We start from the raw sequence: 50,504 nt of genomic DNA, 5'->3' as shown, positions 1-50,504 counted from the left end.
CCGCGAAGCCGCGGGTCAAGCGGACCCCCAAGGGCGCGCAGCGCCCACCGGTCCGCTTGAAGCGCGGATTCGCGGCTAAGAGAATGGGCAGCAGGGGGACGGGGGAACCCCACCCGACCCCACGACCCCACGCTCAGCCGTCGAGGTCGACGGTGCGGCCCCACTCGGCGCCGATGGCCGCGACGATGTCGTCGAGGACCTGGACCGGAACGGCCTGGTCGACGGTCATGGCGACCAGGGCGTCGCCGCCCTTGCCGGTGCGGCTGACCTGCATGCCGGCGATGTTGACGTCGGCCTCGCCCAGCACGCGCCCCACGGTGCCGACGACGCCGGGGCGGTCGGTGTAGCGCAGGAACGCCATGTGCTCGGCCGGGACGACCTCGATGTCGTAGCCCAGCACCTCGACGATCTTCTCGACGTGCTTCGGGCCCGACAGTGTGCCCGACACGGACACCGAGCGGCCGTCGGCCAGGACGCCGCGCAGGGTGACCAGGTTGCGGTAGTCCGACGACTCCTCGTCGGTGACCAGCCGGACCTCGACGCCGCGGTCGGCGGCGATGAGCGGGGCGTTGACGTAGGAGACCGGGTCCTCGACGACGTCGGCGAAGACCCCCTTCAGCGCGGCCAGCTCGAGGATCTTCACGTCGTGCGCGGTGATCTCGCCGCGGACCTCGACGTCGAGCTGGGTCGCGACGCCGCCGGCCAGGGCGGTGAAGATGCGGCCGAGCTTCTCGGCCAGCGGGATGCCGGGCCGGACGTCCTCGGCGATGGCGCCGCCCTTGACGTTGACGGCGTCGGGCACCAGCTCACCGGCCAGCGCCAGCCGGACGGAACGAGCGACCGACACGCCGGCCTTCTCCTGCGCCTCGTCGGTCGACGCGCCGAGGTGCGGCGTGACGACGACCGACTCGAACTCGAACAGCGGCGACTCGGTGGTCGGCTCGGACGCGAACACGTCGATGCCGGCACCGGCGACCCGGCCCTCCTTGAGCGCCAGGGCGAGCGCGTGCTCGTCGACGATGCCACCGCGCGCGGCGTTGATGATGCGCACCGACGGCTTCACCTTGCGCAGCGCCTGCTCGCCGATGAGGCCGACGGTCTCGGGCGTCTTGGGCAGGTGGACGGTGATGAAGTCGCTCTCTTCGAGCAGCTGGTCCAGCGACACGCTGCGCACGCCCATCTGCGCGGCGCGGGCGGCCGGCACGTAGGGGTCGTAGGCGATGACGTTCATGCCGAACGACGACAGCCGCTGCGCGACCAGCACGCCGATGCGGCCCAGGCCGACGATGCCGACCGTCTTCTCGTACAGCTCGACGCCGGAGTACTTGCTGCGCTTCCACTCGCCGCCCTTGAGCGCCTTGTCGGCGGGGGCGATGTTGCGGGCGGTGGACAGCAGCAGGCCGATGGCGAGCTCCGCGGCGCTGGTGATGTTGGAGGTCGGCGCGTTCACGACCATGACACCGGCCTGCGTGGCGGCCTTGACGTCGACGTTGTCGAGGCCGACGCCGGCGCGGGCGATGACCTTGAGCTTCTTGGCGGCGGCGATGGCCTCGGCGTCGACCTTGGTGGCCGAGCGGACCAGGATCGCGTCGACGTCGACGATGGCCGGCAGCAGGGCCGCGCGGTCGGCGCCGTCGACCTTGCGGATCTCGAAGTCGGGCCCGAGCGCGTCGACGGTGGCGGGCGAGAGCTCTTCGGCGATGAGTACGACGGGCTTGGTCACGGTGGACTAGACCTCCGGGTGTGTCGGGCGTGGTGTGACGAGCGCGACACTGGGCCCGGGTGCGACCGAGTGTAACGCCACGTAAACCTGAAGCGCATCCACCACGTCATACGGTGGTCGGTTGGTCACATCCACATTACGCAGGCTCAGGCCACGTCTCTCCGCGCCAGGCCGCGTCCCAGAACATCCACTCGAACCGGGTCGCGCGGGCGTATGCCTCGTGCATGCCGGCGACGGCGCCCGGATGCCGTTCCGCCTGCTCGTCGGCGAAGCTCTCGGCCCGGCGGGTGTCCTCGGCGAAGACCGGGTCGCCGTACGTGCGCAGCCACGTGGCATACGGGTGGCTGCCGCCGTCGGGCCCTGAGAGTACGGTGACCAGATCGCGCCCGACCTCGGTGTAGATGCGGAAGCACGGCAGCAGCCCGGCCAGTGCGACTGCGACCGGCGCGTGCGCGGCGTCGGCCTGCAGCGTGCTGACGTAGGCGAGACAGGTCGGCGTCGGCTCCGCGTCGCCGAGCGCATCGGTCAGCGACAGGCCCGACTCCGCGAGCAGCGCCTCGTGCAGCAGCCGCTCGGCGTCGACGGCACCGGCGGCGAACCGCGCGAGCACGGCGGCCTGTTCGGGCACCGGCCAGCGCGCCGCCGTCGTCGCCAGTGCCCGCGCGTACCGGGACAGGTAGTGGGCGTCGTCGGCGATGTAGCGGAGGAACACCTTCCGCTCCAGCGTCCCGTCGGCCAGGCCGGTGAGGAACGGGTGCGCGCGGATGGCGTCGTACCACGGACCGGCGGCGGTCCAGGCGTCGGCGGAGAACGTCATGCGGGGGTCCCTTCCGGAGTCCACCAGGCGTGGAAGTGGTGCACCGGCCCGTGACCGGCGCCGACGTGCAGCTGGTCGGCGGCGAGCAACGCGTCGGTGAGGTAGGCCTTGGCGGCCCTGACGGCGTCGCGCAGCGGCCGGCCGTGCCCGAGGCCGACGGCGATCGCCGACGACAGCGTGCAGCCCGTGCCGTGCGTGTTCGCCGTCGGGACCCGCGGCACCCGCAGCTCGAGGACGCCGTCGTCGTCGGCCAGGACATCGACCGAGTCGGGCCCGGCCGCGTGCCCGCCCTTGACCAGCGCCGCAGGGCCCTTGGCATGTAGCTCGACGGCGGCAGCGGCGGCCTCGTCGGCGGCGACGGCGGGCAGGCCGAGCAGCGCCGCCGTCTCCGGCAGGTTCGGCGTGACGACGGCGGCCAGCGGCAGCAGCCGGTCGCGGATCGCCTCGACCGTGGCGTCGTCGACCAGCCGGTCCCCCGACGTCGCGACCATGACCGGGTCGACGACGAGGTTCCGCACCCCGTGCCGGCGGGCGGCGTCGGCGACCGCCTCGACGACGTCCGGGCTGCCGAGCATGCCGGTCTTCACCGCCCGCACGTCGAGGTCGGCGAAGAGCGCGTCCAACTGCTCCGCGACGAACGCGCCCGGGATCGGCAGGACACCGGTGACGCCGCGGGTGTTCTGGGCCGTCAGCGCCGTGAGGACCGCGCCGCCGTAGGCCCGCAGCGCGGAGAACGTCTTGAGGTCGGCCTGGATGCCGGCTCCCCCGGACGGGTCGGACCCCGCCACCGTGATGATCGTGGGCGTCATGTGTCGCCGTCAGCTCCCTCCGCCGGGAAGGGAGCACGACGAACGCCGCCGGCCGTGGGCCGGCACCGTCGGTCTCCCTGCGCCGGCATGACCCGGATCAGGTTCGGCGGGTGTGATCTCAGCCCTTGCGGGCACCCCGGCCGATCGGTTCTGCCGCCACCCTACTAGCCGGTCAGGTGTTGCGCGAAGAAGGCCGCCGACCGCTCGATCGAGAGCTGCCAGTCGCCCTCGAACGCGTGCGGCTCGCCCTCGTAGAGCTGCAGCGTGACGTCCTTGCCGGCGGCGCGGAGGGCGGCGTCGGTGTCGACGGCCCACTGCGGCGGGCAGGTCTCGTCGGCGGTGCCGTGGTGGATCAGCACCGGCTCGGTGACCCGGTCGACGTACGTCACCGGCGAGACGCCCTGCCAGAACTCCGGGTTGGTCTCGGGCGCGCCGTACGCGGCGATGATCCGGTCGGTGAGGTCCTCGTTGCCCGGCTGGCCGCGGATCCACTGGTCGAAGTTCTGGACGGCGTTCGAGCTCACCGACGCGTAGATGACGGCGGCGTCGACCAGTCCGGGCTGCACGACCAGCGCGTTCAGCGTCACGCCGCCGCCCATCGAGCGGCCGAGCAGGCCGACGCGCTCGCCGTCGAGCTGCGGGATCGTGGCGCCGGCCGCCCTGACGGCGAGGACCGCGTTGACGACGTCCTCGGTGTAGCCCAGCCGGAGCCGGACCTCGTTCTCGGGATCGTCGCTGGAGCCGGCGTGGTTGCGGTAGTCGGTGTGCAGGACGGCGTATCCCTGGCGGGCGAGGTAGTCCTGCTCGCGCCGCAGCCCGCGCCCGGTCGTGTAGACGTCGGGGTCGATGTAGCCGTGCGCCAGGACCAGCACCGGGAACGGCCCGGCGCCGTCGGGCAGGTTGAGGATGCCGCTGATGGTCAGGCCGGCGCTGCGGTAGGTGACGGCGTAGCGGGTGTAGGTGTCCGCGGTCTCGAGCACCTCGCCCAGCCGCAGGTCGCCGCCGTCGTACCGCTGCTGCATGAGGGCCGGCAGCGAGACCGGGTGCGGCGGCGGGGTCGGCGTGGGTGTGGGTGTGGGAGTCCGGATCGGGGACGGGCTCGGTGTCTCGGTGGCCGACGGTGTGGGCGTGGCGGTCGGCGACGGGGTGAGCCCGCCGCCGTCGTCGCCGTAGCCGGTGCAGGATGCCAGCAGCAGGACCGCAGCTGCCGCCGTCGCCCGGAACCTGGTCACGACCTCCATTCTCCCCGCAGAGTAGGGGCATGGCGCGGACCTATCGCACGACCCTGTTCCGGCGGGTGGGCAACGCGGCGATCGGCCGGGTGCTGCGGGTGCTGCCCGTCGGGCCGTATGCGCTGCTCACGGTCCGCGGCCGGACGACGGGGCAGCCTCGGACCACGCCGGTGCGGGTGATGTCGCACGGCGGTGCGCGGTACCTGGTCGCGCCGTACGGGCCGGTCCCGTGGGTGCTCAACCTGCGCGCGGCCGGCGAGGTGTCGCTCCGGCAGGGCCGGCGCAGCGCCACACACGTCGTCGTCGAATGTGCGCCCGACGAGGCCGGCCCGGTGCTCAAGGACTACGCGAGGGCCGAGCCGATCACCCGTCCGTACTTCGACGCCTCGCCGTCGGACCCGCCGGAGGCGTTCGCCGCGGAGGCCGCCCGGCACCCCGTCTTCCGGCTGGCCTGACCGGGCCCCCCGGGCGCTGGGCGTCAGGCGGCCTTGCGCAGGTCGGCGAGGACCTCGCGTCGCGTCTCGCGCGGGTCGATGCCGAGCCGCTCGAACACCGCGAGCGTCTGCCGGTCGTCGCTGCGCAGCAGGCCGAGCACGATGTGCTGCGTCCCGATGAAGCCGTCCTTCAACGCCAGCGCCTCGCGCAGCGACAGCTCCAGCGCCTTCTTCGCCCGCGGCGCGAACGGGATGTGACCCGGCCCGCGCTCGGTCTTGCGCCGGCCGAAGAGTCGCCAGCGGCCGCCGGCCGGCAGCGGCGCGTCGAGGGCGCCTTGGCCGAACGTCTCCTCGGCGCGTTTGCGCACCTCGTCGAGGTCGATGCCGAACGCCTTCAGCGCCTCGGTGTCCTCGTCGCCCAGGCCGTCGGACCCGTCGCCGATGACGGCGAGCACCGCCTCGCGGCCGCGTTCCGGGGTGACCCCGAGGCGCGTGAGCGTCGCGACCCCCGGGGCGTCCGGCGTGGCGAGCAGCGACACCAGCACGTGCTCGGTGCCGATCCAGCGGTGGTGCAGCTCGCGGGCCACGCGTTGCGCCCCGATGACGACGTCGCGGGCCTCGTGGGTGAACCGCTCGAACATCCCTACCTCCTCGCGTGCTTCTTGTGTACGGCCTGCCTGCTGACGCCGAGGGCGGCCCCGATCTCCTCCCAGGACCAGCCCTGACGGCGTGCGCTGTCGACCTGCAGGGCCTCCAGCCGCTCTACCAGGCGGCGCAGCGCGGCGACCGCCCGCAACCCGACCCTGGGGTCGGCGTCGACGGCGCCGGTCGCGGCGTCGACCGCCTCTCGTGCCTCCGATCCGGTCATGCTGTCAACCTAAGCTGACAGGCGGCCGGTTGTCAACCGTCGTTGACGGGGCCGGGATGGGTGTCGGTGGCGGGTTGTACGGTCCCGAACTGTGACCGAGCCCGCCTTCCTGACCGCCACCCGTACCGCCTACGACACCGTCGCCGAGTCCTATGCGTCGACGCTGCACGACCACCTCGCCGGGGCGACCTTCGACCGCGCGATGCTCGACGCATTCGCCGAGCTGGTCGGCGGCGACGGCGGTCCGGTCATCGAGGTGGGGTGCGGGCCGGGGCGCATCACGAGGTACCTGCACGAGTCGGGACTGGACGTCTCGGGTGTCGATCTGTCGCCGTCGATGATCGAGGTCGCGCGACGCACCTGCCCGGAGGTGTCGTTCTCGGTGGGGACCATGACGGCGCTCGAGGCGGCGGGCGCGAGCCTGGCCGGGCTGGTCGCCTGGTACTCGATCATCCACACGCCGCCGGTGGCGCTGCCCGCGGTGTTCGCGGAGTTCCGCCGCGTGCTGCGCGACGGCGGGTGGGTGTTGCTGGCGTTCCAGGTGGGCGACGAGGTCGTCCGTGTGGAGCAGGCGTACGGGCATGCCGGACTCGCCGTCGACGCGTATCGACTACAGCCCGACCGGATCGCGTCGTTGCTGGTGGATGCGGGGTTCACGGTCGAGGCGCGATTGGTCCGGGAGGCGCGGGAGTCCGTGCCGCCGGAGAAGACGTCGCAGGCATATCTGCTGGCGGAGGCCGAGGCCGTGATCAGGTCCCCTCGCGGTCGCTGACACGCCGCCACCGAACATGATCAGGGAACCTGCTGCGCCTCTCCTAGGCTCGGTGGCATGAGCGACGACGGCACCTTCCCCGGCATCGGCACCGAACTCGGACGCCGACTGGCGCAGCGGCTCCGCGACGACCGCGTCCTCTGGCTCACCGTCGTGGCGCCCAGCGGGACGCCGCAGCCGACGCCCGTCTGGTTCGTCCGCAGCGGCGACGACATCGTGATCTACAACGACCGGCACGCCAAGCGGCTGGACTGGCTGGAGCAGAACCCGCGGGTCGCGCTGCACCTGAACAGCGACCACGACGGCGGCGACTTCGCGGTGCTCACGGGCCGGGCGGAGATCCGCGAGGACGTCGCGCCACCGGACGAGTCGCCGGAGTACCTGGCCAAGTACGGCGACGAGATGACCCGCATCACGGGCAGCCCCGCGGTGTTCGCGCAGCGGTACTCCGTCGCGACGGTGATCCGCGTCGACCGCGTCCGCGGCGAGTGACCGGCCTCGAGCTCGTCGGCGAGGGTCGCACGGCAGACGTCTATGCGCTCGACGGCGACCGGGTGCTGCGCCGCTACCGCGACGGCAAGGACGTGGGCACCGAGGCCGCCGTCATGGCACACGTCCGCGCTCACGGGTTCCCGGCGCCAGCCGTCCACCACGCCAGTGGTCCGGACCTCGTGCTGGACCGGCTGACCGGCCCGACCCTCCTCAGCGCACTGACCACCGGCGACAGCACCACGCACGAGGCCGCCGCCGTGCTCGCCGGCCTGCACACGACGCTGCACGCCCTCCCGCCCGCCGGCCACCCGCACCCGGTCGCGCCCGGCGACACCGTCGTCCACCTCGATCTGCACCCGGACAACGTCGTCCTCACCGACGACGGCCCGGTGCTGATCGACTGGCGCAACGCCACCGACGGCCCCGCCGGCCTCGACATCGCCTACTCCGCCCTGATCCTCGCCCAGGTCGCCGTCGACCCCGCGGCGGATCTCGGGCCCCTCGCCGACGCCCTCGTCGGGCCGTTCCTCGAGGCGGCCGGCGGCGCCCCGCTGGACCACCTCGAGGCCGCCACCGCCCGCCGCGGCCGCGACCCACAGATGACGACGACGGAGCTCGAGCAGCTCGCCACCGCCGCCGCCCTGGTCGCCCGGCGAGCCCTGGAACTGCCCTGACGCTCCCGTGCGCGATCACGCACGCGATCGGAACGCAGCCGCAAACCAGTGGAATCCGGGCGATGACAGGAGCAAGATGGAGAGCACACAACCCGCCGAAGAGACTCTCGGGGTGCATCCATGTCCGGTCTCCACAACGACGCACCAGGCATGCTGCCGGTGCTCTCGAAGGGCAAACACCGCAACGCGCGCAAGGGCGCGTGCTTCATGGAATTCGCGTCGTACCTCGCCGGTGAGCGCTGGAGCGACCACCCGTCCTGCACGCACCCGCTGCTGGCCGCGGTCGCCCGGCTGGTGAACGACGCCATCTCCGACGAGCGACGGCCGCAGCTCGCGCCGCTGGTGCCCATGGTCATCGGCGTCGACTCCGACGATCCCCGCATGGACGTCGTCATCACGCTGCGGGTCGCCGCCACGGCGGTCCCCGTGGCCTCGGCCGAGCGGCAGCGGGTGCTCGCGGTCGCCATCCTCTCGGCCGAGCGCATCCTCGACGACCTCGACCACCGGCCGGCCGGCACGCTCACCGACCGCAGCCGCGAGGCCCTCGACCAGGTGCCGGTGGCGGCCCAGTGGGCGCGCGACTTCGCCGAGGGCGAGCAGACCACGCTCAAGGGCTTCCAGCGCTACGCGGCACCCACGGCGGTCCGCTGCGCGGTCGAGGGCATCGCCAACGCCTGCGTCCCCGACCCCGACGCCCTGCTGCACCAGCTGCTCGAGCTCACCATCGCCGACTGCTCCGACCTGGTCGAGCCGCGCGGCCACGCCGACCCGGCGCGCTGGGCCGACGCCTGCCGGCTCACGGGCACGGTCAGCGCCTGAGCGGGCCACCGGCTCGCGAAGTGAGGTTAGCCTGAGCTAACTTATGCGGGTGACTCGACGACGCCTGCCCACCGTCCTGCTCGCGCTGCTGCTCGGAGCCGCGGCCCTCGCCGGCTGCGGCTCCGACGACGGCGGCAGCACGGCTCCCGCCGGCGGCGACTCGGCCGCGCCCGGCACCGACGCGTTCCCCGTCACCATCGAGCACGCCCTCGGCAGCACCACCATCGAGGCCGCGCCGGAGCGGGTCGCCACCTGGGGCCCGTCCGGCCAGGACGTCGCCGTCGCGCTGGGCGTCACGCCGGTCGCGATGCCGGTGATCGACTACGGCGGCGACGACGAGGGCGTCCTGCCGTGGGTGCGCGAGGAGATCGGCGACGGCGACCTGCCGGCGCTGGTCCCGAACGTCGCCGGCGAGGAGATCCCGTACGAGGCGATCGCCGAGGCGGAGCCCGACGTCATCCTGGCCGTGTACTCCGGGATCACGCAGGAGGAGTACGACACCCTCAGCGCCATCGCGCCCACCGTCGCCTATCCGGACGCGCCGTGGAGCACGCCGTGGCAGGAGCAGACCACGATCGTCGGGCAGGCGCTGGGCCGCTCCGGCGAGGCCGAGCAGCTGGTCGCCGACACCGAGGAGTACCTCGCCACCCGCTCCGACGAGTACCCGGAGCTCGACGGCACCACGTTCGCCTACGGTGCCGAGAACGCCGGCCAGCTCGCCCTCTACACCTCCGACGACGTGCGGGTGCGGCTGCTCGCCGACCTCGGCATGACGGTGGCGCCGTACGTCGACGAGAGCGCGCCCGGCGACGCCGTGTACTACGACGTCTCCCCCGAGCTGGTCGGCGACATCGAGGCCGACGTGTTCGTCGCCTGGTTCGACGACCAGGAGGCGGCCGACGCGTTCGCGGCGAACCCGGCGTACGCGAGCATCCCCGCCGTGGCGGCCGGCGCGTTCGCCCCGGTGGTCGGCGAGTCGTACGTGGCCGCCAGCTCCGCGCCGTCGGTGCTGTCGATCCCGTGGATGCTCGACGACTACCTGCCTCAGCTGGCCGATGCGGCCGCGGCCGCCGCAGGCACCGAGTAGACGCCCGCGACGATCAGGTCCATGTTGATCATCGCCGCGGCGTCGACCCCGGCGGCGGCCGACTTGATCACCGTCGCGAACACGTCGGCGACGTTGCCGGCCGCCCAGACACCGGACACCGCCGTCCCTCCCATGGGGTCGACGGTCAGGGCGGTGCCGGCGACGATGCCGCCGCGCTCCTGCTCGACCGGCTCGAGCCCGAGGCCGGCGACCATGGCAGCTCGGGCCCGCGGGATCGGCTGGACGACGACGGCGCCGGCGGGAACGACGACGCCGTCCCCGAGCTCGACCCCGGTGATGGCGTCGTCCTCGACCCGCAGGGCCGCGACCGTCCCCTCGACGACGCGGATGCCGCGGGCGGCGAGGTCGGCCAGCTGGTCGTCGCCGAGCGCCGGGGCGGTGTGCGTGAACAGCGTGACGTCGGCGGACCACTGCCGCAGCAGCTGCGCGTGGTGGAACCCGCCGGGCGAGGTCGCCAGGACGCCGATCGCGCGGTCGCGGACCTCCCACCCGTGGCAGTACGGGCAGTGCAGCACGTCGCGGCCCCACCGCTCGCGCACGCCGGGCACGTCGGGCAGCTCGTCGGCGGCGCCGGTGGCCAGCAGGATCCTCCGGGCGCCGACGGTGTCGCCGCCGGCCAGCGTGACGGTGAAGTCCCCGGCCGCACCGGTGACCGTCTCGACCGCGCCGGAGCGGATCTCGCCGCCGTACCCCTCGATCTCGGCCCGGCCGGTCCGGTAGAGCTCGGCCGGCGATGCGCCCTCGCGGCCCAGGTAGTTGTGCACGCCCTCGGCCGGGGCGTTACGCGGCTGGCCTGCGTCGATCAGCAGCACGGACCGCCGGGCCCGCGAGAGCGTCAGCGCGCCACTCAGCCCGGCGGCCCCGCCGCCGATCACGACTACGTCGTAACGGTTCTCATTCGTCATGCTCCCAGCCTGCGCGCGCGGCGGCGATCAAGCAAGAGTCCTTGCGAAATCAGCAAGACCGCTGTTGCCGACCGAAGATGATCACGTTCAGCACGAAATCCCGTGTCGCAGCACGATCGCAGGCGTAGTCCGACACGGGATCTCGTGGTGAACGTCATTCCCAACGGGGGACGCCGTCAGGGGAGGTCGATGCCGTGCAGGCCGCCGTCCTGGTCGCCGACGACGAGGACGCCACCGACCACCACCGGGGTGCTGAACGTATTGGCCGGGCCGACCTGCAACCGGTGCGCGATGGTCCCGGTCGCGACGTCGACGCCGGCGAGCAGCCCGGTCGTCGCGACCACCCAGGCGGTGCCGCCGGCGAGCACCGGGCCGGCGTTCAGCGTCCGCGCGCCCAGCTCGGCGTACCAGTGCCGGGCTCCGGTCGCGAGGTCGACCAGCTGGAACCGGCCCCACTCGTCGACCAGCAGCAGCCCGTGCTCGGTCCGCCCCGACGGCGGGTACATGCAGCCGCTGGCCACCTGCCAGCGCAGCGCCCCCGTCGCGGCGTCGACGGCGTAGGTGGAGGACACCGTCGCGAACAGGACCAGGCCGCCGGGCAGCAGCTCGACGGTGTCGTCCCAGGCGCCGTAGAGCAGCCGGCCGTAGGTGTTGGTGCGCGTCGTCGCTGAACCGCCACAGCCGCTCGCCGGTCCGCGCGTCGAAGGCGTAGGCGTACCCGTCGCCGCTGCCGGCGTAGACCCGGGCACCGTCGCAGGCAGCCCGGCCGGCGAAGAACCCGCCGAGGTCGGCCCGCCACAGCTCGGCTCCGTCGTCCGGCGAGACGGCGTACAGCGTGCGGCCCGCGGCGAACACGACGGCCGGCACCGCGTCCGCGCCGATGGTCGTGACCAGCGGCGCGCTCAGCACCGGCGCGCCGGCGTCGACGCTCCACCGCTGCGTCCCGGACGACGCGGCCAGCGCGTACAGCAGGTGGTCCGCCGACGGCACGAACACCGTCTCGCCGAGGACGGCCGACGCGCGCAGCACCGGCCCGACCCGGCGGTCCAGCGCGCCCGCCCGTCGCGCCGCGGGTCGGCGAGCGTGACGTCGCCGCCCGTCGACCCGGCCACGACCAGCCCGTCCGGCGTCGGCGTCAGTGCACCCTGCACGCTCCCGGCCAGCGACCGCGACCAGCACCGCGACGGCGTGCCCTCCACCGCGGGCAGCGAGAAGGCCGCCGTCGACTCGAAGGTCGCGCCGTCGGATCCGACGACCCGCAGCTGCAGCCGGTGCCCGCCCGGCGGCAGCGTCCCGGCGTCGACGGTCCCGGACCACCAGCGACTCCGGCCCGGCGCCGTCAGCGGCACCCAGGTCCCGGCGGTGCGCCCGCCGAACACGTGCTGCGGGTAGACCTGGGCGCGGACCTGCGCCGGAGCCGCGTCGCGCGGCACCTCGACCCGGACGTTCAGCGCACCGCCGGCCGCGAGGTCGATGACCACACGGCCCGGCGCCAGCAGCCGGCCGGGCCCGGTGCCGCCGAGCGGGACCGTCGTCAGCTCGCGCCGCACCTCCACGCCGTCCAGCGCCACCGTCACCACCCATACCCGCAGCACCGGGTGGCCGGCGTCGTCGGCCCGCTCGACCCAGTAGTAGAGCGCGGCGTTGCGGGTCGCGGCCCCCGTGACCTGCGTGAATCCGTTGGACCGGTAGACGCCCTCGGCGTGCACGTGGCCGGCGAAGACCGCCCGCACCGGCGACCCGGTCACCGTCTGGAAGAACGCGTCCTGGTCGTTGACGTAGTAGTGGTCCGCGCCGTACGGGAAGTGCTGGAACAGGACGGCGGGCGCCGCGTCGCGCACCTGGTCACCGAGCCAGCGCAGCCGCTCCGGGCCGAAGTGGCCGGGCTCCTGCAACAGCTGGGTCGGGTCGAGCCCGATCAGCCGCAGCCCGCCCGCGTCGAACGCGTAGGGCGCCGGGCCGAACGTCTGCGCGTAGAGCTGGCCGGCGTTGACGTCCCAGCGCACCTCGTGGTTGCCGGGGACGTGGCGCATCCGCGGCCGCAGCGTCTCGGGGATGGTCGACAGGTAGGCGTCGAACTCCGCGCCGGCGCCGTAGTCGGTGATGTCGCCGCAGTTGACGACGAAGTCCGGGCCGGCGCGGTCGATGGACTGGAACACGCGCGGCAGCAGCTGCAGCCGGACCGGCTCCTCCGGGCTGGCGTGGGTGTCGGTGACCACCGCGAAGCGCAGGCTCACGCCGTCGTCGGAGGCCGCCGCCCGAGCAGGCCGGGCGAACGGGCTGAGTCCGGACGAGGCGACCAGCGTGCCCGCCGCCGCGATGCCCGCCAGCCCGAGGAACCGGCGCCGATCGAGGACCCTGCTCGGTGTGTCGGTCATCGCGCACCCTCCCGGCTCGCCGTCGACTGGCCGTCACGGTAGGGGTCATGATCGAGCTGCCGGCGCCCGGCGGATGAACACCCCCGGACCGGCCGGTGAAGACGGTAGGCTCGGCTGGAGCGCGGCCGGAGCCGCGTCCGGGTCCGCGGGCAGGGTCGAACCCACTCCGTCAGCACGGCACACGTCCGAGCCTTTGTGCGGCCGACTCTGCGGGCCATCGGCGCCATGCGCACGGAGGTCTCGATGCCCGAGCTGCCCGCCCACCCCGATCTCGCCCACCTGAAGAAGCAGGCCAAAGAGCTGCTGCGACGCCTCCGCGACGACGAACCCGGCGCGCGGCTGAGCGACGCGCAGTTCCGGCTCGCTCGCGAGTACGGCTTCCCCTCCTGGCCGGCGCTGCGCCGCCACGTCGAGGAGCTGCGTGGCCCGACGGTGCTCGACTGGCTCCGGCTGGTCTACGCCGGCGGCACCATCGGCGGCACGCACGCGGCCCGGCCGTCTGAAGCCGCACGATGGATCGGGCGGATCGACCTCTCCGACCCTTACCTCGCCTGTGCCGTGGGCGACGTCGACGGCGTCAGCAGTGCGGTCGCCGCCGACCCCGGCTGGGTGCACCGGCCCGGCGGCCCGCTCGGCCTGCCACCGCTGGTCGCCGTCACGCACTCGTCGCTCGTCCGGCTGCCGGAGTTCGCGCCCGGCCTGCGGGAGTGCGCCCGGGTGCTGCTCGACGCCGGCGCCGACCCGAACCAGGCGGCCACTTCACCCGGCGGGCACCCGCTGAGCGCGCTCTACGGCGCCGCCGGCGTCACGCACGACCGCGAGCTGACCGCGCTGCTCCTGGAGCGCGGCGCCGATCCCGACGACGACGAGTCGCTCTACCACTCGCTCGGCGACGTCGGCTGCGTGCGGCTGCTCCTGGCCGCCGGCGCGACGGTGACCGGCACGAACGCGATGTACGCCGTCGCCGACCACGACGACGCCGATGTGCTGCGGCTGCTGCTCGAGCACGGCGGCGACGCGAACGAGCCGTCGCCGTCGTGGGGGTCGCCGCTGCTCTTCGCCCTGCGACGACGGTGCTCGACGGCGTTCGTGCGGCTGCTGCTCGACGCCGGGGCCGACCCGCGCGTCGTCAGCCCGGACGGGGTCGGCGCCCACCGCCTGGCGCTGCGGTTCGGCCTGACCGAGGCCGCCGCGCTGCTCCCCGGGAGCGAGACGGACGACCCGGCCGAGCAGCTGATCGCCGCGAGCACCAGCGGCGACGGCGACACCGCCCGGCGGCTGCTCGCGGACCATCCGGGGTTGATCGCGGCTCTGGACGACGCTCAGCGGCGGCTGCTGCCCGACCTCGCCGCGGGCGGCGCCGCCGACGCCGTCCGGCTCCTGGTCGAGGCGGGTTGGCCCATCGACACCCCCGGCGGCGACTGGCATGCGACCGCGCTCAACCACGCCGTCTTCCGCGGCGACGCCGGCCTCACCCGGTTCCTCCTCGAGCACGGCGCCGACCCGGCTGTGCGGCACGGCTTCGGTGACACCGTCGTCGGCACCCTGTCGTGGGCGTCACTGAACAACGAGGAGGTCGGGATCGTCGCGGACTGGGCGGGCTGCGCCCAGGCGCTGCGCGACCACGGGGTCGTGCTGCCGGACGACGACGAGTTCGGCGACGGCGTCAGGTGAGCGAGGCCGCGTGGTCCGGCACGTGGGTCTGCATCTCGCGCGGCGGCCGCTCGTAGCCCTTGACCGCCGGCCGCGGCGGCAGCTCCAGCGGCCGGCGCTGCACCTCGTGGTAGGAGATGGTCGAGAGCAGGTGCGCGATCATGTTGATCCGCGCGGCCCGCTTGTCCTCGCTCTCGACCACGTACCACGGTGCCTCGGGGATGTCGGTGTGCACGAACATGTCGTCCTTGGCGCGCGAGTAGTCCTCCCAGCGGCTGACCGACTCGAGGTCCATCGGCGAGAGCTTCCACCGTCGCATCGGGTCCTCGAGACGCGACCGGAACCGGCGCTCCTGCTCGCCGTCGCTCACCGAGAACCAGTACTTGCGCAGCAGGATGCCGTCCTCGACCAGCATCCGCTCGAAGATCGGCGCCTGGCTGAGGAAGCGCTGGTACTCCTCCTTCGTGCAGAAGCCCATGACCCGCTCGACGCCGGCACGGTTGTACCAGCTGCGGTCGAACAGCACGATCTCGCCGGCGGCCGGCAGGTGCTCCACGTAGCGCTGGAAGTACCACTGGCCGCGCTGGCGCTCGGTCGGCGCCGGCAGGGCGGCGATGCGCGCGATGCGCGGGTTGAGGTACTGCGTGACGCGCTTGATCGTGCTGCCCTTGCCGGCCGCGTCGCGCCCCTCGAACACCACGACGACGCGGGCGCCCTCTTGCCGGACCCACTCCTGGAGCGTCACCAGCTGCGCCTGCAGCCGGAACAGCTCCTTCTCGTAGATCTTCCTCGGCACCCGGGCCGGCCGGTCGTCGCCGGCCGGCCCGGCCGCACGGTTCTTCTTCGCCACGGTGGCTCCCTCATTCCTCGACGGCGGGCAGCGCGAACTGGCTGTTGTACAGATCGAAGTATGCTCCGCGGCGCTCGAGCAGCTCGGTGTGCGAGCCCTGCTCGACGATGGCGCCGTCGCGCATCACCAGGATCAGGTCGGCGTCGCGGATGGTCGAGAGCCGGTGTGCGATGACGAAGCTCGTCCGGTCGCTGCGCAGCGCGGCCATGGCGTGCTGCACCAGCACCTCGGTGCGGGTGTCGACCGACGACGTCGCCTCGTCGAGGATGAGGATGGCCGGGTCGGCGAGGAACGCCCGCGCGATGGTGAGCAGCTGCTTCTCACCGGCGCTGATGTTGTCGCCCTCTTCGTCGATGACGGTGTCGTAACCGCCGGGCAGCGAGTGGACGAACCGGTCGACGTAGGTCGCCTCGGCCGCCGCGCGGATCTGGGCCTCCGACGCCGTCGGGTCACCGTAGGCGAGGTTCTCGCGGATCGTCCCGCCGAACAGCCAGGTGTCCTGCAGCACCATGCCGATGTTCGACCGCAGCTCGTCGCGGCTCAGCTCGGCGATGTCGCGGCCGTCGATGGTGATGCGGCCGCCCTGCAGCTCGTAGAACCGCATGATCAGGTTGACCAGCGTGGTCTTGCCCGCGCCGGTCGGCCCGACGATCGCCACCGTCCGGCCCGGCTCCGCCACCAGCGAGAGGTCCTCGATGAGCGGCTGGTCCGGGTCGTAGCTGAACGAGACGTGCTCGAACTCGACCCGGCCGCGCGGCTGCCGGTCCAGCGTCGCCGGATCGGTGGAATCGGGCACCTGCTCCGGCTCGTCGAGCAGCTCGAACACCCGCTCCGCCGACGCGACGCCGGACTGCAGCACGTTCGCCATGGACGCCACCTGGGTCAGCGGCTGGGTGAACTGGCGGGTGTACTGCACGAACGCCTGCACCTCGCCCAGGGTCATCGTCCCCGACGCCACCCGCAGGCCGCCGACGACGGCGATCGCGACGTAGTTGAGGTTCCCGAGGAAGAACATCGCCGGCATGATCAGCCCGGACACGAACTGGGCGCCGAAGCTTGCCTGGAACAGCTCGTCGTTCTTCGCGCCGAACGACTGCTCGACCTCGCGCTGCCGGCCGAACACCTTGACCAGCGCGTGGCCGGTGTAGGCCTCCTCGATCTGCCCGTTCAGCGCGCCGGTGTGCGCCCACTGCGCGACGAACTGCTGCTGCGACCGCTTCGCCACCAGCGTGGTGATGATGAGCGACAACGGGATCGTGGCCAGCGCGATCAGTGCCAGCAGCGGCGAGATCCACAGCATCATCGCCAGCACGCCGACGACGGTGAGCAGCGAGTTCAGCAGCTGGCTCAGGGTCTGCTGCAGGCTCTGCGAGACGTTGTCGATGTCGTTGGTGACTCGGCTCAGCACGTCGCCGCGCGCGTTGACGTCGAAGTACTTCAGCGGCAGGCGGTGGATCTTGTCCTCGACGTCGGAGCGCAGCCGGAACACCGTCCGCTGCACGATGTCGTTGAGCAGGTACGCCTGCAGCCACATGAACAGCGACGCGCCCACGTACAGCGCCAGCACGCCCAGCAGCACCGACTGCAGCGCGCCGAAGTCGATGCCCTGGCCGGGCATCACGCTCATGCCGGTGATCATGTCGGCGAAGGTGTTCTGGCCGTCGGCCCGCAGGTTCTCGACCGCCTGGTCCCTCGTCACACCCTCGGGCAGCTGCCGGCCGATGATGCCCTGGAAGATCAGGTCGGTGCCGTGGCCGAGCAGCCGCGGCCCGATGGCGTTCAGCGCCACGCTGACCACGGTCAGCACGACCACCAGCATCACCCCGAGCCGCTCCGGCGCCAGCCGGCCGACCAGGCGCTTCGCCGACGGGCCGAAGTTCAGCGGCTTCTGCGGCGGCCCGGCCATGCCGCCGAACGGTCCGCCCGGTCCGCCCGGGCGCATGCCTCCGCCGGGCCGGGCGGGAGCCGCAGCCGTCGCCGTTGCCGCCGGCCTGGACCCGCTCATGCAGCCTCCTCCGCGGTCAGCTGCGACTCGACGATCTCGGTGTAGGTCGGGCAGCTCTCGATCAGTTCGGCGTGCGATCCCAGGCCGACGACGGCGCCGTCGTCGAGCACCACGATCTGGTCGGCGTCGATGACGGTGGAGATCCGCTGCGCGACGATGACCACCGCGGCGTTCGTGGTGTGCGGGCACAGCGCCGCCCGCAGCCGGGCGTCGGTGGCGAGGTCGAGCGCGGAGAACGAGTCGTCGAACAGGTACAGGTCGGGCTTGCGGACGAGCGCGCGGGCGATGGCGAGGCGCTGCCGCTGCCCGCCGGACACGTTGGTGCCGCCCTGGGCGATCGGCGCGTCGAGGCCTCCGGGCAGCTCGCGGACGAAGCCGGCCACCTGCGCGATCTCGAGCGCCTGCCACAGGTCGTCGTCGCCGGCGTCGGGGTTTCCGTAGCGCAGATTGCTCGCGACGGTGCCGGAGAACAGGTACGCCTTCTGCGGCACGAGGCCGATGCGTGAGCGCAGCACGTCGGGGTCGAGGTCGCGGACGTCGACCCCGCCGGCGAGCACCTGGCCCGCCGTCGCGTCGATGAGCCGCGGCACCAGGTTGACCAGCGTGGACTTGCCCGACCCGGTGCTGCCGACGATGGCCGTCGTGGTGCCCGGCTCGGCGGTGAAGCTCACGTCGCGCAGCACCGGCTCGTCGGCCCCCGGGTAGGCGAACCCGGCGCCGCGCAGCTCCAGCGCCAGGCGGGCGGGCAGCGTCGTCACCGGTGCCGACGGCGGCACGACCGACGAGTCCGTGGTGAGCACCTCGCCGATCCGCTCCGCGCAGACCGCCGCTCGCGGGATCATGACCAGCATGAACGTCGCCATCATGACCGCCATCAGGATCTGGATGAGATAGGTCAGGAACGCCGTCAGCGCGCCGATCTCCATGTGTCCCTGGTCGATGCGCTCCGCCCCGAACCACAGCACGGCCACGCTGGACACGTTCATCACCAGCATCACCCACGGGAACACCAGCGCCTGCAGCCGGCCGACGTGCAGCGCGGTCTCGGTGAGCGCGGTGTTGGCGACGGCGAACCGGCCCTGCTCGAACCGCTCGCGGACGAACGCGCGGACCACGCGGATGCCGGTGATCTGTTCGCGCATGACCCGGTTGACGCCGTCGATGCGCTCCTGCATGAGCCGGAAGCCCGGCACCATGCGGCGGGCGATCAGCGCGATGCCGACGACCAGCGCCGGCACGCAGATCAACAGCAGCCAGGCCAGTCCGACGTCCTCGCGCAGCGCCATGATGACACCGCCGACCGCCATGATCGGCGCCATGACCAGCAGCGTGCACGACATCAGCACCAGCATCTGGACCTGCTGGACGTCGTTGGTGTTGCGGGTGATCAGCGACGGCGCACCGAACCGGCCGACCTCGCGGGCGGAGAACTCGCCGACCCGGTGGAAGACGGCGGCCCGGACGTCGCGGCCGAACGCCATGGCGGTCCTGGCGCCGAAGTAGACGGCGCCGACGGTACAGGTGATCTGCACCACCGTCGCCGCCAGCATCCATCCGCCGGTCGACATGATGTAGCCGGTGTCGCCGCGGGCGATGCCGTTGTCGATGATGTCCGCGTTCAGGCTGGGCAGGTAGAGCGAGGCCAGCGTGCCGACGAACTGCAGCACGACCACGGCGCCGAGCCACCGGCGGTACGGACGCAGGTGGGTCCGCAGCAGGGTGATGAGCATGGAGCGGCTCCGAACTGGAGTATCGGATGTGAGGCGATGCGTGTGCCCGAGCTGTGGGGAGCCCCTGGGCTTCCCGGGGCGACGCGTCAGGGCGACGGATCGTTCGTGGTCGCCGCCGGGACGACGACACCGTGCAGCAGCAGGTCGACGACCTCCTCGGGCGACATGGGCTCGTGGTCGTTGATCATCGGGTGGAAGCCGGCGAACGCGAGAACGCGCATCCGCCGGGCCACCTCGGCCGGCGGCACCCGCAGCCGGTGGCGGTCGGGCTCGACCAGCGCGGCAATGATGGCCATGATGCCGGCGTGCCGCGGCGGCTCCTGCCGGCCGTCGTCGCCCGGCGGCCGGTTGAAGCCGATGGCCACCATGAGCTGGAAGACGCTGGTCAGCCGCTCGTTCAGGATGTCCGCCGCGAGCAGCAGCCGGTGCTCCAGCGGCAGGTCGGTGCCGATGGCGCGCAGCCGCCGCTCGGTGTCGGCAGGGTCGATCGCCGCCTCGAGCACCTGCTTGAGCAGCGTGTCCTTGTCCTCGAAGACCCGGAAGATCGTGCCCTCGGCGATGCCGGCGGCCTCGGCGATCTGCCGCGTGCTGATGGCGAAGCCGTGCTCGTAGACCAGCGGCAGGGTGGCCGCGATGATCGCCTCGCGTCGCTGCTCGGGCGACATGGGCGTTGCGCGCATGCGGCGGATCTCGGTGGCCACGAGACACCAGCGTAAGTGAGTGAGGACTCACTCACAAGTCCGTTCCCCGGCCGCCCTCGAAATGGTTGAGGGATCGGTGTCGCCCCAGCAGCACCGATCCCTCAACCATCGGCCGTCGGCGGCGGGCGTACGCTCGAGGGAGAAGGCCGCTGACGAGGAGGTCAGCATGGGTGCGCTACTCGCGATCCTCATCATCCTCGCGATCGTCGCCGTCGTCGTGTTCGGAGCGAGCGCCCGCGTCGTCCGGCAGTTCGAGCGGGGCGTCGTGTTCCGGTTCGGCAAGGTGCACGGGCCGCCGCGCGAGCCGGGATTCGTGTGGATCGCCCCGTTCGTCGACCAGATGCGCAAGGTCAACATGCAGATCGTCACGCTGCCGATCCCGGCGCAGGACGGCATCACCCGCGACAACGTCACGGTGCGCGTCGACGCGGTCGTCTACTTCCGGGTGCACGCTCCCATCGACGCCGTCGTCGAGGTGCAGGACTACGAGTTCGCCGTGTCGCAGGTGGCCCAGACGTCGCTGCGCTCGATCATCGGCAAGAGCGAGCTCGACGACCTGCTGTCCAACCGCGAGGCGCTGAACCAGGGCCTCGCCCTGATGATCGACTCGCCGGCCGTCGGCTGGGGCATCGAGATCGACCGGGTCGAGATCAAGGATGTCGCGCTGCCGGAATCAATGAAGCGCTCGATGTCACGGCAGGCCGAGGCGGAGCGGGAACGGCGGTCGCGGATCATCACCGCCGACGGCGAGCTCCAGGCGTCGCACAAGCTCGCCTCGGCGGCGTCCACGATGGCGGCGACCCCGTCGGCACTGCAGCTACGGCTGCTGCAGACGATCGTCGAGGTGGCCGCGGAGAAGAACTCGACGCTGGTGCTGCCGTTCCCGGTCGAACTGCTGCGCTTCCTCGAGCACGCGACGGAGACACCGGCGCAGCCGGCCGGCCGGGCGAGCACCGCCGAGACCAACGGTGCCCGCGAACTGCCCGAACGGCCACCGCCACCGCCGCCGCCGCTGACCCCCACGACTCAGACGACCCCCGCGGCCGGCGTCGCCACGCCGCCGGCCGACAGCGGGTGATGCTAGGGTCTGGCGCATGTACGCGACCGTTCTCGGTAGCTGGTGGCGCGCCTCCTAGGCGGCCACCCCTTCGCGTACCCCCACGCAAGCGACCGCCTCCACCGAGGCGGTCGTCGTCGTTTCCGGCACCGTTCCGCCCCGGCCGAGGCTCGACCGGAAGGAACCTTCATGCTGACGGACCTGCTCGACGATCCCGCTCCCCCGCCGTTCGCGCTGCTCGCCCGCGCGGGCAGGCCGGGGGTGGAACTGCTGCTGGGCGACGTGGTCGACGTCGACCGGCTGGCGGACATCCCGCTGCCCGAGGGCAACGGCGACGGCGCGACGCTCGCGCTGGTCCCGTACCGGCAGCTGGCCGAGCGCGGCTTCGTGTGTCACGACGACGGCGTCCCCTTGCGCTGCCTGCGGGTGCGGTCGCGGGTGTCGCTCGATCGCGACGAGGTGCTGGCGGTGCTGGCCGGCGGCGCGGTCGACGTCGCACCGGGCGGGTTCGACGTCCCCGACGAGGAGTACGCCGACATCGTCGGGCGGGTGATCCGCGACGAGATCGGCCGCGGCGCCGGGGCCAACTTCGTCATCCGCCGCGACTACCTGGCCCGGCTGTCCGGGCCGGCGCCGCACGCGGCGCTGCGGCTCTTCGGCCGGCTGCTCGCCGGCGAGCCGGGCGCCTACTGGACGTTCGCGGTGCACGCCGACGACCAGACGCTGGTCGGCGCGACGCCGGAGCGGCACGTCAGCGTCGATGCCGGCACCGTGGTCATGAATCCGATCAGCGGCACCTACCGGGTCCCGGCCGGCGGCGCGACCGCCGACGACCTGCTCCGCTTCCTCGCCGACCCGAAGGAGACCGAGGAGTTGTTCATGGTGGTCGACGAGGAGCTCAAGATGATGAGCGCCGTGTGCGAGGACGGCGGGCGCGTGCTCGGGCCGTACCTCAAGGAGATGAGCCACCTGATCCACACCGAGTACCTGCTCGAGGGCACGACCCGGCTCGACGTGCGCGACGTGCTGCGCGAGACGATGTTCGCGCCGACGGTGACCGGGTCGCCGCTGGAGAACGCGGCCCGGGTCATCACCCGCTACGAGGCGGGCGGGCGGGGCTACTACGCCGGGGTCGCGGCCCTCATCGAGCACGACGGCGACCGGCTCACCGTCGACGCGCCGATCCTGATCCGCACCGCCTATCTGGACCCGGACGGGACGGTGCGGGTCCCCGTCGGCGCCACGCTGGTGCGGCACTCCGTCGCCGGTCACGAGGTCGCCGAGACGCACGCGAAGGCGGCCGGCGTGCTGGCGGCGCTGGGCGTCGGGGCGCCGGCCGGGCGCGGTGCGGGCCGCTCGCCGTCGCCGTCGTTCGACGACGATCCCGCGATCGCCGCGGCGCTCACCGCCCGCAACCGCACGCTGGCGCCGTTCTGGCTGCGGCCGCAGGGCCCGGACACGCGGCCGGCCCTGGCGGGGCGGTCGGCGCTGATCGTCGACGCCGAGGACCGGTGGACGGCGATGCTGGCGCACCTGCTGCGCCGGCTCGGGATGCGCGCCGAGGTCCGGCGCTGGGACTCCGTCTCCGCCGCCGACGTCGACGCCGTCGACCTGGTCGTCTCCGGACCGGGGCCGGGCGACCCACGCGACCTCGACGACCCGCGGATCGCGCGGCTGCACGAGCTGGTCACCGCCCGGCTGGCGGCGGGGCTGCCGCTGCTCGCCGTCTGCCTGAGCCACCAGGTGCTGGCCGGCATGCTGGGGCTGCCGGTGGGGCCGCTGCCGCAGCCGTACCAGGGCACGCAACGGCCGGTGTCGCTGTTCGGCCACGAGACCCGTGTGGGTTTCTACAACACGTTCGCGGCCTCCGTTCCCGCGCGGGCCGACCTGCCCGACGGGCTCGAGATCGCGGCGCACCCCGGCACCGGCGAGGTGTTCGCGCTGCGCGGCTCCGGCTTCGCGTCGGTGCAGTTCCACCTCGAGTCGATCCTGTCCGCCGACGGGGTCGACCTGCTGGCGGGGCTGGTGACGGACGTGCTCGCGGCGGCGCGTGAGGGACGGGCGGTCGGCGCCTGACCGAACTGCCCGTAGGATCCGGGCATGGACGTCCCTGTCGTGACCGAGGAGCTGGTGCAGCAGTTGCGCGACGGCTATCCCCACGCCGCCCTCGTCTATGCCGGCGACGGCGTGCTGCTGGTCCGCCGTCCGCAGGGCGGCGTGGTCGAGGGCGAGCGCCTGTACAGCTCGCAGCGGCTCGACACCTGGCGGCCGGCAGCGGGTGGCGTGACGCTGTCGGACCGCGAGCACGCCGCCCGGCTGACCGAGCAGCTGCTGCCGGCCATCGAGGAGCTGGTCGCCCGCGAGCGGGCCGAGGTCATCCTCGGCCTGCTCAACGCGTACACCGGCGCCGACATCTGGGGCGACGTCATCGAGCAGCTGCCCGACTTCGACCGGCGCATCCCGGCCCAGTACCCGAGCTACGTCCGCTCGGCCTACGACCAGCGCCACCACGACGCCACCGCCACCACCGACGAGTTCGTCGGGCTCGGCGAGCGCGTGACGTTCTCGCTGGACCGGCGCGAGAACCGCTGGAAGGCGACGTACACGAAGAACGCCTGATCGGGCTCAGCCCGTGCCGGCGTCCAGCCGCTGCTGCACCTGGTCGGGGCTGAGGTCCTCGGTCTGCTGCGAGACGATCCACTGGTTGCCGAACGGGTCGGCGACGCGACCCTGCCGCATGCCGTAGGGCTGGTCGCCGAGCGGGAAGACGACCGTGGCGCCGGCCTCTTCCAGGGCCGCCCAGACGGTGTCGGCATCCGCCACGTCGAGCGTGAACAGGCCGCGCGCGGCCGGGTCGTGCGCGTCGGCGTCCTTGATCGACAGCACGCTGCCGCCGACGCGGAACTCGGCGTAGACGACCCTGCCGTCGTCGCCGGTGTGCCGCACGAGCGGCTCGGCGCCGAGCGCGCGGCGGTAGAAGTCGATGGCGGCGTCGGCGCCGTCGACGACGAGCTTCGGGATCACGGTCATGTCGGTCATGGGTCCATCGTGTCCCCGCGGTGGCCGCTCGCGCTTGGAGAAATCGGTCAGCTGGGCGGCGGCGGGCATCGGCACGTGGGTTGGCGGGCGGTTTGGTGGCGCTATCGCCCCACCAAACCGCCCGCCATCGCGAGAACGTCAGGTGAGCGGGACGTGGTTGTGCTCGGCGGCCGAGCGCGGGCGGTAGCGGCCCGGGGTGAGGCCGGTCAGAGCGCGGAAGTCGTGGATGAGGTGCGCCTGGTCGAAGTACCCGTGCCGGACCGCGACCTGGGCCCAGTCGACATCGTGACCGCTCGCGGACAGCAGGACGCGCTGCAGCCGGCGGATCCGGCCGAACTGTTTGGGCGACAGGCCGACGGCGGCGCGGAAGCGGCGCTGCAGGGTCGACGCGGACAGGCCGGTCCGCTCGGCCACCCGGGCGACGGCGACGCCGCGAGACAGCGCCCCCGCGGCGAAGGCGACCGCACCATCCAAGCGCTCCCGCAGCCGTCCCACCAGCACGGACTCCAGCACGTCCAGCCGCTCGGCCGGTGTCCGAGCCGTGAGCACGCGGTCGCGCACGCCGACGCCATCGGGGCCCCAGAGATCGGCCAGCGACGTCACCGGGTCGGTGAGGGCGGCGGCCGGGACGTCGCCGAACGCGACGGCGCCGCCGGGCCGGAAGACGACGCCCGCGGTGCGGGCCTGGTCGGCGGTGTCGACGCCGATGGGCCGGGCCAGCGCAGCGCACACCCCGGCGCCGCCGACCCCGCGACGCACCGACAGGTCGGCGCCGTCGTACCAGTGCAGGCTGTCGGCGGCGAGGTTGACCACGAGCTGCGCGGCGCCGGTGGGAAGGGTGCGGTCGCGGCCGGGCGCAAGCGGATCGTCCACGTACCAGAGGTGCGAGACGAACGGGGCGAGCTCGGGGCGCGGCCGGCGGACCAGCATGCCTCGACCGTACGTCAGTCGCCCCGCCCGGTGATCGCCAGCCGGGCGCCCAGCCCGATCATCGCCACGCCGCCGAGGGCGCTGAAGGTGCCGAGCCGGCCGGGCGAGCGGGCGAACCACTCGCGGGCCGTGCCGGCACCGAGCGCCCAACAGCTGTCCATGAGGAACGCCATGACGGTGAACACGGCCCCGAGCAGCAGCATCTGCAGGCTCGGATGCGCTCCCGCGGGATCGACGAACTGCGGAAGGACGGCCGCGAAGAAGATGATGACCTTCGGGTTCGTGAGCCCGACCACGAACGCCTCGCGCGCGGCCCGGCGCGGGCTCGTGACCGGCGCCGACGCCGCCGGACCGGCGAACGACCGGCGGTGCCGGATCGCCTGCACGCCCAGGTAGACGAGGTAGGCGGCGCCGGCGAACTTGATGATCGTGAAGACGACGACGGACCGCTCGACCAGCGCGCCGAGCCCGAACGCGACGGCCATCGCCTGGGTGAGGGCGCCGACGGAGTTGCCGGCGGCCGACGCGACCCCGCCCCGGCGGCCCAGGACCAGCGCCCGCCCGACGGTGAAGAGCACGCTCGGGCCGGGGATCGCGATGAGGACGAACGAGCTGATGACGAACGCCAGCAGATGAGTCGTCGAGATCATCGCGATCCCCTCCCCCGAACGGTCGGCGGCGTCAGCGCGCCGCCGTGCCCTCGGTGTAGTCGTCGTCGCTGGTCTTGACCCAGCTCATGAGCTTGCGCAGCTCGCGGCCGGTGGCCTCGATGGGGTGCGCCTCGCCCTCGGCCCGCAGCCGCGTGAAGTCCGGCGCGCCGGCGTCCTGGTCGGCGATGAAGCCGGCCGCCCACGAGCCGTCCTGGATCGCCGTCAGGGCCTCCTTCATGCGCTCCTTCACCGACGCGTCGATGACCTTCGGACCCGTGGTGTAGTCGCCGTACTCGGCGGTGTCGGAGACGCTCCAGCGCTGCTTGGCGATGCCGCCCTCGTACATGAGGTCGACGATGAGCTTGAGCTCGTGCAGCACCTCGAAGTAGGCGACCTCGGGCTGATAGCCGGCCTCGGTCATGACCTCGAAGCCGCTCTGGACCAGCCGCGACACGCCGCCGCAGAGCACCGTCTGCTCACCGAACAGGTCGGTCTCGGTCTCCTCGGCGAACGTCGTGCGGATGCCGCCGGCGCGCAGGCCGCCGATGCCCTTGGCGTACGCGAGCGCGAGCGCCCAGGCCGAGCCGGTGGCGTCCTGCTCGACGGCCACCAGCACCGGCACGCCGCGGCCGTCGGCGAACTCGCGCCGGACCAGGTGACCCGGGCCCTTCGGCGCCACCATGGCGACGTCGACGTTGGCCGGCGGCTTGATGTAGCCGAACCGGATGTTGAAGCCGTGCCCGAAGAAGAGCGCGTCGCCCTCCTGCAGGTTCGGCTCGATGTCGTTGGCGTAGATGTGCCGCTGCACGTGGTCCGGCGCCAGGATCATGATGAGGTCGGCCTCGGCGGCCGCCTCGGCCGGCGTCACGACGCGCAGCCCTTCGGCCTCGGCCTTGGCGCGGCTCTTCGAGCCCTCCTGCAGGCCGACGCGGACGTCCACGCCGGAGTCGCGCAGGCTCAGCGCGTGCGCGTGGCCCTGGCTTCCATAGCCGATGACGGCGACGACCCGCCCCTGGATCACCGAGAGGTCGGCGTCGTCGTCGTAGTACATCTCTGCCACGAGGGCTTCTCCTTCGATCTGTTTCTCGGGATTTGGTGTGCTATGCGACGCGGTCGACCGGTCGCAGCGCGCGGTCGGTGATGGAGCGCGCACCGCGGCCCACCGCCACCACACCGGACTGCACGAGTTCGCGGATGCCGTACGGTTCCAGCACCTTGAGCAGCGCGCTCAGTTTGTCCGACGACCCGGTCGCCTCGATGGTCACCGCGTCGGTGGCGACGTCGACGACCTTGGCGCGGAACAGCTCGACCGTCTGCAGCACGTGCGGCCGGGTCTCGTTGTCCGTGCGCACCTTGACCAGGACCAGCTCGCGCTGGACCGACTGGCCGGGGTCGAGCTCGACGATCTTCAGCACGTTGATCAGCTTGTTGAGCTGCTTCGTGACCTGCTCGAGCGGCGAGTCCTCGACGTCGACGACGACCGTCATCCGCGAGACCGACGGGTGCTCCGTCGGCCCGACGGCGAGCGAGTCGATGTTGAAGCCGCGGCGCGAGAACAGCGCGGCGATGCGCGCGAGCACACCCGGCTTGTTCTCGACCAGCACGGAGAGCGTGTGCTTGCTCATCTAGTCGTCACTCCTGTCCCACTCCGGCGCCATTCCGCGCGCGATCTGGATCTCGTCGTTACTGGTGCCGGCCGCGACCATGGGCCAGACCATGGCGTCGCGGTGGACGCCGAAGTCGACGACGACCGGCCGGTCGTCCACGGCCATGGCCTTCTCGATGGTGGCGTCGACCTCTTCGGCGGTGTCGCAGCGCAGCCCGACGCAGCCGTAGGCCTCGGCCAGCTTGGCGAAGTCGGGGATGCGGCGGCTGCCGAGGTCGGTGTTGGAGTAGCGGCCCTCGTAGAACAGCGTCTGCCACTGCCGGACCATGCCCAGGCTCTCGTTGTTGATGACCGCCACCTTGATCGGGATGCCCTCGATGGCGCAGGTGGCCAGCTCTTGGTTGGTCATCTGGAAGCAGCCGTCGCCGTCGATGGCCCAGACGGTGGCCTCGGGCCGGCCGGCCTTGGCGCCCATGGCGGCCGGAACGGCGTAGCCCATGGTGCCGGCGCCGCCGGAGTTGAGCCAGGTGTTCGGGTTCTCGTAGGAGATGAACTGCGAGGCCCACATCTGGTGCTGCCCGACACCGGCGACGTAGATGGCATCGGGCCCGATCAGCTTGCCCAGCCGCTCGATCACGTACTGCGGCATGAGCTCACCGTTCTCGGCCGGCGTGTAGCCCAGCGGGAAGTTGTCGCGCCACTGGTCCAGCTGCCGCCACCAGCCGGTGAGGTCGGCGCGGGTGCCGGCGGCGAACTCGGCCTCGATGGCCGGGATCAGCTCGGCGATGACCTCCTTGCAGTCGCCCACGATCGGGACGTCGGCGACGCGGTTCTTCGAGATCTCCGCGGGGTCGATGTCGGCGTGGATGACCGCGGCGTTCGGCGCGAACGACGACAGCTTGCCGGTGACGCGGTCGTCGAACCGAGCGCCGAGCGCGATCAGCAGGTCGGCCTTCTGCAGCGCCGTCACCGCCGCGACGCCGCCGTGCATGCCCGGCATGCCCAGGTGCTGCTGGTGGCTGTCGGGGAACGCGCCGCGCGCCGTGAGCGTGGTGACGACGGGGAAGCCGGTGACCTCGGCGAGCCGGCGCAGCTCCGCCCACGCCCGCGCCCGCAGCACGCCGCCGCCGACGTAGAGGACCGGGCGCTTCGCCGATGCCATGAGCCGGGCCGCCTCGCGCACCTGCTTGGCGTGCGGACGAGTGACCGGGCGGTAGCCGGGGAGGTCGAGCTCGACCGGCCAGCGGAAGGTCGTCATGGCCTGCATGGCGTCCTTGGCGACGTCGACGAGGACCGGCCCGGGCCGCCCCGTCGTCGCGATGTGGAACGCCTCGGCGATGGTCCGCGGGATCTCCGCGGGGTCGGTCACCAGGTAGTTGTGCTTGGTGATCGGCATCGAGATGCCGCGGATGTCCGCCTCTTGGAACGCATCGGTACCGATGGCCGCCGACGCGACCTGCCCGGTCACCGCGACCATGGGGACGGAGTCCATGTGGGCGTCGGCGATGGGCGTGACGAGGTTCGTGGCGCCCGGCCCCGACGTGGCCATGCAGACGCCCGGCTTCCCCGTGGCCAGCGCGTACCCCTCGGCCGCGTGACCGGCGCCCTGCTCGTGGCGGACCAGGATGTGCCGGATCTGCTGCGAGTCGAACATCGGGTCATACGCAGGAAGAATGGCGCCGCCGGGAATGCCGAATACGGTGTCGACACCGACCGCCTCGAGCGAGCGGATGAGGCTCGCGGCGCCCGACATCGTCGTTCCGTTGTCCCTGGCTGGCTGTCCCTGCGGCATGGCCGGACCCTTCTCTGTCTGTCCCGTGCAACAAAAAACCCCTCGGCCCGGGTGGGCTCACGAGGGGTAGCGCGTCGGCGAGGAACCGCCTACGCGCTAATGAAGTACGAGAATGCCGAAACGCACGAATGCACCGTCCCTCACCCGGAGGTGGTGAGTCAAGGCGGTTGCCCAGATGTCTCACCATGCGGAATTCACGTTCAGATGCTGGTCTACCGGACGCGGGTCCGCCGGGTCCACCGCCGCCCGCGGACCAGGAGCACGCGGCAGCGCGCCGGTGCCTGCGGCCCGAGGGAGGCGCTGAGGACCGACGCGGCCCGGTCGGCGGCGTCGGCCACCTCGTCCAGGTCCGCGCCGGGGTCGAGGCCGGCGCGAAGCTCGGCGACCACCTCGTGCTGGTCGCGCCAGATCCGCCCGCCGCGCGCCGTCACCCCCGGCGCCTCGGCCAGGGCCGCCGACGCCGCGTCGAGCAGGGCGCCGGAGTCGGCCTCGAGGGCGCCGCCGCGGCCGGTCCCGGGCAGCTTCAGCCGGCCGAGGCTGCGTCGCCGCGCGTGCGCCAGCAGCCACCGCAGCCCGAGGACCACGAGAACGAGCCCCAACAGCCCGACCACCCACGGCCACCACGGCTCGTCGGTGCGGTCGAGCAGGGCCGAGGCGTCCACGCGGTCGACGGCGTCGGGGATCCAGTCCCGCTCCCAGGCCGCCGCTCCGGCGCCGAGCACCAGCAGCGCCAGGCCGACGAGCAGGACGGCGATCCGCTCGGTGGCGGCCGCTCCCCGGTTCACCGCTCCTCCTTCCGCCGCGCGCCCACGCGCACCTTCGGCGTCCGGGCCAGCCGGTCCAGCCGCTCGGTCACGCTCTGCCGCACCTCGGCGGCGGTCTCCGGCTCGCCATCCGTGACGACCTTGACGGCGACGGTGCCGGCACGCGCCCGCGCGCTCGCGTCGAGGACGCCGCCGTGGCCCGCCGCGCTGTCGACCGTCAGCTCCTCGACGGCGCCGCGCGTGGCGAACACGCCGGTGCGCGCCGCGACCGGGAGGGACCGGTGCGGCCGCGGCCACAGCGCCGCCAGGACGAGCAGCAGGCCCAGCACGGCGACGGCGATGCCCGCGGGCAGCATCCAGTCCTGCGGCTCCAGCCCGTCCAGCCACTCCAGCAGCGGCTCGACCAGCCGCCGTCCGTCGATCACCTCGCCCTGCACCAGCGCGTCGTAGATGGCCGCGAGGCCCAGCGCGACCAGGAGCAGGGCGACCAGCAGGCCGGCCTTGCGGGCGATCCCCGGCGCCGTCGGCCGGCCCGCTCCCGGTAGCGGCTCGATCTCGGGCGACGGCCGGAACGGGGCGACGGCCGCGATCCGCACGTCGACGCGGTCGACGGTGAACCCGGTGAGCTCGGCGACCTCGCGGGCGACGCCGTCGCGGACGGCGGCGGCGAGGTCGGGCAGGTTGGCGCCGCCGGGCGCGCCGACCGCCACGTCGAGGCGGACGTGCCGGCCGACCACCCGCGCGTCGGCGTGCGGCAGCTGCCGGCCGCCGAGGCGCTCCCACACCGTCGACTGCTCGGTGCGCCCCGCGACAGCGCCCGCCGCCCGCTCGGCGATCTTGCGGACCACGCGCTCGTGGATCTCCAGCCGTCCGCGGGCGTCGACGTCATCCGCCGCTGCCTGGGTGCTCATCTCACTCCCGGTCCCGCAGGACGGCGGTCACGTCGATCTCGCCGGACGCCTGTCCGGCGACGGCGGCGCCCAGCAGCCCGAGCAGCACCGCGACGACGAACCCCCAGAAGCCGCCCGCTGCCGCGGCCACGCCGAGCAGCAGGCCGGTGAACAGGCCGATGGTCGCCGTGTTCACGTCGCACCTCCCTGCGGCGCCGGCGGGGCCGCCGGGCCAGTCGGCGGGGCGGCGATGTCGTCGACCACCACGTGCACCCCGCCGTGCACGAGCCGCGCCACCGCGCGGCGGACCGCGTACGCCGTCGCCGGCACCGGGTGGCCCCAGTGGAGGACGACGTGGACCTCGGCGTTGCCGCCGTCGTCGATCCGGACGCCGAGCACCCGCCGGCCGGGCAGGTGGGTCGCGACCTCGCCGAACAGCCCGCCGTAGAGGCCTGCGACGCCCGGCACCGCCCGCACCGCCGCCGCGACGAGCTCGGCCAGGTCGGGTTCGGGTGTGGGGGCGGGTGGCGGCGACGGGTCGGGACTCCATCCCGGCCGCTCCATCGAGATCATTCGACCCGGCTCTCGCGCTGCTCGTCCTCGTCCTCGCCCTCGACGAAGACGTCGTTGACGGTGACGTTCACCTCGGTGACCTCGAGCCCCGTCATCCGTTCCACCGCGGCGATCACGTTGCGCCGGATGCCCGTCGACAGGTCCACGACGGACACTCCGTAATCGGCCACGATGTCGATGTCGATGGCCGCCTGGCGCTCGCCGACCTCGACGGAGACGCCCTGCTGATAGTTCGTGCGCGAGCCCGGGATCCGCTCGCGGAGCGCGCCGACCATCCGGGCGGTCCCGCCGCCCAGGTCGTGCACGCCGGCCACCTCTCGAGCGGCGATCCCGGCGATCTTCGACACGACGTTGTCGGCGATCGTGGTCCGGCCCATCTCCGTCACCAGCGGGCCGCCCTGGCCCGCCTCCCGCCCGGCTCCCTGTGCCGGCTCCCGCCCCTGCTCGCGAGACGACACCGTCCCCCCGCCGCTCCTCGTCGCGCCACCGCTGCCCGTCGCCGACACGTTCGGCCCGTCCGTGGTCATCGTCGACTCTCCCCTGCTCGCTGACCGCTCGCGCGGCTGATACCGGTTAGACACGTGCAGGTGGCCGGACGTCACGCATGTTTCCGGACAATCCGGCCACGGGGATCATGTGAGCGATGGGTCCGGGACGCCTGAACAACTGGACGATCTGGTCCTGGCCCGGCGCGCTGGGCTCGGCGACCGGGTCGCCTTCGGCGTCATCGCGCGGCGGCACGGCCCGGTGATGTACCGCCTCGCCCGCCGGGTGCTCCTCGACGACGGTGACGCCGAGGAGGCGGTGCAGGACGCGCTGCTGGCGGCGTGGCGGCACCTGGGGGAGTTCCGCGGTGCGGCCGCGCTGCGCAGCTGGCTGCTGCGGCTCACCCTCAACAAGGCGCACAACGTGCGGCGCAAACGTCGTCCGGTACCGCTCGAGGCCGGCCAGCACGAGTTGGTGATCGATTCCGTCGGCGACCCGGCCCGTGGCATCATCGAGAACGAACTGGTGGCCGCGCTCGATGTCGCGCTGGCGAGCCTCCCGGAGCCGCAGCGGGTGGCCTGGCTGCTGCGCGAGGTCGACGAGCTCACCTATGAGGAGATCGCCGACATCATGCACACCTCACGCGACGTCGTCCGCGGGCTGCTGCACCGCGCCCGGCGGCGGCTCGCGGAGAGGCTGGCCGCATGGCGCTGACCCCCGGCGACGCCGACAGCGACGTGGTCGACCGCGCCGCATCGGCGCTGCGCGCCTACACCGACCACGGCTGGACGGCGTCGTCGCGGCGGATCCTGCAGTCGGTGCTGGCCGCCACCCGCCGCTCCCGCCCGGTCCGCGCCCGCGACGACGCCGGCCCCTTCCATGTCAGCGACCAGGTCGTGACCACCTACCTCCGGGCCGCGATCGACGCCGTCGACGGCGCGCAGGCCACCCATGTCCGGCTCGAGCTCGACGGCGACGTGCTGACGGCGGTGCGGGTCACCGTCGCGGCCCGCTACCCGGAGCCGCTCCGCCCACTCGCCGAGGCGGTCCGGCTCGCGGCCCACTCGACGATCGGCTCCGTGCTCGGCTCGCCCCTCCCCCTCGACCGCATCCACCTCCACGTCGGCGACGTCGACCACCCGTTACCGTGAGGGCCGCCCCGACCGCCTCCCGCCCCGCTCAGAAGTTGATCTTGGAGCTTCTGCGGTATCAATCTGGCATTTCACCCCGAGACTCCGCCGTTACTCCAAGATCAACTTTGGGCCGCGGGCGGAAGACGCGGGTGCGCTCGTACCGGCGCCACCGGTCGACGCCGGCGCACGCGCCGAGAGCGCGGGCGACCCCGCACACGAAGGCGATGACGGCCAGCACAGGACCCCACCCCCAAGGCACGATCAATGCGACCGGGGCGACGGCACGCTCGACACCGCGCCGGCGACGGCATAGACGCCGTACCTGCGGGCGAACGACGTGCCGGCCGGCAGCCGCCGCTCGGCCCAGGCGGCGGCCGGGAGTTCGAGGACCAGACCGCGACGATCCAGATCGCCGTCGCAACGGCGATCACGTCGAGCAGTCGGCCGGGCAGGCCCAGGGCGAGGACCACCACGACGAACGCCGGCAGCAGCGCGACGTATGAGCCGGCCAGGCCCGCCAGCGCGGTTCGCACACCGAGCCGCTGCCGGCTCATCCGGCTGCCTCGTGGCGGGCATCCCAGCGGCGCCAGAGTTGCACCCCGGCCTTGCCGCTCAGTGCCGCGCCCACCGTCGCCGGCAGGAAGAACGGTGCAGCGGGAACAGCAGTCCGCCGGCGAGCAGGCCGCGACCGCGTACGGCGCGAACCGGCGCCTTCACCAGGCGTCCATCCGGGTGCGGCGCTCGATCCAGACGGCCGCCGGGAGCCCGGCCACGAGGAATCCCACCAGCCAGACCGGCCGGCGTAGAGGACGAGGACGACCAGCAGCCCGCCGAGGCCGGGCCGGATCGAGGCGTCGTCGCCGGAGTTCAGTCCGAGGCCGACCACGAGCGCCGGCGTCGTGGACGCGAAGGACGGTGACTCACACGGGATCGAAGTCGAATGCCGGCAACCCGTCGACACTCGTCAGGTTCTTCGTGCGCCGGTACTCGACGCGCCCGTCCTCGCCCTTGCGCTCCATGTACGGCGGCAGCAGGTCGCGCTCGCCCACGTAGTCCATGAGCGGGACGCCGTAGCCGCACGAGTCCGACACCCGGTGGACGTCGACGACGATGACGGCGCGGGCGCCGCGCCGCTCGGGGAACAGCTCGGCCAGTTCCTCGAACTCCGGGGAGTACAGCGTCACGAACCGCCCCGTCCCGTGCAGCCGGACGATGTTCGGCGGGCCGCTGAACGCGCAGAACATCAGCGTGATGCGGCCGTTCTCGCGCAGGTGGGCGATGGTCTCGGCGCCGCTGGCGGTGTAGTCGAGATAGGCGACGGTGTGCTCGTCGAGCACCGCGAAGGAGCCGCCGATGCCCTTCGGCGAGACGTTGACGTGACCGCCGGGCCCGCTCGGCGCCGTCGCGACGAAGAACATCGGCTGCGCCTCGATGAACGCGCGGAGCCGGCCGTCGATGGATTCGTGCAACTTGCCCACACCCGCACCCTACAAAGCCGCCCCGGCGCGCGCAGCGACCCAGGTCACAGCCCCAGCACGCTGCGTCGCACCAAGGCACTCCCGGTCAGCTCCGCCGAGCTCCCGGACGCCACGATGCGTCCCTCGGCGAGCACGTACCCGCGCGCCGACACCTCGAGCGCCCGCTCGACGTCCTGCTCGACCAGCAGGACGCTGACGCCGTCGGCATTGATGGCGCGGATGGCGTCGAACACCTCGTCGACGACGACGGGGGCGAGGCCCAGCGACGGCTCGTCCATGAGCAGCAGCCGCGGCTGGGCCAGCAGCGCCCGCCCGATGGCCAGCATCTGCTGCTCGCCGCCGCTGAGGCTTCCGGCCAGCTGCGACGACCGCTCGCCCAGCCGCGGGAACAACGCATGCACCCGGTCCAACCCGGCCGACAGACCTGGCCGCACGGCCCGCCGGTACGCCCCCAGCACCAGGTTGTCGTGCACCGTCATGCGCGCGAACACGCGACGGCCCTCGGGGACGAGCGCCACCCCGTGGTCACCGACCCGGTGCGCAGGCACCCGGGCGACGTCGACGCCGTCGACGGCGATGGTGCCGCGGGTCGAGCGGTGCAGCCCGGCGATCGACTGGACCAGCGTCGACTTGCCGGCGCCGTTGGGCCCGACGATGCACACCACCTCGCCGTCGGCCACGGACAGGTCGACGCCCCAGAGCGCCTGCGCCTGGCCGTACCAGGCCTCGAGCTCACGTACCTCGAGCATGGGCGTGCCTCCCCAGGTAGGCGCGGATGACGTCGGGGTCGTTCATGACCGTCCGCGGATCGCCGTCGGCCAGCAGCGCGCCCTGGTTCAGGACGACGACGCGCGTGGCCAGCTGGTTCACCACGCGCAGCAGGTGCTCGACGATGACGATGGTGATCCCGGTGGCGTGGATGCGACGGACGACGGCGACCGCGGCGTCGATCTCGGCCGGGTTGAGGCCGGCGAGCGCCTCATCGAGCAGCAGCACCTTCGGCTTCGTGGCGATGGCCCGGGCCATCTCGAGCAGCTGCCGCTCGTGCAGGTTGATCTCGGCCGGCTTGGCGTCGGCGAGGTGCCGCAGGTGCACGACGTCGAGGCACGCCTGGGCCTCCTCGCGCGCGGCGGCGAGCGGCCGCGCCGAGCGCCCGAACATGATCGCCATGGCGACGTTGTCGCGCACGGTCATCGACTCGAACGGCTTCGGGATCTGGTGCGTGCGGCTGACGCCGACGTGGGCGATGCGGTGCGGCGCGAGCCCGACGATGTCGCGCCCGGCCACGGCGATCGACCCGCTGGTCGGCCGCAACGCTCCTGAGAGCAGGTTGACCAGCGTCGTCTTGCCGGACCCGTTCGGCCCGACCAGCCCGACGAGCTCGCCCGCGCGGATCTGCAGGCTGACGCCGTCGAGCGCCCGGACACCGCCGAAGTACCGGGTGACGTCGCGGCACTCGACCAGCACCTCTCCCACCTCCCCGTCGATCGTGGAGTTCGGGCGGAGTTGCGGTCCGGAGTGTCCGCTTGATTCCGCGGCTTCTCCACGATCGACGTCGGTGGGGACGGGGACAGCTGCGGACGGCGCGGGGCGGCGTTCGGCCGGCGCCGGCGCCTTCCCGGGCCAGAGCACGACGGCGACCGCCGCCAGTACGCCGGCGACGAACCAGTCCAGCGGCCCGCCCCAGCCGTCGACGATCGCCAGCACGCCCGTCACCGCCACCAGCGCGACGGCCGCCTGCCAGGGCCGGCGCCACAGCCGTGCCTGCAGGCCGTCGGGCGCGACCACGACCAGCACGGCCAGGATCGCGCCGAGCACGATGAGGTTCCAGCCCTCGAACCCGGACGCGGACAGCCGGTCCTGGATCAGGACGATGACGACGGCGCCGAGCACCGGACCCAGCCAGTGCGCCCGCCCGCCGAGCACGCTCATGACGATGACGAACAGCGGGATCGTCAGCCCGAACACGCTCTCGACGGTGACGAAGCCGATCTGCAGCGCGAACAGGCTGCCCGCCGCGCCTCCGATGAGACCGGTGACGGCGATGGCCAGCATCTTGTAGCGGAACGTCGCGACACCCAGGCCCTCGGCGACGTCCTCGGCGTCGCGGATGGACGCCAGCGCCCAGCCGAACCGGGTGTGCTGGATCGCGAACGCCGCCGCGACCGCGGCCACCGCCACGACCAGGTTCAGCAGGTAGAGGAAGTCCTGGAACTGCGCCAGCCACTCGGGGTACTCGGCGACCGGCACGACGACGCCCTGGCCGCCGTCGATCTCGCTGTTGACCCGGGCCAGCGCGGCCAGGATGAACGGGACCGCCAGCGTCAGCAGGGCGAAGATCTCGCCGCGGAAGGAGCGCAGCCGGAACGCCAGCCCGCCGACCAGCAGCGCCAGCAGCGCCGAGAACACCGCGGCCACCGGCACCGTCAGGTAGAAGTCGACGCCGTGCCGGCCGCCCAGCACCGCCGTCGTGTACGCGCCGACGCCGACGAACGCGCCCTGCCCGAAGCTGAAGTAGCCGCTGTAGCCGGACAGCACGTTCCAGCTGGTGGCCTGGGCGATCCAGAACAGCGCCGTCGACGCCAGCACCAGGTAGAAGATCGGCAGGCCGAGGTCCTCGCGCCACACCGCCAGCGCCGCCAGCGCGGCGAACGCCAGCACGAAGCCGCCCAGACCGCGGGCCATCATCGCGCGCCCCGAGCGGCCGGAGTCAGCAGCCCGTAGGGCCGGAACAACAGCGCCAGGATGATCGCCGAGAACAGCACCAGCGGTGACAGCGCCGGCGACCACGTCGCCGACACCACCGCCGACAGCGTCCCGACCAGCACGCCGGCCAGCAGCACGCCGCCCACCTGTCCGATGCCGCCCAGGATCACCACCGCGAACACCATCCCGATCCACTCGAAGGGTGTCGACGGCGTGACGGCGTTGCCGAGCGCGAAGAGCATGCCGGCGACCGCTGCGGATGCCGCCGACAGGCCCGCCAGCACCATGCCGAGCCGGCGGTGGTCGATGCCGAACGCCGACGCGACGGTGCGGTCCTCGGCGAACGCCCGCAGCGCCCTTCCCGCGAACGTGCGCCGCAGCACCTGGTCGGCCGCGACCACGATGACCACGGCGAACACGAACGCGATCAGCGTCGGCGCCGGGAACACGAAGCGCCCGATCGACACCGACTCCGTCGCGTACGGGTTCACGTCGCCGTCCATCCGCTGGAAGTCGGCGCTCCACACGTTGCTCACCGTCTGCATGACGATGATCAGCAGGCCGAAGCTGACCAGGAGCGACGCGAACTCCTCGACGCCGAGCCGGTCGAAGGCCCACTGCAGGCCCGCGCCCACGAGGAACATCAGCGGCACCGTCAGGACGATGGTGAGGATCGGGTCGATGCCCCACGACGTGGCCAGCTCGAAGGTCAGGTAGGCGCCCACGAGGATCAGCCCGAAGTGCGCCAGATTGATGACCCTCAGCATGCCCCACGTCAGGGACAGGCCCGCGGCCATGACCGCGAACATGCCCCCGACGAGGGCCCCGCTGAGCGCGGCTTGCAGTGTCGTCACGCGCGACTCCCGTCTGAGCCGTCCGAGCCCGGAAGGCTCAGCCGACCGGCGGCTGGAGCTGCGCAGCCGCGCGGTCGGCTGGCCAGACCATGACCCAGTCGCCGTCCTGGATCTGCTTCAGGCCCTGGGTGCTCGGCCAGAAGTTGTTGTCGTCCGGATTGAACTCGAGGTGGCCGCTGAACGTGGTGTCGGCGCCGTTCTCGTGCAGGTAGTCGCACATGGCCTGCTGGTCGGTGTCGCCGGCGCCCTCGACCGCGGCGACCAGGATCTCCCAGGCGTTCCACGACGCGGTGGCCTGCGTCTCGAACGCCGTGTACGGCAGCCCCTCGGCGGCCGCGCGCGACTCGAACTCGTCGACGATCGCCTGCGCCTCGGGCCCGGCCTCCTGGATCAGCGCGTCGTTCGGCTCGAAGATCGACACCGACAGCAGCCCGTCGGCCACGTCGCCCAGGCCCAGCAGCGGTCCGGGCGCCGGGAACAGGCTGAACATCAGCGGCGGCCGGTAGTTCAGCTGCTCCATGGCCTGCAACAGGTTGACGGGGTCGACGGCCAGCCCACTGTTGAAGACGAAGTCGGGGTCGGCGTCGCGGATCTGCGCCGCGATGGGCGCCCAGTCGGTGGTGTCCGGTGGGTACCGGATCTCGGCGACGACCTCGTAGCCGCGCTCCTCGGCGATCGGGACGGCGCCCGGGTCGGCGTCGTCGTCGGGCGAGCCCTGCGCGATGAAGTCGGTCGACCCGCCCTGGTTGATGACGAAGGCGACCCGCTCGGGCGGGGTGGGCAGACTCTCGAGCGCGTCGAAGACCTGCTCGGGGACGTACGCGTTCGGCTCCGGCCCGATGGACCAGGCCGGGAACTGGCACTCGTACGTCATGAGCGGCGCGAGCACGGCCGTGTGCTGCGGCATCGTGAAGCCGTGCCGCTCGGCGACGGCCATGGCCGAGATAATGTTCGGGGTGGCGTACGGCCCGATGATGAGGTCGACGCCCTCTTGGCCGATGAGCCGCTCGTACAACGCGGTGACCTGCGCCTGGTCGGACTCGTCGTCCAGCACCATCCACTCGACCGGCCGGCCGAGCAGCCCGCCGTTCTCGTTCAGCTGCTCGACGAACTGCTCGCCGGCGATCTGGTGGATGATGCCCGTCGGACCGAAGGCGCCGGTCAGCGAGAGGGTGGAGCCGACGACGATCGGGTCCCCGCTCGGCGCGCCGCCCTCGTCGGACGGCTCGGCCGTGCCGGCCGGCTCCGTACCGGAATCGGCCGCCGGTTCGTCGTCCGAGCAGGCGGCGGTGATGAACAGCGTCAACGCCGCCGTCGCGGACAGGGCGGTCAGCGAACGGGTCCTCATGTCGATGCTCCCTCCTCGTCACCGCACCGGCAGGGCGCCGGTGTCGTGGACGATCTCGCCGCCGACGACGGTGAGCACGGGGAGCGTGCGCCGCATGTCGGCATCGGAGACGGTGAAGTAGTCGCGGTCGAGGACCAGCAGGTCGGCCAGCTTGCCCGGCTCGATGGAGCCCAGGCGGTCCTCGCGGTTCAGGTACCAGGCGTTGGCCCGGGTGTAGGCGTAGAGCGCTTCTTGGCGGGTGATCTGCTGGTCGCCGTTGATCTGCTGGCCCAGCGCGTTCAGCCCGGTGGTCGCGTAGTGCAGCGCGTACCACGGGTTGTGCGGCGCGATGTGCACGCCGTCCTCGTGCAGGCCGGCCGGGATGCCGCTGTCGACGATCATGCGGAACGGCGGCCCGACGGGGTTGGGTCCGGGGTTGCCTTGCAGCCAGCGGAACCCGGACATCGAGACGCCGCAGTTCAGCGCCTTGAGCCGGGCCAGCAGCTCGGGCGTGGCCTGGTTGACGTGCTGCACGCCCCAGCGCAGGTCGGTGATGCCGAACTCCGCGTTCACCGCCTCGTACGCGTCGACCACCTGGGTCAGCGCGGCGAGGTTGCCGGGGCTGTTCTCGTTGCGCCAGCGGGCCTGGGCGACCAGCCGTTGCGCCTCGAACCAGACGGGGCCCGCGCCGATGGGTGCGGCCCACTCGCCGATCGCCCCGGTACGCATCATGTCGTCGCCGAAGAAGGGGAACTGGTGCCGCAGCCGCTCGCGCAGCTCCGGCAGCTGGTTCGGCAGGTCTCCGAGCGCCGGGATGTTGCCCTGGTTGTGCAGGAAGTTCGTCTGCAGCCGGATGAACGCCTTCTTCTCCCGGTGCAGGGACAGCCAGGCGTCGTACATGCGGTAGTGGTCCAGGGCCGACAGGGCCTGGTTGGGCGTCAGCGGTCCCGGCGACGGCGGGATCACCTGGTCGAGCACCGTGGTGACACCGACCTGCGCGGAGAACGCCATGGCGTCGAGCGCACTGCGCCGCTTGTCCTCGAACGTCTGCCGCACCCGCAGGTGGTAGAGCGCCGCGTTCGTCTGCCCCCCGGACGCGATCGCGCCCGTCGGACTGACGGTGACGGGGCCGGCCAGCGGCGAGGTGACGGTCTCGAAGAACTGCTTGCCCAGCGTGTTGGTGACCGACGGCCCGCTGAACGTCTGCAGCAGGAACACCGGGCGGTCGGGGACGGCGGCGTCGAGCTCGGCCAGCGTGGGGAGCCGCTGCTCGGCCCACTGCCGCGGGTGCCACCCGCCGAGCGCGGTGATGAACTGCCCTGCGGGCACGTCCGGCCTGCGCGCGGCGAGGAACGCCTGCACCTCGGCGATGTCGCGGGCCAGCTCGAGCTGGGCCACGTGGTAGCCGGGCCGGTTGGCCAGGCTGATGAAGTGCACGTGGCTCTCGATCAGGCCCGGCACGACCGTGCGGCCGCGCAGGTCGATCGAGCGCCCGTTGCTGCCCGGGTTCGGGACCGCGTTGCCGGTGGCGACGATGCGTCCGTCGCGGATCGCGACCGCGCGGACCACCGTCCCCTGGTCGTCCATGGTGTGGATGCGGCCGTTGGTCAGGACGAGGTCGGCGGCGGCTCCGGTGTCCGGGTTGGTGCCCGGTGCGGACGCGCCGGACGCCGCCGTCGTGCCCGCGGCGGCGACCGCGGCCGCTCCAGCCGCGGCACCCGCGCCGCGGATGACGTCGCGGCGGCTGATTCCCGTCATCGCACCCACCTCCCCGGGTCGTGGACGACCTTCCCGCCGACCACGGTGAACAGCGAGCGGATCTGCTTGAGGTCCTCGTCCGGGACGGTGAAGTAGTCGCGGTCGAGAACCGCGACGTCGGCGTGCTTGCCCACCTCGATGGACCCGAGGTCGTCCTCCTCGCGGAGGAACCAGCCGTTGTCGCGCGTGTAGAGGCGCAGCACCTCGAGGCGGGTGATCTGCTGGCCGTCGTTGATCAGCACGCCGCGAGCGTTGCGGCCGGTGGTCGCGTAGTACATGTGCAGCCACGGGTTCATCGGCGCGATCTGCATGCCGTCGGAGCTCATGCCGGCGTGGATGCCGTTGTCCACGATCATCCGGAACGGCGGCCCGTTGCTCGCCGCCGAGCCGGCCAGGTAGCGCCAGCCGGTGAGCGACAGCCCGCCGCCGAGTGCCTTGAGCCGGTTGGTGTACTCCTCGGTGATGAACGGCACGTGCGCGACCACCCAGCGCAGGTCGGTGATGGGGGTCTCCGCGTGGACCGCCTCGAACGCCTCGATCTCCTGCTGGAAGTCGGTCCGGCTGAGCGAGTGCACCTCGGCGCGCCAGCCGGCGGCGGCCACCCGGCGAGCGGCGGCGAGGAACGGGCTGGTGGGGCCGGTGCCCTGGGCGATGAACTCGCCGATGCCGCCGGTGCGCGCGAGATCGCCGCCGAAGAACGGGAACGCGTTGCGCAGCCGGGCGTCCAGCTCCGGAGTCGCCTGGTCCGACTCCATGTGCAGGAAGTTGATGCGCAGCCGCGCGTCCAGCCGGCCCTCGTCGAGCAGGCTGAGGAACGGCAGGTGCATCGTGAAGTTGTCCTCGTGGGCCGCGCCGTCGGACGGCGTGTTGGTGGCCTGGAACGCGCCCTGGTCCAGGTGCGTCGTCACGCCGAGGCCGAGCCCGTACGCGATGGCGTCGACGGCGCCGCGCTTGCGCTCGTCGAAGGTGAGCAGCGCCTGACGCAGCGCGAGCGTGGCTCGGCCGGTCGGGTTGCCGGCGGCGATGGATCCGTCGTCGCCCACGGGGATGCCCAGGTCGCTGAAGAACGCGCGGCCCGCGCTGTTGGTCGCGGACGGACCGCTGAAGCTCTCGGAGAGATAGACGGGGTGGTCAGCGACGGCGTCGTCCAGCTCGGCCCGGGTCGGCAGCCGCGGCGGCTGGTCCGGCGGGACGAGGTGGTTGCGGTGGAAGCCACCGATGGTGGTGATCCAGGCGCCGTCGGGAAGCTGGGTGGCTCGTTGCGCGTAGATCTTCTGGACGTCGGCGATCGACGCGGCGTTCTCCAGCGGCGTGTGATGCCCGGGCCGGTTCCCCATGAGCACGATGTGGTTGTGGTTGTCGATGATCCCGGGGATCACCGTCCGGCCACGCAGGTTGACGACGTCGAACGGCCTGCCTTGCGCACGCACCGGCCCGTTGCCGACCGCGATGAAGCGGCCGTTGCGGATCAGCACGTGCGATACGACGGTGTCGTCGGCGTCCATCGTGTGGATCCGCCCGTTGACCAGCGCGAGATCAGTGTCGCCGCGGACGCCCGGAGTCGACGCCCCCGCCGGTGTCGCCGTGTCCGCGGCGTGGGCTGCTGTCGCTCCCACGCCCGTCACGGCTGCCGCGATACTCGCAGCCGCCCCCGTTCGCAACACTTCTCGCCGCGACGGGCCCGAACCTTGCTCGGCCCGGTGTTCATCCTCACTCATCAGCCGACACCGCCTTTCCCACGGGTCGTTCCGATCTGCCCGGATCCGGACAGGGGTGGGGCGCAGCTCTGGCCTCGGAGTGTAGGAGAACTGTACAGAGTGTGCAATACCGTTGTTCATAGTCCGTAACCTGACCGCAGCATGCACAGCCCGACTGTCCGTTACGCCGTACCCGCAGTTCAGCCCAGCGATCCGCCGTGGAACGACCACGCTCAGTGGGTGCTCTCCCGCTCCAGCAGGCATGCATGCCCCGAGAAGAGGGAGCAGCCCTGGCGACCCGGCGGATCCTGCGTGATCACCGGTGTCCACCGGGGACGGCGACCGGCGGACGGTGCATCACGAGGTCGCCGAGGCCGCCGTCAGGCGGAGCGCTCGAGCACGAACCAGATGCCGACGGCGGGCTCCGTGCCGTCGTTGCGGTACGAGTGCGGCATGGTCGAGTCGAACGAGACGGAGTCGCCGGCGCGCAGGTGGTGCTCCTCGAAGCCGAGTGTCAGCACCAGCTCACCACTCAGGACGTGCCCGTACTCCGTTCCGGAATGCCGCATGAGCAGCCCGGCCCCCGACGAGGACGAGCCGCCGGGCTGGTAGGTGATGCGCAGGAAATCGGTGTGGGCGTCGGGCACCTGCCCGAGGAGTTCCCAGGTGACGCCGGAGTCCAGCGTCAGGACCTCGCGTTCGGCGGCGCGCACGACGGGGCCGACGCGGCGGCGGGTGGAGCCGAGCATGCGCAGCGCGCTGATGGTCTCGGGGACGGAGGTCGGAGCCTGGTCCGGGACCACGTCACCGGGCGGCGCCGCCACCTCGCTGGGCGACACCGCCACCTCGGCAGGAGGAACCGCCACCTCGGCCGGAGGAACCGCCAGGCCAGCGCCCGGTTCGACGCCGTCGCCCACACTGTCGGCCACACTGCCGCCCACGCCGTCGACCGGAGCGAAGATGTCCTCGACGGAGATGCCGAGCGCCGTGGTGATGGCGTACAGCGTGCTGACCGACGGCTGACTCTTGTCGGTCTCGATCTGCGAGATGAGGCTCGCGGACACCCCGATCTCGCGCGCCAGCCCCCGGGCGCTGACGCCCTTGCGCATCCGCTCGTGGCGGATGCGCTCACCGATCGGGGGCACTGCCGACGGACTCACGCGGTCTCTCCGTTCGCTGTTGACCAGGATTGAGCGGAGCTTACCGGGTTGACGCGCGAGCCCGGCTCCGCTTCACTCAGACGGTAAGTGTAGTTGAACAGGTTCTCGCCGGAGCGGACCTTCTCGGCGAGCGTGCCGAGGAGGTGCCTGCGCAATGCCGATACGCACCTATGGACCCAACGCGGTCGACTGGGAAGAACGCATCGACCACGACCGGCTGCGCCGCGAGCGACTCGAGCGGCTGCGGGCCGCGCTGAACCGGTCCGAGCTGGGCGCCCTGCTGGCCTTCGACTTCGCCAACATCCGGTACATGACGTCCACGCACATCGGGACGTGGGCGGTCGACAAGCTCATCCGGTTCGCGCTGCTCCCCCGCGGCGGCGAGCCCATCATCTGGGACTTCGGCTCCGCCGCCCGCCACCACCAGCTGTACAACCCATGGCTCGACGGCACCAACCGGGCGCGGGCGGGCATCTCGACGCTGCGCGGCGCCTTCCACCCCGGCGCCGGCATCGCCGACGACGTCGCGGGCAAGATCGCCCGAGTGCTCGCCGAGCACGGCCTGCAGAACGAGCCCGTCGGCATCGACGTCGCCGAGATGCCGGTGCTCATGGCGCTGCAGGAGCAGAACCTCAACGTCATCGACGGCCAGCAGGTGTTCCTCGAGGCCCGGCGCATCAAGACCCCCGACGAGATCGCGCTGCTCGCGCACGCCGCGTCCATGGTCGACGCCGCCTACGACGAGCTGTACGGGTTCCTGCGCCCGGGCGTGCGAGAGAACGAGTGCGTCGGCGTCGTCAGCAAGGTCCTCTACGACCTCGGCAGCGAGTACGTCGAGGGCGTCAACGCCATCTCCGGCGAACGGTGCTCGCCGCACCCGCACGTCTACAGCGACCGCATCGTCCGCCCCGGCGACCCCGCGTTCTTCGACATCCTGCACAGCTACAACGGCTACCGCACCTGCTACTACCGCACCTTCGCCGTCGGCAGCGCGTCCATGGCCCAGCGCGACGCCTACACCCGCTGCCGCGAGTTCATCGACAACGCCATCGCCGAGGTCAAGCCGGGCGCCACCACGGCCGACATCGTGTCGCTGTGGCCGCGGGCCGACGAGTTCGGCTTTCCCGACGAGGAGGCGGCGTTCGCGCTGCAGTACGGCCACGGCGTCGGGCTGTCCATCTGGGAGAAGCCGATCTTCTCGCGGCTGGTGTCGCTCGACCACCCCGAGGTGCTCGAAGAGGGCATGGTGTTCGCGCTCGAGACCTACTGGCCGGCCGCCGACGGCTGGTCCGCGGCCCGCATCGAGGAGGAGGTCGTGGTCACGGCCGACGGCTGCGAGGTCATCACGAAGTTCCCGGCCGAGGAGCTGCTGGTCGCCGGGCGCAAGTACTGGACCGTCGGCGGCCAGCTGAACACGGTGCGCGAGTCGCAGTCGCACCTCAACACCGGCACGGCGGGCGGGAACGGGGCGACGCCATGACCGAGACGACGGCGACCGACCTGCTGGCGCTGCACGAGACCATGACGCTCATCCGCCGCACCGAGAAGGCAGCGCACGACCTCTTCCTGTCCGGGCTGGTGAAGGGCACCACCCACCTGGCGGCGGGACACGAGGCGGTCGCCGTCGGCACCCGGTCGGCGCTCCAGGACGGCGACTACGCGTTCGCCACCTACCGCGGCCACCACCACGCCATCGCCTGGGGCGCCACGCCCGAGGAGTGCCTGGCCGAGTTCATGCAGCGCTCCACGGGGCTCAACAAGGCCAAGGGCGGCTCGATGCATCTCACGAAGGCCGAGGCGGGCATGCTCGGCTCTTATGCGATCGTCGGGGCGCACCTGCCCATAGCGGTGGGGGCCGCCTGGTCGGCCCGGCTGCGCAAGACCGACCAGGTGTCCGTGGCCTTCTTCGGCGACGGCGCCACCAACATCGGGGCGTTCCACGAGGCGCTGAACCTCGCGTCGGTGTGGAAGCTGCCGGTGCTGTTCGTCTGCGAGAACAACTTCTACATGGAGTACACCCCCATCGCCTCCGTCACCGGCGTCGGCAACCCGGCGGCCGACCGCGCCCCGTCCTACGGCATCCCGGCCGAGGTCATCGACGGCAACGACGTCGTGGCGGTACGAGACGCCGTCGCCCGCGCGGCGGGTCGGGCCCGCGCGGGCGACGGACCCACCGTGCTCGAGGCGCAGACCTACCGGCACTACGGCCACAGCCGCACCGACCCGGCCAAGTACCGGCCCGACGGCGAGCTCGAGCGCTGGCTCGAACGCGACCCGCTGACGGTGTCAGCCGGCCGGCTGCGCGAGGCCGGCACGAGCGACGACGACATCAAGGCGGCCGAGGACCGCGCGGCCGCCGTCGTCGACCAGGCCGTCGCCGGCGCCAAGGCCGCCCCGCAGGCCGACCTGAGCGAGGCCTTCACCGACGTCTGGGCCGACGGAGGTGCCGCATGGCGGACGTGACCACAGCACAGGACGTCGTCACCTACCGCGAGTCGGTGGCCGAGGGCATCGCGCGCGAGATGCGCCGCGATCCCTCGGTCGTCTGCCTGGGCGAGGACATCGGCGCGGCAGGCGGCGTCTTCAAGACCACCGTCGGCCTGTTCGAGGAGTTCGGGCCCGAGCGCGTCTGGGACACCCCCATCTCCGAGCAGGCCATCGTCGGCGCGGCCATGGGCGCGGCCATGACGGGCATGCGCCCGGTCGCCGAGATCATGTTCAGCGACTTCCTCGCCTGCTGCTGGGACTACCTCGCCAACGAGATCCCCAAGGTCCGCTACATGACGGGCGGGCAGGTCACGGTCCCGCTGGTCATCCGCACGGCCAACGGCGGCGGGCTCGGGTTCGGCGCCCAGCACTCACAGTCGGTCGAGAACTGGGCGCTCACCGTCCCCGGCCTGAAGATCGCCGCGCCGTCCACGCCCGCCGACGTCGTCGGGCTCATGGCCAGCGCCATCCGCAGCGACGACCCCGTCGTGTTCTTCGAGCACAAGGGGCTGTTCGCCAGCAAGGGCAGGCCCGCCCCCGACGGCCACGTCGTGCCGTTCGGCGAGGCGGCCGTGCTGCGCCAGGGCGCCGACGTCACGCTCGTGGCACTCGCGTCGACGGTGCCGCTGGCGCTGACGGCGGCCGACCGGCTGGCCGCCGAGGGCATCGAGGCCGAGGTGCTCGACCTGCGCTGTCTCATCCCGCTCGACGTCACGGCCGTACTGCGCTCCGTCGAGCGCACGTCGCGGCTGGTCGTCGTCGAAGAGAACCCCTACCAGGGCGGCTGGGGCGGCACCGTCGTCTCGGTCGTCGCCGACGAGGGGTTCGAGCTGCTGGACGCGCCGGTGAAGCGGGTGGCGGGGGCCAACGTCCCGCTGCCGTTCGCCGACGCGCTGGAGGACCAGGTGATCCCCACCGTGGACAAGGTGGTCGACGCCGTGAGGAGCCTCGCGACCTACTGACCCTACGAGCGTTCCACCCGACACCGAGCTGCCGAAGCACTCGACATCGGGACTGACGTCAGACCTCGCGGTCGGCGGCTACCGCTAGCGACGAAGGGATGGTCCATGAGCACCCGACTCCTGCTCCGCAACGGCCACGTCCTCAGCATGGATCCCGACATCGGCGACATCGCCGGTGCCGACGTCCTCATCGAGGACGGCGCCATCGTCGCCGTCCGGCCGGGCCTGTCGGACGAGGTCGCCGACGCCGAGGTCATCGACGCCACCGGGCGCATCGTCGTGCCGGGCTTCGTCGACACCCACCGGCACACCTGGGAGACGGCGATCCGCACGTCCGCGCCGAACGCCACGCTCGACGACTACTTCGTCGAGATCCTCGACACCTTCGCCCCGCTGTACCAGCCCGACGACGTCTACGCGAGCAACCTCGCGGGGTCGCTCGAGTGCCTCAACGCCGGCATCACGACGCTGGTCGACTGGTCGCACATCAACAACACGCCGGAGCATCCCGACGCCGCCGTCGCCGGGCTCCAAGAGGCGGGGCTGCGTGCCCAGTACGCCTACGGCTCGGCCAACACGTCGCTGGCGACGTACTGGTTCAACAGCGCCGAGGCCATCCCGGGCGACGATGTCCGGCGCATCCGCAGCACCTACTTCTCCGGCGACGACGGCCTGCTCACCATGGGTCTGGCCACGCGCGGGCCGGGGTTCTGCCAGGACGACGTCGTGGTGTCGGAGTGGAACCTCGCGCGCGAGCTGGACATCCCGCTGACCGTCCACGTCGCCATGGGCCGCCTGGCCGGCCGGTTCGCCATGGTCGAGCAGCTCGACCGCCTGGGCCTGCTCGGCCCGGACACCACCTACGTGCACTGCTGCTACTTCAGCGACCACGAGTGGGGGCGGGTGCGCGACACCGGCGGCACCATCTCCATCGCCGCGCAGGTCGAGCTGCAGATGGGGCACGGCTGGCCGCCGGTCGCGAAGAGCTACCAGTTCGGCCTGGCACCGAGTCTGTCCGTCGACGTCGTCACGACGGTGCCGGGCGACATGTTCACGCAGATGCGCGCGGCGTTCGGCGGCGAGCGGGCGCGCATCAACGCCACCTGCTGGGAGGCGAACACCAACGCTCCCGAGACCATGCCGACGGCGCGGCAGATGCTCGAGATGGCCACCATCAACGGCGCGCGCGTCGCCGGCCTGGCCGACCGCACCGGCTCGTTGACGCCGGGCAAGCGCGCCGACGTCGTGCTGATCGACGCCACGGCCATGAACGTCGCCCCGGTCATGGATCCTCTCGCCGCGGTCGTCCTGGCCGCCGACGTGTCCAACGTCGACACCGTCATCGTCGACGGTGAGGTCCGCAAGCGCGACGGCAGGTTGCTCGCCGACACCGAGCGGGCCCGCGGCCTGGTCGAGGCGGCCCGCGACCGGCTCGTCACCGGGGCCGCGAAGCGGACGGCGGCGACGGTATGACGGAACGGCACCTGGTCCAGCGAGGGGCACAGGCCGCGTTCGAGGCGCCGGCCGACTGGGCGGCCGGCGCCGCGGGCTACCGGCGGTGGACGGTCGTGGGCGAGGCCGCCGGCGCCGTCCACACCGGCTTCGGCGTCTGCGAGCTCGACCCCGGCGGGTCGGTGCCGGCGCACGTCCACTCGTTCGAAGAGAGCTTCCACATGCTCTCCGGCTCCGCGATCCTGACGACGCCCGACGGCTCCTTCCGGGTGTCCGAGGGCGACTACGGGGTCCTGCCGGTCGCCGTCCCGCACGCCTGGCAGGGCGACGGCGGCAGCGGCGGTCCCGCGCGCTGGGCGGAGATGCAGGGCCCGCAGCCGCGCGACGCCTTCGACGGCGACACCTTCCTGGTGCCGCCGCTCGACGGCGTGCGGCCCGTCGCCGACGTCGACGTCCGCGACCCGCGCACGTACCGGTTCGGCACCATCAGGCCCGGCCACATGGACCCCGCCCAGCAGTCGCAGGACCTGCTCGCCGTCTCGGCCAGCATGCGCACCGCGCTGCTCGTCTACGGCGGCATCAACGTCAAGCAGATGGTCGACAGCGACCTCGGCGCCATCCTGACCACGATGTTCATGGTTCAGTACGACCCCAATGGCGCCACCACCCCGCACGACCACCCGTTCGAGGAGACGTACCTCATCCTCGAGGGCAGCGTCGAGGCGTCGTTCGACGGCAAGACCTACCTGCTCGAGGCCGGCGACGTCGCCTGGGCCGGGGTCGGCTGCCCGCACGCGTTCCGCAACGCCGGCGGCGGCCGGCTGCGCTGGCTCGAGACCCAGGCGCCCGCGCCGCCGCCCCGCTACTCGTATCGTTTCGCCCGCGACTGGAACTACCTGCGCGACGTCCTTGGAGGACAGCAGTGACCACCATCGTCATCGTCGGCGGCACGTCCGGCATCGGGCTGGAGCTGGCCAGGCGCCGGGTGGCGGCCGGCGACGACGTCGTCATCACCGGCCGCGACGGCGACCGCTGCGGTTCGATCGCGGCCGGGATCGGGGCGCGCTGCCGCGGCCTGGCCGTCGAACTGTCCGACCCGGCCGCCATCGGCGCGGCGCTGGACGGCGTCGAGAAGGTCGACCACCTGGTCGTCGCCGCCATCGACCGCGACCAGAACACCGCCGCCGACTACGACGTCGGCCGCGCGGTCCGGCTGGTGACACTGAAGCTGGTCGGCTACACCGAGGTGGTGCACGCGCTGCTGCCGCGCATGGCGCCCGACGGCGCCGTCGTGCTGTTCGGCGGGCTGGCCAAGGACCGTCCGTATCCGGGCTCGACGACGGTGTCGACCATCAACGGCGGTGTCGTGGGCCTGGTGCACACGCTGGCGGTCGAGCTCGCGCCGCTGCGGGTCAACGCCGTCCACCCCGGCATCGTCGGCGACAGCCCGTTCTGGAACGGCAAGCCGCCCGGCGTGCTCGACGGCTACGTCTCGCGCACGCCCATCGGCCGCCTGGCCACCATGGCCGACGTCGCCGACGCGGTCGACTTCCTGCTCCGCAACCGGGCGATGAACGGCGTCAACCTCAACGTCGACGGGGGCTGGTTGCTGACGTGAGCGACCCCGAGAACGGTCAGGCCTCGCCCGGCCACACCCCGCCCGGCCACACCCCGCCCGGCCACACCCCGCCCGGCCGGGAGGGAGTACCACCCTACGGGCGGGCACCGACAGC

Annotated in this window: 50 protein-coding genes, 1 pseudogene and 1 riboswitch; of the genes and pseudogenes, 18 read left to right on the top strand and 33 right to left on the bottom strand. The window is 72.5% G+C overall.

Translation table 11 applies throughout. The features are described from left to right. Nucleotides 1-133: 133 nt before the first annotated feature. From serA to E1212_RS18420, 4 genes are all read right to left on the bottom strand, one after another. Nucleotides 134-1,723: a phosphoglycerate dehydrogenase gene (gene serA / locus E1212_RS18435; RefSeq protein WP_131985094.1), complete on the bottom strand. Its 1,590-nt coding sequence runs from the start codon at nucleotides 1,721-1,723 to the stop codon at nucleotides 134-136. Nucleotides 1,724-1,859: 136 nt separating this feature from the next. Beyond that, a complete protein-coding gene (locus E1212_RS18430; RefSeq protein ID WP_131985092.1) occupies nucleotides 1,860-2,540 on the bottom strand; it encodes a TenA family protein in 681 nt (226 codons plus the stop codon). Then, nucleotides 2,537-3,349, bottom strand: coding sequence for a bifunctional hydroxymethylpyrimidine kinase/phosphomethylpyrimidine kinase (gene thiD, locus E1212_RS18425; RefSeq protein WP_131985090.1), 813 nt, complete (start codon nucleotides 3,347-3,349; stop codon nucleotides 2,537-2,539). The genes E1212_RS18430 and thiD overlap by 4 nt, the downstream gene beginning before the upstream one ends. Nucleotides 3,350-3,405: 56 nt before the next feature. Further along, nucleotides 3,406-3,498: riboswitch (TPP riboswitch) on the bottom strand. A 15-nt stretch (nucleotides 3,499-3,513) separates the two neighbouring features. After that, complete coding sequence (locus E1212_RS18420) at nucleotides 3,514-4,581, bottom strand: alpha/beta hydrolase family protein (RefSeq protein ID WP_203416981.1); 1,068 nt, start codon at nucleotides 4,579-4,581, stop codon at nucleotides 3,514-3,516. A gap of 29 nt (nucleotides 4,582-4,610) precedes the next feature. Here E1212_RS18420 and E1212_RS18415 point away from each other — a divergent pair, with 29 nt between their 5' ends. Further along, on the top strand, nucleotides 4,611-5,036 hold the full coding sequence (locus E1212_RS18415; protein ID WP_131985088.1) for a nitroreductase family deazaflavin-dependent oxidoreductase: 426 nt from the start codon (nucleotides 4,611-4,613) through the stop codon (nucleotides 5,034-5,036). 23 nt (nucleotides 5,037-5,059) lie between these two features. Here E1212_RS18415 and E1212_RS30805 read toward each other — a convergent pair whose 3' ends face one another. Together E1212_RS30805 and E1212_RS18405 are read right to left on the bottom strand one after the other, a co-directional pair. Further along, on the bottom strand, nucleotides 5,060-5,656 hold the full coding sequence (locus E1212_RS30805) for a Clp protease N-terminal domain-containing protein (protein WP_131985086.1): 597 nt from the start codon (nucleotides 5,654-5,656) through the stop codon (nucleotides 5,060-5,062). Between the two features lie 2 nt (nucleotides 5,657-5,658). Then, nucleotides 5,659-5,883 (bottom strand): hypothetical protein, encoded by a 225-nt coding sequence (locus tag E1212_RS18405; protein ID WP_131985084.1) that lies wholly within the window; start codon nucleotides 5,881-5,883, stop codon nucleotides 5,659-5,661. Between the two features lie 91 nt (nucleotides 5,884-5,974). Between E1212_RS18405 and E1212_RS18400 the strand changes: the two genes are divergently transcribed. The 5 genes from E1212_RS18400 (at nucleotide 5,975) to E1212_RS18380 (ending at nucleotide 9,727) form a co-directional block, all read left to right on the top strand. Continuing rightward, nucleotides 5,975-6,655, top strand: coding sequence for a class I SAM-dependent DNA methyltransferase (locus tag E1212_RS18400; protein WP_131985082.1), 681 nt, complete (start codon nucleotides 5,975-5,977; stop codon nucleotides 6,653-6,655). A 57-nt stretch (nucleotides 6,656-6,712) separates the two neighbouring features. Next, nucleotides 6,713-7,147, top strand: a complete 435-nt coding sequence (locus E1212_RS18395) for a TIGR03667 family PPOX class F420-dependent oxidoreductase (RefSeq protein ID WP_131985080.1) — start codon at nucleotides 6,713-6,715, stop codon at nucleotides 7,145-7,147. Further along, nucleotides 7,144-7,821, top strand: a complete 678-nt coding sequence (locus tag E1212_RS18390; RefSeq protein ID WP_131985078.1) for a phosphotransferase — start codon at nucleotides 7,144-7,146, stop codon at nucleotides 7,819-7,821. Before E1212_RS18395 ends, E1212_RS18390 begins: the two co-directional genes overlap by 4 nt. A 120-nt stretch (nucleotides 7,822-7,941) precedes the next feature. Continuing rightward, nucleotides 7,942-8,640, top strand: a complete 699-nt coding sequence (locus E1212_RS18385) for a hypothetical protein (RefSeq protein ID WP_203416980.1) — start codon at nucleotides 7,942-7,944, stop codon at nucleotides 8,638-8,640. A gap of 43 nt (nucleotides 8,641-8,683) precedes the next feature. Continuing rightward, nucleotides 8,684-9,727 carry an iron-siderophore ABC transporter substrate-binding protein gene (locus tag E1212_RS18380; protein WP_131985076.1) on the top strand — a complete coding sequence of 348 codons (1,044 nt, stop codon included), beginning with the start codon at nucleotides 8,684-8,686 and terminating at the stop codon, nucleotides 9,725-9,727. Here the strand turns inward: E1212_RS18380 and E1212_RS18375 are convergent. From E1212_RS18375 to E1212_RS18360, 4 genes and pseudogenes are all read right to left on the bottom strand, one after another. Continuing rightward, nucleotides 9,685-10,653 carry an NAD(P)/FAD-dependent oxidoreductase gene (locus E1212_RS18375; RefSeq protein WP_131985074.1) on the bottom strand — a complete coding sequence of 323 codons (969 nt, stop codon included), beginning with the start codon at nucleotides 10,651-10,653 and terminating at the stop codon, nucleotides 9,685-9,687. The genes E1212_RS18380 and E1212_RS18375 overlap by 43 nt on opposite strands. A 176-nt stretch (nucleotides 10,654-10,829) precedes the next feature. Then, nucleotides 10,830-11,225, bottom strand: coding sequence for an outer membrane protein assembly factor BamB family protein (locus E1212_RS18370; protein WP_420814393.1), 396 nt, complete (start codon nucleotides 11,223-11,225; stop codon nucleotides 10,830-10,832). A gap of 130 nt (nucleotides 11,226-11,355) precedes the next feature. Then, nucleotides 11,356-11,643: pseudogene (locus E1212_RS31155) on the bottom strand (outer membrane protein assembly factor BamB family protein); the annotation flags it as partial. Further along, nucleotides 11,556-13,031 (bottom strand): metallophosphoesterase family protein, encoded by a 1,476-nt coding sequence (locus E1212_RS18360; protein ID WP_131985070.1) that lies wholly within the window; start codon nucleotides 13,029-13,031, stop codon nucleotides 11,556-11,558. The gene E1212_RS18360 and the pseudogene E1212_RS31155, both read right to left, overlap by 88 nt. Before the next feature lie 225 nt (nucleotides 13,032-13,256). On the opposite strand from E1212_RS18360, the gene E1212_RS18355 reads away from it, so the two are divergent. Further along, nucleotides 13,257-14,705 carry an ankyrin repeat domain-containing protein gene (locus tag E1212_RS18355; protein ID WP_131985068.1) on the top strand — a complete coding sequence of 483 codons (1,449 nt, stop codon included), beginning with the start codon at nucleotides 13,257-13,259 and terminating at the stop codon, nucleotides 14,703-14,705. On the opposite strand, the gene ppk2 is transcribed toward E1212_RS18355, so the two are convergent. The 4 genes from ppk2 to E1212_RS18335 all read right to left on the bottom strand — a co-directional run bounded on the left by ppk2 (nucleotide 14,698) and on the right by E1212_RS18335 (nucleotide 19,970). Further along, a complete protein-coding gene (gene ppk2 / locus E1212_RS18350; RefSeq protein WP_131985066.1) occupies nucleotides 14,698-15,534 on the bottom strand; it encodes a polyphosphate kinase 2 in 837 nt (278 codons plus the stop codon). The genes E1212_RS18355 and ppk2 overlap by 8 nt on opposite strands. 10 nt (nucleotides 15,535-15,544) lie before the next feature. Then, nucleotides 15,545-17,539, bottom strand: a complete 1,995-nt coding sequence (locus tag E1212_RS18345; RefSeq protein ID WP_131985064.1) for an ABC transporter ATP-binding protein — start codon at nucleotides 17,537-17,539, stop codon at nucleotides 15,545-15,547. Next, complete coding sequence (locus E1212_RS18340) at nucleotides 17,536-19,269, bottom strand: ABC transporter ATP-binding protein (protein ID WP_131985063.1); 1,734 nt, start codon at nucleotides 19,267-19,269, stop codon at nucleotides 17,536-17,538. The genes E1212_RS18345 and E1212_RS18340 overlap by 4 nt, the downstream gene beginning before the upstream one ends. 86 nt (nucleotides 19,270-19,355) lie before the next feature. Beyond that, nucleotides 19,356-19,970 carry a TetR/AcrR family transcriptional regulator gene (locus E1212_RS18335; protein WP_131985061.1) on the bottom strand — a complete coding sequence of 205 codons (615 nt, stop codon included), beginning with the start codon at nucleotides 19,968-19,970 and terminating at the stop codon, nucleotides 19,356-19,358. A 166-nt stretch (nucleotides 19,971-20,136) separates the two neighbouring features. Here E1212_RS18335 and E1212_RS18330 point away from each other — a divergent pair, with 166 nt between their 5' ends. The 3 genes from E1212_RS18330 to E1212_RS18320 all read left to right on the top strand — a co-directional run bounded on the left by E1212_RS18330 (nucleotide 20,137) and on the right by E1212_RS18320 (nucleotide 23,646). Continuing rightward, a complete protein-coding gene (locus E1212_RS18330) occupies nucleotides 20,137-21,048 on the top strand; it encodes a slipin family protein (protein ID WP_131985059.1) in 912 nt (303 codons plus the stop codon). A 168-nt stretch (nucleotides 21,049-21,216) separates the two neighbouring features. Further along, nucleotides 21,217-23,103: a chorismate-binding protein gene (locus tag E1212_RS18325; protein WP_131985057.1), complete on the top strand. Its 1,887-nt coding sequence runs from the start codon at nucleotides 21,217-21,219 to the stop codon at nucleotides 23,101-23,103. Between the two features lie 24 nt (nucleotides 23,104-23,127). After that, a complete protein-coding gene (locus tag E1212_RS18320; protein WP_131985055.1) occupies nucleotides 23,128-23,646 on the top strand; it encodes a hypothetical protein in 519 nt (172 codons plus the stop codon). A 6-nt stretch (nucleotides 23,647-23,652) separates the two neighbouring features. Here E1212_RS18320 and E1212_RS18315 read toward each other — a convergent pair whose 3' ends face one another. From E1212_RS18315 to E1212_RS18270, 11 genes are all read right to left on the bottom strand, one after another. After that, nucleotides 23,653-24,066, bottom strand: a complete 414-nt coding sequence (locus E1212_RS18315; RefSeq protein WP_131985053.1) for a VOC family protein — start codon at nucleotides 24,064-24,066, stop codon at nucleotides 23,653-23,655. A gap of 138 nt (nucleotides 24,067-24,204) precedes the next feature. After that, nucleotides 24,205-24,996, bottom strand: coding sequence for a helix-turn-helix transcriptional regulator (locus E1212_RS18310; protein ID WP_131985051.1), 792 nt, complete (start codon nucleotides 24,994-24,996; stop codon nucleotides 24,205-24,207). Nucleotides 24,997-25,010: 14 nt separating this feature from the next. Beyond that, complete coding sequence (locus E1212_RS18305) at nucleotides 25,011-25,646, bottom strand: LysE family translocator (RefSeq protein WP_131985049.1); 636 nt, start codon at nucleotides 25,644-25,646, stop codon at nucleotides 25,011-25,013. Nucleotides 25,647-25,677: 31 nt separating this feature from the next. Further along, nucleotides 25,678-26,706 (bottom strand): ketol-acid reductoisomerase, encoded by a 1,029-nt coding sequence (gene ilvC, locus E1212_RS18300; RefSeq protein WP_131985047.1) that lies wholly within the window; start codon nucleotides 26,704-26,706, stop codon nucleotides 25,678-25,680. A 40-nt stretch (nucleotides 26,707-26,746) separates the two neighbouring features. Continuing rightward, a complete protein-coding gene (ilvN, locus tag E1212_RS18295; RefSeq protein ID WP_131985045.1) occupies nucleotides 26,747-27,271 on the bottom strand; it encodes an acetolactate synthase small subunit in 525 nt (174 codons plus the stop codon). After that, nucleotides 27,272-29,044 (bottom strand): acetolactate synthase large subunit, encoded by a 1,773-nt coding sequence (locus E1212_RS18290; RefSeq protein ID WP_131985043.1) that lies wholly within the window; start codon nucleotides 29,042-29,044, stop codon nucleotides 27,272-27,274. A gap of 212 nt (nucleotides 29,045-29,256) precedes the next feature. Next, nucleotides 29,257-29,829: a hypothetical protein gene (locus E1212_RS18285; protein WP_131985041.1), complete on the bottom strand. Its 573-nt coding sequence runs from the start codon at nucleotides 29,827-29,829 to the stop codon at nucleotides 29,257-29,259. Then, nucleotides 29,826-30,719 (bottom strand): Asp23/Gls24 family envelope stress response protein, encoded by an 894-nt coding sequence (locus tag E1212_RS18280; protein ID WP_131985039.1) that lies wholly within the window; start codon nucleotides 30,717-30,719, stop codon nucleotides 29,826-29,828. The genes E1212_RS18285 and E1212_RS18280 overlap by 4 nt, the downstream gene beginning before the upstream one ends. 1 nt (nucleotide 30,720) lies before the next feature. Next, the gene (locus E1212_RS30050; RefSeq protein ID WP_203416978.1) at nucleotides 30,721-30,894 is read right to left on the bottom strand and encodes a hypothetical protein; all 174 of its coding nucleotides are present in this window, start codon (nucleotides 30,892-30,894) and stop codon (nucleotides 30,721-30,723) included. Then, on the bottom strand, nucleotides 30,891-31,262 hold the full coding sequence (locus tag E1212_RS18275) for an Asp23/Gls24 family envelope stress response protein (RefSeq protein WP_131985037.1): 372 nt from the start codon (nucleotides 31,260-31,262) through the stop codon (nucleotides 30,891-30,893). Before E1212_RS18275 ends, E1212_RS30050 begins: the two co-directional genes overlap by 4 nt. A gap of 5 nt (nucleotides 31,263-31,267) precedes the next feature. Further along, nucleotides 31,268-31,798: an Asp23/Gls24 family envelope stress response protein gene (locus E1212_RS18270; RefSeq protein ID WP_131985035.1), complete on the bottom strand. Its 531-nt coding sequence runs from the start codon at nucleotides 31,796-31,798 to the stop codon at nucleotides 31,268-31,270. 109 nt (nucleotides 31,799-31,907) lie between these two features. Here E1212_RS18270 and E1212_RS18265 point away from each other — a divergent pair, with 109 nt between their 5' ends. Beyond that, complete coding sequence (locus E1212_RS18265; protein ID WP_203416977.1) at nucleotides 31,908-32,471, top strand: RNA polymerase sigma factor; 564 nt, start codon at nucleotides 31,908-31,910, stop codon at nucleotides 32,469-32,471. Then, entirely contained in the window at nucleotides 32,462-32,908 is a 447-nt protein-coding gene (locus E1212_RS18260) for a hypothetical protein (protein WP_131985033.1), read from the top strand. Before E1212_RS18265 ends, E1212_RS18260 begins: the two co-directional genes overlap by 10 nt. Nucleotides 32,909-33,810: 902 nt before the next feature. On the opposite strand, the gene E1212_RS18255 is transcribed toward E1212_RS18260, so the two are convergent. The 8 genes from E1212_RS18255 to E1212_RS18220 all read right to left on the bottom strand — a co-directional run bounded on the left by E1212_RS18255 (nucleotide 33,811) and on the right by E1212_RS18220 (nucleotide 43,870). Then, on the bottom strand, nucleotides 33,811-34,368 hold the full coding sequence (locus tag E1212_RS18255; protein ID WP_131985031.1) for a pyridoxamine 5'-phosphate oxidase family protein: 558 nt from the start codon (nucleotides 34,366-34,368) through the stop codon (nucleotides 33,811-33,813). 44 nt (nucleotides 34,369-34,412) lie between these two features. After that, nucleotides 34,413-35,117, bottom strand: coding sequence for an ABC transporter ATP-binding protein (locus E1212_RS18250; RefSeq protein WP_131985029.1), 705 nt, complete (start codon nucleotides 35,115-35,117; stop codon nucleotides 34,413-34,415). Continuing rightward, entirely contained in the window at nucleotides 35,101-37,056 is a 1,956-nt protein-coding gene (locus E1212_RS18245; RefSeq protein WP_131985027.1) for a branched-chain amino acid ABC transporter ATP-binding protein/permease, read from the bottom strand. Before E1212_RS18245 ends, E1212_RS18250 begins: the two co-directional genes overlap by 17 nt. Beyond that, a complete protein-coding gene (locus E1212_RS18240; RefSeq protein WP_131985025.1) occupies nucleotides 37,053-37,928 on the bottom strand; it encodes a branched-chain amino acid ABC transporter permease in 876 nt (291 codons plus the stop codon). The genes E1212_RS18245 and E1212_RS18240 overlap by 4 nt, the downstream gene beginning before the upstream one ends. Before the next feature lie 37 nt (nucleotides 37,929-37,965). Continuing rightward, nucleotides 37,966-39,276, bottom strand: a complete 1,311-nt coding sequence (locus E1212_RS18235; RefSeq protein ID WP_131985023.1) for an amino acid ABC transporter substrate-binding protein — start codon at nucleotides 39,274-39,276, stop codon at nucleotides 37,966-37,968. An 18-nt stretch (nucleotides 39,277-39,294) separates the two neighbouring features. Further along, nucleotides 39,295-41,013 (bottom strand): amidohydrolase, encoded by a 1,719-nt coding sequence (locus tag E1212_RS18230; protein ID WP_131985021.1) that lies wholly within the window; start codon nucleotides 41,011-41,013, stop codon nucleotides 39,295-39,297. Beyond that, nucleotides 41,010-42,638, bottom strand: a complete 1,629-nt coding sequence (locus tag E1212_RS18225; RefSeq protein WP_162605536.1) for an amidohydrolase — start codon at nucleotides 42,636-42,638, stop codon at nucleotides 41,010-41,012. Before E1212_RS18225 ends, E1212_RS18230 begins: the two co-directional genes overlap by 4 nt. Nucleotides 42,639-43,090: 452 nt before the next feature. After that, the gene (locus E1212_RS18220) at nucleotides 43,091-43,870 is read right to left on the bottom strand and encodes a helix-turn-helix domain-containing protein (RefSeq protein WP_131985017.1); all 780 of its coding nucleotides are present in this window, start codon (nucleotides 43,868-43,870) and stop codon (nucleotides 43,091-43,093) included. Between the two features lie 154 nt (nucleotides 43,871-44,024). Here E1212_RS18220 and E1212_RS18215 point away from each other — a divergent pair, with 154 nt between their 5' ends. The 6 genes from E1212_RS18215 to E1212_RS18190 all read left to right on the top strand — a co-directional run bounded on the left by E1212_RS18215 (nucleotide 44,025) and on the right by E1212_RS18190 (nucleotide 50,389). Then, entirely contained in the window at nucleotides 44,025-45,350 is a 1,326-nt protein-coding gene (locus tag E1212_RS18215) for a M24 family metallopeptidase (RefSeq protein WP_131985015.1), read from the top strand. Further along, nucleotides 45,347-46,333 (top strand): thiamine pyrophosphate-dependent dehydrogenase E1 component subunit alpha, encoded by a 987-nt coding sequence (locus E1212_RS18210; protein ID WP_131985013.1) that lies wholly within the window; start codon nucleotides 45,347-45,349, stop codon nucleotides 46,331-46,333. The genes E1212_RS18215 and E1212_RS18210 overlap by 4 nt, the downstream gene beginning before the upstream one ends. Beyond that, nucleotides 46,321-47,319 carry an alpha-ketoacid dehydrogenase subunit beta gene (locus tag E1212_RS18205; protein WP_131985011.1) on the top strand — a complete coding sequence of 333 codons (999 nt, stop codon included), beginning with the start codon at nucleotides 46,321-46,323 and terminating at the stop codon, nucleotides 47,317-47,319. Before E1212_RS18210 ends, E1212_RS18205 begins: the two co-directional genes overlap by 13 nt. A gap of 105 nt (nucleotides 47,320-47,424) precedes the next feature. After that, nucleotides 47,425-48,792, top strand: coding sequence for an amidohydrolase family protein (locus E1212_RS18200; RefSeq protein WP_131985009.1), 1,368 nt, complete (start codon nucleotides 47,425-47,427; stop codon nucleotides 48,790-48,792). Further along, nucleotides 48,789-49,697, top strand: coding sequence for a cupin domain-containing protein (locus E1212_RS18195; RefSeq protein WP_131985007.1), 909 nt, complete (start codon nucleotides 48,789-48,791; stop codon nucleotides 49,695-49,697). Before E1212_RS18200 ends, E1212_RS18195 begins: the two co-directional genes overlap by 4 nt. Next, on the top strand, nucleotides 49,694-50,389 hold the full coding sequence (locus E1212_RS18190; RefSeq protein ID WP_131985005.1) for an SDR family NAD(P)-dependent oxidoreductase: 696 nt from the start codon (nucleotides 49,694-49,696) through the stop codon (nucleotides 50,387-50,389). The genes E1212_RS18195 and E1212_RS18190 overlap by 4 nt, the downstream gene beginning before the upstream one ends. Nucleotides 50,390-50,504 lie beyond the last annotated feature (115 nt).

This window comes from Jiangella ureilytica, from assembly GCF_004348545.1.
GTDB classification, from domain to species: Bacteria; Actinomycetota; Actinomycetes; order Jiangellales; family Jiangellaceae; genus Jiangella; species Jiangella ureilytica.
Note: the sequence above shows the minus strand (reverse complement) of the source record. Positions and strands in the feature narration are given on the sequence as shown.

Coding starts and splice junctions, on each gene's coding strand:
- E1212_RS18430 (WP_131985092.1), bottom strand. CDS start 2,540: ATGACGTTCTCCGCCGACGCCTGGACCGCCGCCGGTCCGTGGTACGAC.
- thiD (WP_131985090.1), bottom strand. CDS start 3,349: ATGACGCCCACGATCATCACGGTGGCGGGGTCCGACCCGTCCGGGGGA.
- E1212_RS18415 (WP_131985088.1), top strand. CDS start 4,611: ATGGCGCGGACCTATCGCACGACCCTGTTCCGGCGGGTGGGCAACGCG.
- E1212_RS30805 (WP_131985086.1), bottom strand. CDS start 5,656: ATGTTCGAGCGGTTCACCCACGAGGCCCGCGACGTCGTCATCGGGGCG.
- E1212_RS18405 (WP_131985084.1), bottom strand. CDS start 5,883: ATGACCGGATCGGAGGCACGAGAGGCGGTCGACGCCGCGACCGGCGCC.
- E1212_RS18395 (WP_131985080.1), top strand. CDS start 6,713: ATGAGCGACGACGGCACCTTCCCCGGCATCGGCACCGAACTCGGACGC.
- E1212_RS18385 (WP_203416980.1), top strand. CDS start 7,942: ATGTCCGGTCTCCACAACGACGCACCAGGCATGCTGCCGGTGCTCTCG.
- E1212_RS18380 (WP_131985076.1), top strand. CDS start 8,684: ATGCGGGTGACTCGACGACGCCTGCCCACCGTCCTGCTCGCGCTGCTG.
- E1212_RS18375 (WP_131985074.1), bottom strand. CDS start 10,653: ATGACGAATGAGAACCGTTACGACGTAGTCGTGATCGGCGGCGGGGCC.
- E1212_RS18360 (WP_131985070.1), bottom strand. CDS start 13,031: ATGACCGACACACCGAGCAGGGTCCTCGATCGGCGCCGGTTCCTCGGG.
- E1212_RS18355 (WP_131985068.1), top strand. CDS start 13,257: ATGCGCACGGAGGTCTCGATGCCCGAGCTGCCCGCCCACCCCGATCTC.
- E1212_RS18345 (WP_131985064.1), bottom strand. CDS start 17,539: ATGAGCGGGTCCAGGCCGGCGGCAACGGCGACGGCTGCGGCTCCCGCC.
- E1212_RS18340 (WP_131985063.1), bottom strand. CDS start 19,269: ATGCTCATCACCCTGCTGCGGACCCACCTGCGTCCGTACCGCCGGTGG.
- E1212_RS18330 (WP_131985059.1), top strand. CDS start 20,137: ATGGGTGCGCTACTCGCGATCCTCATCATCCTCGCGATCGTCGCCGTC.
- E1212_RS18325 (WP_131985057.1), top strand. CDS start 21,217: ATGCTGACGGACCTGCTCGACGATCCCGCTCCCCCGCCGTTCGCGCTG.
- E1212_RS18320 (WP_131985055.1), top strand. CDS start 23,128: ATGGACGTCCCTGTCGTGACCGAGGAGCTGGTGCAGCAGTTGCGCGAC.
- E1212_RS18315 (WP_131985053.1), bottom strand. CDS start 24,066: ATGACCGACATGACCGTGATCCCGAAGCTCGTCGTCGACGGCGCCGAC.
- E1212_RS18310 (WP_131985051.1), bottom strand. CDS start 24,996: ATGCTGGTCCGCCGGCCGCGCCCCGAGCTCGCCCCGTTCGTCTCGCAC.
- E1212_RS18305 (WP_131985049.1), bottom strand. CDS start 25,646: ATGATCTCGACGACTCATCTGCTGGCGTTCGTCATCAGCTCGTTCGTC.
- ilvN (WP_131985045.1), bottom strand. CDS start 27,271: ATGAGCAAGCACACGCTCTCCGTGCTGGTCGAGAACAAGCCGGGTGTG.
- E1212_RS18290 (WP_131985043.1), bottom strand. CDS start 29,044: ATGCCGCAGGGACAGCCAGCCAGGGACAACGGAACGACGATGTCGGGC.
- E1212_RS18280 (WP_131985039.1), bottom strand. CDS start 30,719: ATGAGCACCCAGGCAGCGGCGGATGACGTCGACGCCCGCGGACGGCTG.
- E1212_RS18275 (WP_131985037.1), bottom strand. CDS start 31,262: ATGGAGCGGCCGGGATGGAGTCCCGACCCGTCGCCGCCACCCGCCCCC.
- E1212_RS18270 (WP_131985035.1), bottom strand. CDS start 31,798: ATGACCACGGACGGGCCGAACGTGTCGGCGACGGGCAGCGGTGGCGCG.
- E1212_RS18260 (WP_131985033.1), top strand. CDS start 32,462: ATGGCGCTGACCCCCGGCGACGCCGACAGCGACGTGGTCGACCGCGCC.
- E1212_RS18250 (WP_131985029.1), bottom strand. CDS start 35,117: ATGCTCGAGGTACGTGAGCTCGAGGCCTGGTACGGCCAGGCGCAGGCG.
- E1212_RS18245 (WP_131985027.1), bottom strand. CDS start 37,056: ATGATGGCCCGCGGTCTGGGCGGCTTCGTGCTGGCGTTCGCCGCGCTG.
- E1212_RS18235 (WP_131985023.1), bottom strand. CDS start 39,276: ATGAGGACCCGTTCGCTGACCGCCCTGTCCGCGACGGCGGCGTTGACG.
- E1212_RS18230 (WP_131985021.1), bottom strand. CDS start 41,013: ATGACGGGAATCAGCCGCCGCGACGTCATCCGCGGCGCGGGTGCCGCG.
- E1212_RS18215 (WP_131985015.1), top strand. CDS start 44,025: ATGCCGATACGCACCTATGGACCCAACGCGGTCGACTGGGAAGAACGC.
- E1212_RS18210 (WP_131985013.1), top strand. CDS start 45,347: ATGACCGAGACGACGGCGACCGACCTGCTGGCGCTGCACGAGACCATG.
- E1212_RS18205 (WP_131985011.1), top strand. CDS start 46,321: ATGGCGGACGTGACCACAGCACAGGACGTCGTCACCTACCGCGAGTCG.
- E1212_RS18200 (WP_131985009.1), top strand. CDS start 47,425: ATGAGCACCCGACTCCTGCTCCGCAACGGCCACGTCCTCAGCATGGAT.
- E1212_RS18195 (WP_131985007.1), top strand. CDS start 48,789: ATGACGGAACGGCACCTGGTCCAGCGAGGGGCACAGGCCGCGTTCGAG.